This window comes from Methylobrevis albus (assembly GCF_015904235.1).
GTDB classification, from domain to species: Bacteria; Pseudomonadota; Alphaproteobacteria; order Rhizobiales; family Pleomorphomonadaceae; genus Methylobrevis_A; species Methylobrevis_A albus.
Window position 1 is genome coordinate 210,633 of the sequence record NZ_JADZLT010000054.1, and the last position, 43,753, is coordinate 254,385.

Annotated in this window: 38 protein-coding genes and 1 pseudogene (1 of these 39 running past the window's edge); 24 read left to right on the top strand and 15 right to left on the bottom strand. The window is 70.1% G+C overall.

What is annotated here, in order from left to right:
* A protein-coding gene (locus I5731_RS16615; protein WP_197312524.1) for a glutamate synthase subunit beta crosses the window boundary here: on the top strand, nucleotides 1-758 show its 3' portion. 676 nt of this gene lie to the left of the window's left edge; 758 of the gene's 1,434 nt are visible here — the last part of the coding sequence; the start codon falls outside the window, past its left edge; it ends in the stop codon at nucleotides 756-758.
* A gap of 342 nt (nucleotides 759-1,100) precedes the next feature.
* Nucleotides 1,101-1,613, top strand: coding sequence for a hypothetical protein (locus I5731_RS16620; RefSeq protein WP_197312525.1), 513 nt, complete (start codon nucleotides 1,101-1,103; stop codon nucleotides 1,611-1,613).
* Between the two features lie 16 nt (nucleotides 1,614-1,629).
* On the opposite strand, the gene I5731_RS16625 is transcribed toward I5731_RS16620, so the two are convergent.
* Together I5731_RS16625 and I5731_RS16630 are read right to left on the bottom strand one after the other, a co-directional pair.
* Nucleotides 1,630-2,823: an SGNH/GDSL hydrolase family protein gene (locus tag I5731_RS16625; RefSeq protein WP_197312526.1), complete on the bottom strand. Its 1,194-nt coding sequence runs from the start codon at nucleotides 2,821-2,823 to the stop codon at nucleotides 1,630-1,632.
* Between the two features lie 88 nt (nucleotides 2,824-2,911).
* Nucleotides 2,912-4,207: a lytic murein transglycosylase gene (locus I5731_RS16630; protein WP_197312527.1), complete on the bottom strand. Its 1,296-nt coding sequence runs from the start codon at nucleotides 4,205-4,207 to the stop codon at nucleotides 2,912-2,914.
* Nucleotides 4,208-4,670: 463 nt separating this feature from the next.
* Here I5731_RS16630 and I5731_RS16635 point away from each other — a divergent pair, with 463 nt between their 5' ends.
* Nucleotides 4,671-5,546, top strand: coding sequence for a UTP--glucose-1-phosphate uridylyltransferase (locus tag I5731_RS16635; protein ID WP_197312528.1), 876 nt, complete (start codon nucleotides 4,671-4,673; stop codon nucleotides 5,544-5,546).
* An 18-nt stretch (nucleotides 5,547-5,564) separates the two neighbouring features.
* Here I5731_RS16635 and I5731_RS16640 read toward each other — a convergent pair whose 3' ends face one another.
* Nucleotides 5,565-6,962: an outer membrane beta-barrel protein gene (locus tag I5731_RS16640; RefSeq protein ID WP_197312529.1), complete on the bottom strand. Its 1,398-nt coding sequence runs from the start codon at nucleotides 6,960-6,962 to the stop codon at nucleotides 5,565-5,567.
* A gap of 211 nt (nucleotides 6,963-7,173) precedes the next feature.
* Here I5731_RS16640 and I5731_RS16645 point away from each other — a divergent pair, with 211 nt between their 5' ends.
* The 3 genes from I5731_RS16645 (at nucleotide 7,174) to I5731_RS16655 (ending at nucleotide 9,761) form a co-directional block, all read left to right on the top strand.
* A complete protein-coding gene (locus I5731_RS16645; protein WP_197312530.1) occupies nucleotides 7,174-7,944 on the top strand; it encodes a MotA/TolQ/ExbB proton channel family protein in 771 nt (256 codons plus the stop codon).
* 19 nt (nucleotides 7,945-7,963) lie between these two features.
* Nucleotides 7,964-8,824, top strand: a complete 861-nt coding sequence (locus tag I5731_RS16650) for an OmpA/MotB family protein (RefSeq protein WP_197312531.1) — start codon at nucleotides 7,964-7,966, stop codon at nucleotides 8,822-8,824.
* A 115-nt stretch (nucleotides 8,825-8,939) separates the two neighbouring features.
* A complete protein-coding gene (locus I5731_RS16655; protein WP_197312532.1) occupies nucleotides 8,940-9,761 on the top strand; it encodes an inositol monophosphatase family protein in 822 nt (273 codons plus the stop codon).
* 1,200 nt (nucleotides 9,762-10,961) lie between these two features.
* On the opposite strand, the gene I5731_RS16660 is transcribed toward I5731_RS16655, so the two are convergent.
* Nucleotides 10,962-11,522, bottom strand: coding sequence for an MmcB family DNA repair protein (locus I5731_RS16660; protein ID WP_197312533.1), 561 nt, complete (start codon nucleotides 11,520-11,522; stop codon nucleotides 10,962-10,964).
* 41 nt (nucleotides 11,523-11,563) lie between these two features.
* Nucleotides 11,564-12,679: a hypothetical protein gene (locus I5731_RS16665; protein ID WP_197312534.1), complete on the bottom strand. Its 1,116-nt coding sequence runs from the start codon at nucleotides 12,677-12,679 to the stop codon at nucleotides 11,564-11,566.
* Between the two features lie 86 nt (nucleotides 12,680-12,765).
* Here I5731_RS16665 and I5731_RS16670 point away from each other — a divergent pair, with 86 nt between their 5' ends.
* A complete protein-coding gene (locus I5731_RS16670) occupies nucleotides 12,766-13,788 on the top strand; it encodes a DUF1624 domain-containing protein (RefSeq protein ID WP_197312535.1) in 1,023 nt (340 codons plus the stop codon).
* Nucleotides 13,789-13,843: 55 nt separating this feature from the next.
* On the opposite strand, the gene fabI is transcribed toward I5731_RS16670, so the two are convergent.
* From fabI to fabA, 3 genes are all read right to left on the bottom strand, one after another.
* Complete coding sequence (gene fabI / locus I5731_RS16675) at nucleotides 13,844-14,677, bottom strand: enoyl-ACP reductase FabI (protein WP_197312536.1); 834 nt, start codon at nucleotides 14,675-14,677, stop codon at nucleotides 13,844-13,846.
* A gap of 40 nt (nucleotides 14,678-14,717) precedes the next feature.
* Nucleotides 14,718-15,941, bottom strand: a complete 1,224-nt coding sequence (gene fabB / locus I5731_RS16680; protein ID WP_197312537.1) for a beta-ketoacyl-ACP synthase I — start codon at nucleotides 15,939-15,941, stop codon at nucleotides 14,718-14,720.
* Nucleotides 15,942-16,103: 162 nt separating this feature from the next.
* A complete protein-coding gene (gene fabA, locus I5731_RS16685; protein ID WP_197312538.1) occupies nucleotides 16,104-16,625 on the bottom strand; it encodes a 3-hydroxyacyl-[acyl-carrier-protein] dehydratase FabA in 522 nt (173 codons plus the stop codon).
* A gap of 616 nt (nucleotides 16,626-17,241) precedes the next feature.
* Here fabA and irrA point away from each other — a divergent pair.
* Entirely contained in the window at nucleotides 17,242-17,709 is a 468-nt protein-coding gene (gene irrA / locus I5731_RS16690) for an iron response transcriptional regulator IrrA (protein WP_407941854.1), read from the top strand.
* 139 nt (nucleotides 17,710-17,848) lie between these two features.
* Here the strand turns inward: irrA and I5731_RS16695 are convergent, their stop codons facing one another.
* From I5731_RS16695 to I5731_RS16705, 3 genes are all read right to left on the bottom strand, one after another.
* Entirely contained in the window at nucleotides 17,849-19,354 is a 1,506-nt protein-coding gene (locus I5731_RS16695; RefSeq protein ID WP_197312539.1) for a tripartite tricarboxylate transporter permease, read from the bottom strand.
* Nucleotides 19,355-19,367: 13 nt separating this feature from the next.
* Nucleotides 19,368-19,829 carry a tripartite tricarboxylate transporter TctB family protein gene (locus I5731_RS16700; RefSeq protein WP_197312540.1) on the bottom strand — a complete coding sequence of 154 codons (462 nt, stop codon included), beginning with the start codon at nucleotides 19,827-19,829 and terminating at the stop codon, nucleotides 19,368-19,370.
* A gap of 223 nt (nucleotides 19,830-20,052) precedes the next feature.
* Nucleotides 20,053-21,039 carry a tripartite tricarboxylate transporter substrate-binding protein gene (locus I5731_RS16705; RefSeq protein ID WP_197312541.1) on the bottom strand — a complete coding sequence of 329 codons (987 nt, stop codon included), beginning with the start codon at nucleotides 21,037-21,039 and terminating at the stop codon, nucleotides 20,053-20,055.
* Nucleotides 21,040-21,294: 255 nt separating this feature from the next.
* On the opposite strand from I5731_RS16705, the gene I5731_RS16710 reads away from it, so the two are divergent.
* On the top strand, nucleotides 21,295-23,073 hold the full coding sequence (locus I5731_RS16710; RefSeq protein ID WP_197312542.1) for a sensor histidine kinase: 1,779 nt from the start codon (nucleotides 21,295-21,297) through the stop codon (nucleotides 23,071-23,073).
* 24 nt (nucleotides 23,074-23,097) lie between these two features.
* Entirely contained in the window at nucleotides 23,098-24,453 is a 1,356-nt protein-coding gene (locus tag I5731_RS16715) for a sigma-54-dependent transcriptional regulator (RefSeq protein WP_197312543.1), read from the top strand.
* Nucleotides 24,454-24,466: 13 nt separating this feature from the next.
* On the opposite strand, the gene nagA is transcribed toward I5731_RS16715, so the two are convergent.
* A complete protein-coding gene (nagA, locus tag I5731_RS16720; protein WP_197312544.1) occupies nucleotides 24,467-25,624 on the bottom strand; it encodes an N-acetylglucosamine-6-phosphate deacetylase in 1,158 nt (385 codons plus the stop codon).
* A 206-nt stretch (nucleotides 25,625-25,830) separates the two neighbouring features.
* On the opposite strand from nagA, the gene I5731_RS16725 reads away from it, so the two are divergent.
* Nucleotides 25,831-26,763: a dihydrodipicolinate synthase family protein gene (locus I5731_RS16725; RefSeq protein WP_197312545.1), complete on the top strand. Its 933-nt coding sequence runs from the start codon at nucleotides 25,831-25,833 to the stop codon at nucleotides 26,761-26,763.
* Between the two features lie 85 nt (nucleotides 26,764-26,848).
* Here I5731_RS16725 and I5731_RS16730 read toward each other — a convergent pair whose 3' ends face one another.
* Nucleotides 26,849-27,169 (bottom strand): hypothetical protein, encoded by a 321-nt coding sequence (locus I5731_RS16730; protein ID WP_197312546.1) that lies wholly within the window; start codon nucleotides 27,167-27,169, stop codon nucleotides 26,849-26,851.
* 168 nt (nucleotides 27,170-27,337) lie between these two features.
* Between I5731_RS16730 and I5731_RS16735 the strand changes: the two are divergent.
* Both I5731_RS16735 and I5731_RS16740 read left to right on the top strand, forming a co-directional pair.
* Nucleotides 27,338-27,502: pseudogene (locus I5731_RS16735) on the top strand (dihydrodipicolinate synthase family protein); the annotation flags it as partial.
* A 202-nt stretch (nucleotides 27,503-27,704) separates the two neighbouring features.
* The gene (locus I5731_RS16740) at nucleotides 27,705-28,082 is read left to right on the top strand and encodes a VOC family protein (RefSeq protein WP_197312547.1); all 378 of its coding nucleotides are present in this window, start codon (nucleotides 27,705-27,707) and stop codon (nucleotides 28,080-28,082) included.
* A gap of 36 nt (nucleotides 28,083-28,118) precedes the next feature.
* On the opposite strand, the gene I5731_RS16745 is transcribed toward I5731_RS16740, so the two are convergent.
* Nucleotides 28,119-29,873, bottom strand: a complete 1,755-nt coding sequence (locus I5731_RS16745) for an ABC transporter ATP-binding protein (RefSeq protein WP_197312548.1) — start codon at nucleotides 29,871-29,873, stop codon at nucleotides 28,119-28,121.
* 176 nt (nucleotides 29,874-30,049) lie between these two features.
* On the opposite strand from I5731_RS16745, the gene I5731_RS16750 reads away from it, so the two are divergent.
* From I5731_RS16750 to kdgD, 10 genes are all read left to right on the top strand, one after another.
* Nucleotides 30,050-30,511: an Rrf2 family transcriptional regulator gene (locus tag I5731_RS16750; protein ID WP_197312549.1), complete on the top strand. Its 462-nt coding sequence runs from the start codon at nucleotides 30,050-30,052 to the stop codon at nucleotides 30,509-30,511.
* Nucleotides 30,501-31,421, top strand: coding sequence for an NAD(P)/FAD-dependent oxidoreductase (locus I5731_RS16755; protein WP_197312550.1), 921 nt, complete (start codon nucleotides 30,501-30,503; stop codon nucleotides 31,419-31,421). Before I5731_RS16750 ends, I5731_RS16755 begins: the two co-directional genes overlap by 11 nt.
* Nucleotides 31,422-31,679: 258 nt before the next feature.
* Nucleotides 31,680-33,188, top strand: coding sequence for an ABC transporter substrate-binding protein (locus I5731_RS16760; RefSeq protein WP_197312551.1), 1,509 nt, complete (start codon nucleotides 31,680-31,682; stop codon nucleotides 33,186-33,188).
* A 121-nt stretch (nucleotides 33,189-33,309) separates the two neighbouring features.
* Complete coding sequence (locus I5731_RS16765; RefSeq protein ID WP_197312552.1) at nucleotides 33,310-34,224, top strand: ABC transporter permease; 915 nt, start codon at nucleotides 33,310-33,312, stop codon at nucleotides 34,222-34,224.
* A gap of 10 nt (nucleotides 34,225-34,234) precedes the next feature.
* Nucleotides 34,235-35,167 carry an ABC transporter permease gene (locus I5731_RS16770; protein ID WP_407941850.1) on the top strand — a complete coding sequence of 311 codons (933 nt, stop codon included), beginning with the start codon at nucleotides 34,235-34,237 and terminating at the stop codon, nucleotides 35,165-35,167.
* Entirely contained in the window at nucleotides 35,160-36,794 is a 1,635-nt protein-coding gene (locus I5731_RS16775; protein ID WP_197312554.1) for an ABC transporter ATP-binding protein, read from the top strand. The genes I5731_RS16770 and I5731_RS16775 overlap by 8 nt, the downstream gene beginning before the upstream one ends.
* Nucleotides 36,791-37,774, top strand: a complete 984-nt coding sequence (locus tag I5731_RS16780; RefSeq protein ID WP_197312555.1) for a 2-hydroxyacid dehydrogenase — start codon at nucleotides 36,791-36,793, stop codon at nucleotides 37,772-37,774. The genes I5731_RS16775 and I5731_RS16780 overlap by 4 nt, the downstream gene beginning before the upstream one ends.
* Nucleotides 37,771-39,519 (top strand): L-arabinonate dehydratase, encoded by a 1,749-nt coding sequence (gene araD / locus I5731_RS16785; RefSeq protein WP_197312556.1) that lies wholly within the window; start codon nucleotides 37,771-37,773, stop codon nucleotides 39,517-39,519. Before I5731_RS16780 ends, araD begins: the two co-directional genes overlap by 4 nt.
* Before the next feature lie 27 nt (nucleotides 39,520-39,546).
* On the top strand, nucleotides 39,547-40,257 hold the full coding sequence (locus tag I5731_RS16790; RefSeq protein ID WP_197312577.1) for a ribonuclease activity regulator RraA: 711 nt from the start codon (nucleotides 39,547-39,549) through the stop codon (nucleotides 40,255-40,257).
* Nucleotides 40,258-40,285: 28 nt separating this feature from the next.
* On the top strand, nucleotides 40,286-41,188 hold the full coding sequence (gene kdgD / locus I5731_RS16795) for a 5-dehydro-4-deoxyglucarate dehydratase (protein ID WP_197312578.1): 903 nt from the start codon (nucleotides 40,286-40,288) through the stop codon (nucleotides 41,186-41,188).
* 202 nt (nucleotides 41,189-41,390) lie between these two features.
* Here kdgD and I5731_RS16800 read toward each other — a convergent pair whose 3' ends face one another.
* Entirely contained in the window at nucleotides 41,391-42,092 is a 702-nt protein-coding gene (locus tag I5731_RS16800) for a GntR family transcriptional regulator (protein WP_197312557.1), read from the bottom strand.
* 276 nt (nucleotides 42,093-42,368) lie between these two features.
* On the opposite strand from I5731_RS16800, the gene I5731_RS16805 reads away from it, so the two are divergent.
* On the top strand, nucleotides 42,369-43,753 hold a 1,385-nt coding region (locus I5731_RS16805), incomplete at its 3' end, for an aldehyde dehydrogenase family protein (RefSeq protein WP_197312558.1).

The window sequence follows — 43,753 nt, forward strand, 5'->3', positions numbered from 1 at the left end:
AGATCGTCGACGCCAACGACGCGGTGCTGATCGCCGGCGGCTCGGAAAAGCCGCGCGATCCGGGCATGTCCGGCCTCGACCTCGCCGGCGTGCACTATGCGATGCCGTTCCTCGTGCAGCAGAACCGCCGCGTCGGCGGCGAGGACGTCAGCCACGAGGAGCCGATCCTCGCCAACGCCAAGCACGTCGTCGTCATCGGCGGCGGCGACACCGCGTCGGACTGCGTCGGCACCTCGTTCCGCCAGGGCGCCGTCTCGGTGACGCAGATGGACATCCGTCCGATGCCGCCGGTGAAGGAGGACAAGCTGACGGTGTGGCCGTACTGGCCGACCAAGTTCCGCACCTCGTCCAGCCAGGCCGAGGGCGCGGCGCGCGAGTTCGCCGCCGCGACGCTCGGCGTCGTCGGCAACAACAAGGGCAAGGTCACCGGCGTTCTCTGCGCCCGGGTCGACGAGCGCCGCCGCCCGATCGCGGGCGCCGAGTTCACGATCCGCGCCGACCTCGTCCTGATCGCCATCGGCTTCTCCGGCCCGCGCGAGGACACCTTCCTCGCCGAGGTCGGCCCGATGCTGGTGCGCGACAAGCGCGGCAACGTCGGCGCCAACACCGAGGACTACAAGACCTCGATCGACAAGGTCTTCGCCGCCGGCGACATCCGCCGCGGCCAGTCGCTGGTCGTCTGGGCGATCCGCGAAGGCCGCCAGGCCGCCGCCGCCATCGACGAGTACCTGACCGGCGAGACCAAGCTGCCGCGCTGAGGCCGGCAAGGCGACGGATTGACGGCCCCGCTGATCGGCGGGGCCGTTTTCGTTTGAGGGCGCTGGCTTTACCGTGTGGCCTCCCCCCTCCCTGTTCCTCCCCCGCTGCGCAGGAGAGGGGACGAAGGAGGCCAGGGCGCCTAAATCAGCAGCGCTTCGACCCGGCGCAGTCTCGGTTTTGCGAAAGCCCTCTCGCCCATCGTCCCCTCTCCTGCGCAGCGGGGGAGGGACAGTGAGGGGGCCGCCCCACGGCACGGCCATCACCCGCGCTTGGAATCCCCCGCCGCTCCGCTAAGCTCCGCCCGCGGCGAGGACATCGGCCGAATCGGACGGGAGCAGGACGTGACGCGATCGACGGCGACGACGACACCCCCGGCCAGCCGGCGCGGCCTGCGGACGGCAGCGGTGATCGTCGCCCTGCCCCTGCTCGCCGCCGCCGCCTGCATGCAGCCGATCCAGACCGAGTTCGACACGGTCGACTACGGCCCCTACGAGGTGCGCTACGAGCGCAACATGTGCCACGTCGGCTTCCCGCGCCTCACCTCGAAGGGACCGCGGATCGTCAATGCCACCGAGTTCCGCATGACGGTGGCGACGCGCGGCGCCCTCAGCGCCGCCTTCCGCTTCTCCTGCCCGCCCGTCGGGCCGATGGGCAACACCGCCTGCAAGGTGACGCGCGAGACCTATCCCGATCCGCACAACGATCCCGGCCTCGGCTGCCCGCTGTGGGAGGATTTCCGCCTGCTGCCCGTCGGCCAGCCGCCGATCCTCGTCGACGAACCGCCGCCGCCGCGCGGGGCCGGGCCGATCATCCGGCACACCACGACGACGATCCCACCCGTCGTCGGCCGCTGATCGCGACCGGACAGCGTCAGTTGGTGGCGCGCCGCGCGTCGTCGATCCGGCCGGGCACCGGCTCAAGCGGCAGGCCCTCCACCATCAGCCGGTAGAGCGCCGTCCCCTCGCGCGGCGCCGGCCCCGGGACGGCGCCGGCGAGCGCCTCGTCCGGACCGGCGGTCGGGTCGTTCAGCGACATCACCAGCCCCTCGACCGTGCCCGGCGCCTCCGGCAGCGGCGCCGCCGCGCCGCCGAGCCAGGCGCGCAGCTCCTGCTCGGCATAGAAGGCGAGCTTGCGCTGGCCCGAGGTGGTGAAGTGGATGCCGTCGGCGAGCCTGAGCCGGCGCACCTGGCCGGCGAGATCCGGCCCCGAGGCGGCGAAATCGCCGATGTCGTCGGCAAAGGCGTTCCAGACGTCGACATAGGTCGACCCGGCCGCCTCGACCTCCTGCCGGATCATCTCGTCGAGATAGGCGAAATCGGCGGTGAGGCCGCGGTTGCCGACCGGCACCAGCCCGACCCAGTAAAGCGGCGCCCCGCCGGAGGTGCCGGCCGCCACCACGGCCCGGATGCGGGCCCGGTAGGCGGTCTCCCACGCGGCCTCGCGGAACTCGAGCGCCGTCTCGCCGATCCGGATCGTCTGGCGGTCGTTCATGCCCATCAGCACGACCACGGCGTCGGGCCGGCGCGCGGCGTCCCCGGCGGGCGGGGCCTCCGCGGCGACGGCCGGCGGCGCCGGCGGCGGCGCCATCAGCGCGGCGAGGTCCTGCGGCCAGTCCTTGAAGTCGTCGCGCACGAGGCCGGACGATCCGGCGCTCTCGTCGGCGATGCGCAGCTCGGGCGTGTCGGCGAAGGCGACGTCGAGGCCCTTGGCGAGATTGGCGGCGAGCGAATCGCCGACCACCGCGACGATGCGGGCGTCGGCGTTCTTGTCCGGCGGCGGCGGCGCCGGCGGGGCGACGACGCGGGCGGTCGAGCCACCGCTGCGCTTTGCGGGGTTGCGCAGCGCCCGCGGCGCGGCAGGCGCCGGTGGCGGCTGCACCACGACACTGGGACCGCGCCGCTGCGGCTCACGCCGCTGGAAAAGCCGCAGGAAGAACGGCACGTCGTCGGCCTGGGCGACGACGATCGGCCCGGCCGGCCGGGCCGGCTCCGCCGACGCCATCGGCGCGGTTGAGACCGCCGCGGCGAGGACGAGGCCGGCGACAAGGGCGCGGAAACGGATCATCGAGCCACCTTCACCCGGCTTGGGACGACGCTGCCCCCGCCGAGTGTCGCAAGTCCGGCCGCGCCTGTCACCTCTCGTCGGCGATCGCTCACCGCGCGCGGAGGTGCTGCAGTAGCTTGTCGCTCGGATAGCCGTCCGGGGTGAGCCCGGTGGCGACTTGGAAGGCACGGATGCTTTCCACCGTGCCCGAGCCGATCTTGCCGTCGATGGCGCCGACCTCGTAGCCCCGCCGCGCGAGATGGCTCTGCAGTTCGCGCCGCTCGTCGGCCGAAAGGCTGCGGTCATCACGCGGCCAGGCGGCCTGGAACGGGCCGCCGCCGGCGAGCCGGTCGCCGAGGTGGCCGACGCCGAGCGCATAGGCGTTGGCGTTGTTGTAGCGCTTGATGACCGAGAAGTTCTTCAGCATCAGGAAGGCCGGGCCGTTGGCGCCCGCCGGCAGCAGCAGCAGCGCCTCGTCGCCGGGGCGCGGGAAGCCGGCGCCGTTGGCGCGGGTGACGCCGAGCGACTGCCAGTCGGCGACGGCGAGCCGGCGGTTGGCGCGCGCAAAGTCGAAGCCGCGCGGCAGCCGCACCTCGTAGCCCCACGCCTCGCCGCTGCGCCAGCCCATCTTGGCGAGGTAGTTCGCCGTGGAGCCGAGCGCGTCGGGGATCGAGGTCCAGATGTTGCGCTTGCCGTCGCCGTCGTAGTCGACCGCATAGGCCTCGTAGGTGGTGGGAATGAACTGGGTATGCCCCATCGCCCCGGCCCAGGAGCCGGAGAAATGCTGCGGGTCGACGTCGCCGCGCTCCAGGATGTGCAGCGCGGCGATGAGCTGGGTGCGGCCGTACTTCGCGCGCTTGTTGCCGCGATAGGCGAGCGTCGCCAGCGAGCGCACCACGCTCTTCACGATCTTCGGGTTCTGCAGCACCGCGCCGTAGGAACTCTCCATGCCCCAGATCGCGACGACATACTGGCGCGGCACGCCGTAGGTCGCCTCGATCCGGTCGAGCAGGCTCTTGTGCTCGGCCAGCATCTTGCGGCCGTTCTCGAGCCGCGCCTCGGAGACGGCGCCGTCGAGGTAGGACCAGATCGGCTTGACGAACTCGGCCTGGTTCGAGGCCTTGTCGAGGATGTCGGGATCGGGCGTCACGCCGGCGAACGCCCGCTGGAAGGTGCGGCGCGAGACGCCCGCGGCTTCCGCCTCCGGCCAGAGCCGCTCGACGAAGCTGGCAAAGTCGGACGGCACCGGCGTGTTCGGGTTGACATAGGCGGTCGCCACCGGCGGCAGCGCGGCCGTGGTCTCGGGCGCATAGCCGACGGGGAGGTCGAGCGCCGAACAGGCCGGCAGCAGGGCAGCCACGGCGGCGGCCAGCAGGACGGCACGGGCTTTATGGACGGCATTCATGGCACGGCAGGCATTCATGGGTCGGCATCCGGTCGAGGCGGCCGCACGACGGCCTCTCCCGCGAGGAAGCAGAGCGCCGATGGCCGGATGAACAGGACGCGGCCGGGCAGCATGGCCGGTCCGCTTGTCATCGATTGAACGGCGACCAGGGTTAATGTCGGATGAACCGGACCATGAAGCTTTTCGTGACCGGGGGCGCCGCCGCCATGCCGCTGCATCAGCGCAGCGAGGCGCCGGGTTGTTCACCGCGGGGCTCGTGCACGACAACGAAAGAGCAACCACCTTCAGTCATCATACGCCCCGGCAGGAATCGAGGCGGCAACCTGGAGCGATGCGGGCGGCGGTCCGATAACTGCGGCGCGACGTCCGACGAGTGCGGCGGCCGCTGGAACCACCGTGCCGGTTTCGAGTTTCTGATCGAGACCCCGATCCGGATCACAAGGCCGGGAAGCTGGAGTGAATAATGAAAAGCAAAGTGCGCAAGGCCGTCTTCCCCGTCGCCGGTCTCGGAACGCGGTTCCTGCCGGCGACCAAGGCCGTGCCGAAAGAAATGATGACGATCGTCGATCGCCCGGCGCTGCAATATGTGGTGGACGAGGCGAAGGCGGCCGGCATCGAGCACTTCATCTTCGTCACGGGCCGCGGCAAGGCGGTGATCGAGGACCATTTCGACGTTGCCTATGAGCTCGAGCAGACGCTGGAAGCCCGCTCGAAGACCGCTGCGATCGACCTCCTGAAGCGCGACCTCCCCATCGCCGGCTCGGTCAGTTTCACCCGCCAGCAGGCACCGCTCGGCCTCGGCCACGCGGTCTGGTGTGCGCGCGACATCGTCGGCGACGAGCCCTTCGCGGTGCTGCTGCCCGACATGCTGATGAAGCACCACACGCCGTGCCTGAAGAGCATGGTGGAGGCCTTCGAGCGCACCGGCTCCAACATCATTTCCGTCGAGGAATGCGATCCGGCGATGGCACACCAGTACGGCATCGTCGGCGTCGGCAAGACCCTCGCCGAGGACACCTTCGAGGTGACGGCGATGATCGAGAAGCCGAAGGATCCGCCGTCGAACCTCTTCATCTCGGGCCGCTACATCCTGCAGCCGAAGATCTTCGAACTGCTGTCGGACCAGGAAAAGGGCGCCGGCGGCGAGATCCAGCTCACCGATTCGATGCTGCGCCTGATGGAAACCAACCCCTTCGTCGGCGTCCGCTTCCGCGGCACCACCTACGACACCGGCACCAAGCTCGGCTTCCTGCAGGCGAACATCGCCTACGCGCTCGACCGCACCGACATCCACCCGAACATCGCGGAAGAACTCTCCTCGATCATCGCCGCCGGGTGAGGCGGCTCCCCTGCCCGCTCAGCGCCGCAGCGTGAGACCCGCCTCGATGCGGGTCTCGCGGCTGTCGTCGCCGGCCTCGCTCGAATTGCTGCGTTCGTGCCGGACCGTCGTGGTCAGCTCGAGCGAGCGGTTGAGCCGCCAGGCGGTGCCGGCCGACAGCGACCAGCCGTCGACGGTGCGATCGATGCCGGCATAGTCCTGCCGCGTCAGCCCGGCGCCGAGCGTGAAGGTGACGTTCGGGCGGAACAGGTAGGAGAGTTCCCAGTCGAGCGACGAGACCACCGAGCCCGACGCACCCGAGAGGGTGGTCGGCGCGAAGCTGGTGTCGGCCGAGAGCGACAGCGTGACGAGTTCGGTAGGTCGCCAGGCGAGCGAGCCGTCGACGAGGAAGCCGCGCAGGTCGGCGAGCGACGCGTCGTCGAAGCGCTCCACCGCATAGCCGGCGGCGAGTTCGCCGGCGACGAGGCCGGTGTCGACGGCGACGCCGCCCTTGATCTCCCAGCCCGCGCCGTCGCGCGACACGCCGGCGTCGTCGCGGTCGTAGTAGCGCCGGAACAGGCCGCCCTCGACGAAGGGCATGATCGCCGCGCCGCTGTCGAGCGACAGCCTGAGCGAGCCGGCCACCGCGGTATTGGTGCGCGCCGCCGAATCGAAATCCGCCGACGCGCCGTAGATGCTGCGATCGACCGAACCCTTCAGCGCCATCCCGATCAGCCCGGCGTTGCGGGTGAAGCCGGCGGTGCCGCTCAGCACCTCGATCGTCGGCGCGGAACTCGACCCGGCCGGCACGTCGTCGCTGGAAAGGTCTTCGGCGCGGATCGAATAGCCGGCGCCGAGATCGATGCGGTCGACCTCGGTGAGGTCGATGCGGCCCTCGACGTCGGTGCCGAACGAGGGATCCTCGCTGAGCCCGCCGGAGAGATATTCCGTGAAGCCGCCGCGGATCGACAGCGCCAGGGCGTGCCGCTCCCAGGCGCTGCGCAGAGCGACGCTGGCGTCGGTGGCGACGAAGCTCGCCGGTTCGCCGTCCGACGCCCCCGTGCCGTTGTCGGTGTGGACGATGCGGCTGGACACCTCCGGCGCGATCACGAACGAGCCGAGCCGCAGCCCGAGCGGCGCATAGGGATCGGCGTCGGCGGGGTCTTCGGCAAAGCTGCGCAGGGTGTCGACGCGCCCCGCCGGGCGCACGGCGCTCTGCACCGGCCGGACGACGGAGTTCGGCGGCGCGGCATTGAGCGTGCCGCGCAGCGGCAGCGCCAGCGGCGCGGCGACCGCCGCCGGGTCGGTGGTGACGACGCTGCCCGAAGCCGCGGCGTCCGTCAGCGATCCCGCCTCCTGCGCAGCCGCCGGCAGCCCCGGCCCGAGGGCGGCGAGGCCGGCACAGAGGATGACGACGGAGCGGCGGGCGCGGGCCATGGGGCCTCTCGGCCCGGGGCGCGTGGCCGGCGGGCGGGGAACGGGTTCAGTCTCACCAATCGGTAAAGAAGCATGGTTAAGAAGCGGTTTCCGCCACCCGCTGCGCCGGCGGATCGGCCGGACTGCGGCGCGAATTAGCGAATTCTTATCCCTGGGCGACTAGCGTCTCACAGGGGGCTGGCAGGAAGCCGGCACGCGGGCGGGCCGTTTCATGGATTTCGCGACGATCATCGGTATTCTGGTTTCCTTCGCCGTCACCGGCTGGGCGATCAGCCTCGGCGGCAGCTTCGGCGCTTTCGTCGACATTCCTTCGATCGCGATCGTGTTCGGCGGCGGCATCGGCGTCGTCGTCGTGCGCTTTCCGCTGGCCGGCCTGGTCTCGGCGCTCGGCCTCGGCTCCAAGCTCGCCTTCTCGCAGACCAAGACCAACCCGCGCGACCTGATCGACCAGCTCGCCGACATGGCCGACGTCGTGCGCCGGCAGGGCCCGCTCGGCCTCGAGGCGATGGAGATCGAGGATCCGTTCCTCGCCAAGGCGAAGCAGATGATCGCCGACGGCTACGACGCCAGCTTCATCCAGGAGAACCTCGAGCGCGAGCGCGACCTCTACCTCGAGCGGCTCGAGGAAGGCGCCCGCATCTACAAGGCGATGGGCGACTCGGCGCCGGCCTTCGGCATGATCGGCACCCTCGTCGGCCTCGTGCAGATGCTGCAGACGATGGACGATCCCTCGACCATCGGTCCCGCTATGGCGGTCGCGCTGCTGACGACGCTCTACGGCGCGCTCGTCGCCAACGTCGTCTGCCTGCCGATCTTCGAGAAGCTCAATGCCAAGCTGAAGGTCGAGGAGGTCAACCAGAGCCTGATCATCGACGGCATCGTCCAGATCCGCAACTCGAAGAGCCCCGGCCTGATCCGCGAGATGCTGACCGCCTACCTCCCCGAGAAGCAGCGCGCCCAGCGCGAAGCCGACGCGGCCTGAACCGGAAGGGATCGCGGCAATGGCACGCAAGGCGAAAGGTGGCGGGGGCGGCGGCGGCGCCCCGGAATGGCTGGTCACCTTCGCCGACCTGATGTCGCTGCTCGTCTGCTTCTTCGTGCTGATCATCTCCTTCTCAACCCAGGACCAGAAGAAGCTCGAGATCGTCGCCGGCTCGATGCGCGATGCCTTCGGCGCCGTCACCGACCGCAAGCTCGCCGGCATGATCGAGATCGAGGGCATCCCGTCGCGCGAGTTCATGCGCTTCATCACCCAGATCCCCGACACCGCCAACGACGAGGTGCGCGAGCGGATCGACAAGCAGCGCGGCGACGAGGGCTCCGACGCCAGCGACGCGGTGACGCCGGTCAATCCGGTCGAGCAGCAGCGCAGCTTCATGACCGCCGCGACCTCCCTGCGCCAGGCGATGCAGGACATGCCGGAGCTCACCGACATCTCCAAGCAGGTGATGATGGAGATCACCGAAGAGGGCCTCGACATCCAGCTCGTCGACCAGGACGGCCGCTCGATGTTCGCCGAGGGGTCCGACATCCCCTACGAGACCACCCGGCTGCTGCTGCAGCGGCTCGCCCCCGTGCTGCGCGACCTGCCGAACCGCCTGATGATCACCGGCCATACCGCCGCCGGCACCCCCGTGCGCGACCCGGCGCACACCACCTGGGAACTGTCGTCGAACCGCGCCAACAGCGTGCGCCAGATCCTCGCCGGCGAAGGCATCAGCAACGAGCAGCTCGCCGCCGTCGTCGGCAAGGCGGAGACCGAGCCGCTGTTTCCGAACGACCCGTTCCTCTCCGGCAACCGCCGTATCAGCATCCTGCTGATGAACGAAGCGCCGCCGCTGCCCCTGTTGCACAGCCCCTGATGCGCGGATCGCGCCGCCGGGCCGGAGCCCGGCCGGCAGGCCCGCTGTTCCGGCACGGCAGCCCGCCCGCCGGGGGCCTTGCCGCGGCCTTGAAACTCTGCGACGACGGTCGGCGATGAACGCAACTGCCGCCACCGCCCCCCTGCCGTCCGACGACGATGCCGTCGCCATCCGGCTCGCCGCCGCCGAGCGTATCGCTCGCGCCGCCGGCGAGACCGCCTCCGCCTTCTTCGCCCGCCGCGCGGACCTCGTCGTCGAGCAGAAGGCGGCCGTGCAGGATCTCGTCAGCCAGGCCGACCGCCAGGTCGAGACCGAGATCCGCGACGCCGTCGCCGCGCTGTTTCCCGACGACGCCATCCTCGGCGAGGAGCACGGCGCAGCGGCCGGCACCAGCGGGTTTCGCTGGGTGATCGACCCGATCGACGGCACCAGCCCCTTCCTCACCGGCCAGCCGAACTGGTGCGTCTCGATCGCCCTCACCGATCCGGACGGCATCGCCGCCGGCGTCGTGCACGCGCCCGCGCTCGGCGAAACCTACGTCGCCCGCCGCGGCGGCGGCGCCTTCCTCAACGGGCGCCGGCTGACCGTCGACCCGGCCTGGACGATCACCTCGGCCAACATCGCCTTCGGCGCCACCAACTCGGCCGCCCCCGGCCCCGCCGGCGCCTTCGTCACCGCCCTCTATGCCGAGGGCGGCGTGATGTTCCGGATCGGCTCCGGCGCGCTGATGCTGTGCTACGTCGCCTCCGGGCGCCTCGCCGGCTACTTCGACCCGCTGATCAACGCCTATGACTGCTACGCCGGCAACCTCGCCGTCCTCGAGGCCGGCGGCCGCGTCCGCTTCGACGGCGACGACGAGCGTCAGGGCCCGCTCTGGTGCGGCAACGACCGCATCCTGGACGACCTCGTGCGGCTGACGGCGACGGCCGGATTCTGAGACGGCCGTAGAGACGCCGCGACAACCGGCGCGCCCTGCCGCATCCGTTCGCGACCGGCCCGGCGGGCTTTTGCAGGATGCGGCCTTCGCCGAGCCCCGACGGCCGGGCCTGGATAAGCCCGCTGGCCATGCCCCGGTCCTGTCCCCTACCCTCCCGGCCAAGCACACCCGGCCATGCCCCGGCTATCCGGTCAAAGCGCATCGGCATCTGCAAGGTGGCCGTGAAGCGTGGACGACCTCGGAGAATTGCCGACGAGGACACGGCAAGCGGCCTGCCGACGCCTCGGCTTTTGCCTCGCCCTTCGAGACAGGCGCTGCGCGCCTTCCTCAAGACGAGGGAAAAGGATAAACGCTTGTGATGAAAAGAGAAACTCCCGGAGGCCTCATCCTGAGGAGGCCCGTGAGGGCCGTCTCGAAGGGCGAGGCTGGGCGCGCCGACCTCTTTCCGACGGCTAAATCGGACAGCACTGGCCCCTGCCCCCGGCGCTGCCGGCGAGGCAAAGCTGGCCACGCCCGGAGGGCCAAGCGCCGGCCCCCGCCCGCCGCGCCGAGCGAGCTAGACACGGCCAGCCGGGCGCACACGGCTATTTCACGAAAATCCGGACAGCACTTGGGGCGCCGCGCGAAGCGACGCCCCGGGTGCAATGGCCTGCTGTGCATCGCCAGTCCAAGCCAGGCCAGCTTCCAGAGGGAAGCCAGTCATTTCGCCAGAGACCTAAGTCATCTGGTGGTGATGGAAAGTATGTCTTCGGTCCGAGGCTTCGTCAAGTCTTTCCGAACCGCCAGAATGAGACACGATGATTCCCTTGATGCTGCGTTGCAGCGTGAGCGCGTCGATACGCGGCCGCAGATGACGGGCCACGGCCGGAATATGACAGCGGATGCTTGGGCTTGGGCGGAGATGGCCTGCACGGATGCCGGTGAATTCGGGGGCATCGGACGGGGGTAGCATGCGGCGACGCCGCGACCCCTCCCGACCCGGCTTCGCCGGGCCACCCTCCCCACGAGGGGGAGGGATTTCGTTACGATATGCCGAGATGAATTGGACCGCTCACCGGCTTCTCGCGAAAATCAACGATCTGTGACGCGCCACGCGCTCCCATCCCTCCCCCTCGTGGGGAGGGTGGCCCCGCGCAGCGGGGTCGGGAGGGGTCGCAGCGGTGCCACATTCGCCGACGCCAGAGAGGCCCCATCCCCCCCTCAAAACCCCACACCCGCCCCGCTCTGCGGATCCAGCAGGCCGTGAAAGCGGCGGGCGGCGGCGTGGGCGAAGCGGAGGGTCATCGCCTTGCGCGTGCCGGGGGCGAGGCGGTGCTCGGGCGCCTCGCGCAGCACCGCGCCGCCGAAGCCGTCGGCGAGGATCAGCCCCGCCTCCACGGGGAAGATGCCGGCGTCGACGCCAGCATGGGTGGCGAAGAACAGCCGGTCGCAGTGCAGCCGGTAGTCGGGCCATTTGCGGTCGCTGCGGAAATCCTCCAGCGACGACTTGATCTCGACGATCCAGACCTCGCCGCCGCCGCCGAGCGCCGCGATGTCGGCGCGCCGGCCAGAGGCGAGCGGCAGCTCGGTGACGATCGAGAAGCCGAGGCCGACGAGCAGCCGGCCGACGCCGCGCTGCACGAGCCGGGCGTGCTCCGACTGGCGTCCGTCGACGAGGCGCGGATCGGCCGGCAGCACCGGGCCGGACGGGCCGAGGCCCGGCTCCGGCGACGGGTCGGGCAGCGCTCGGGCGGAGAAGGGGTTCAGGTCGGGCGCGGACATGGCGCCATCTTGTTCATGCTTCGTTCGGAATGCAAGCCGCTTCAGCGAAGCGACGCCGCCAGCGCCTGAAACCCGTCGTCGTCCGGATGCGCCTCGTGCCAGAGCACGGCGTGCCGCCGCGCCTCGTCGCTGCGCCCCGCGGCCAGCAGCAGGTCGATCATCCGCCGCGCCAGCGGCTTCACCGCTCGCTTCGGCAGCGTCGCCAGTGCCGGGTCGGCGGCGATCGCCGCCAGCGTGGCGGCGAGGCGGTCCGCGCCGGCGCCCGGCCGGCCGGCCGCCGCCGCGCCCTCGGCGGCGAGCAGTGCGGCACCCGGATGTACGCCGAGGCCGAGCGCATCGATCGCCGCCGGCGCCGGCCACGCCCCGCCGGCGTGCACGGCCGCGGCGATCTCGCCGAGGCGGGCGAGCGCCGCCCAGTCGGGCGCCGGCACGAGCAGCCCCTTGGCGGCGACCTCGTCCGCGATCGGCCGGGAAAAGCCGGCGATCGCGCGGCGCACCACGTTGAGCGAGAACAGATGGTCGTGCACCTCGTGCGTCGAGGCGACCGGCACCAGCCGGCGCGTCGGCGACGGCCGCAAGCCGGCGATCCGCGCCGCCGTCGCCCCGTCGGCCGGGTCGAACAGGCCGAACACCAGGTCGAGCGGCGGGCCGGACCAGGCGTCCAGCGCGGCGAGGAGATCGGGATCTCCGGCGCCGGGATGCAGCCCCGCCCGCCCGCTCTGGCTGCCCGGTGCGCCGACGACGAGGTCGGGCCCGAACACGATCGCCGCGCCATCACCGCGCCGGAGGGCGGTCGCCAGCGCGCCCTGCGCCCCCATCGAGCTGCCGTAGTACACCGTGCGCGGCGCGGCGCCGAGCACGGGCGCGAGCCGCGCCGCGGCGGCGTCGATCGCCGCGTCGATCGCCGCCGCCTGGTCGCGATACCAGCCGCCGGAGAGGTCGTTGAGGAACAGGCCGTGGTGCTGGGTACGGGCGAAGAGGCGGGAAAGGCCGAACTTGCCGGCCGGCACGCGGACTTGCGAAAACACCACCGCCAGCGTGCCGCTGCCACGGCCGATCGCGCCCGCCGCCGGGCCGGCGCGCAGCAGCGGCGCGAAGCTGGCGGCGAGCCCGCCGGCCACGCACTCGAAGCCGGCCGGGGGGGCGTCGGCGGTCATGCGGCCTCCGGATGAGGCGATGACGCAGGCCGGCGCGGTTGCCCCGGATGGCCGGCTGGGGTCAATGTTGCGCCGCAGGAGACCCGATGAGCCAACCGATTCGTCCTTTCACGCTCCCGGAACGGCCGGGGTCCGCCGTCAGGCCGCGCAGTCTCGGCGTCGACGCCTTGCGCGGCCTCGCGATCCTCGCCATGGCGATTTACCATTTCACGTGGGATCTCGGCTATTTCGGGCTGATCGGCGTCGATCCGGCCGTCGATGAGGGCTGGCGCCTGTTTGCCAAGCTGATCGCGGCGAGCTTCCTCGCCCTCGTCGGCGCCGGCCTCGTCCTCGCCGGGCGCGACGGCTTCGACGGCGTGCGCTACGGCGCGCGCCTCGCGAAGATCATCGCCGCGGCGATCCTCGTCAGCGCCGCCACCTTCGCCGCCTTCCCCGACCGCTTCGTCTATTTCGGCATCCTGCATCACATCGCGCTCGCGAGCATCCTCGCCCTGCCCTTCCTGCGCCTGCCGCTGCCGGTGGTGGCGCTCGCCGCGGTCGCGGCCTTCCTGCTGCCGGACTATGCCACCCTGCCGCTGTTCGACGAGCCCGCGCTGTGGTGGACCGGCCTTGCGCCGGAAACCCGCCCGGCCAACGATTTCGTGCCGCTGTTTCCCTGGTTCTCGGCCGTGCTCGCGGGCATCGTGATCGCGCGCGTGCTCGGCGGCGCCCGGCCGACGCGTCCGTCGACACCGGCGAGCCCGGCACCGGAGCCGCGCGGCGCCGCCGTCCTCCGCCCGCTCGCCTTCGCCGGCCGGCACAGCCTGCTGATCTATCTGGTGCACCAGCCGCTGCTGTTCGGTCTCGTCATGGCCGCTGCCGCGGTGATGCCGCGCGATGCCGGCATCGAGCGGCTCCGCTTCATCGCCGCCTGCGAAGCGACCTGCCAGCAGACCAACGGTGGCGATCCGGCGATCTGCCCCGCCTATTGCGGCTGCGTCAGCGGCTCGCTGGAGCGCAACGGCTTCTGGACGAGCCGGATGTCGGAGGAGGAGGCGCAGTCGATGCTCGGCACCGCCGCCGCAGGCTGCCGCATCGACATCGCGCCGGAGTTTCTCAACGAGGACTAGGCGGCCGCACCGGGCGGAAGGGGACGTTGACGAGGCGCCGCGCCCCGCCCGCGGCTCACTCGGCCTTGCCGGTCTCGGCGGCCTCGCGGCGCTCCTGCTCCTTCAGTTCCTCGATCCGCGGCATCGACATGATCGAATAGCCGGAATCGACGAAGTGCACCTCGCCGGTGACGCCCGACGACAGCGGCGACAGCAGGTAGAGCCCGGCGCCGCCGACCTCTTCCAGTCCCACCGGGCGCTTCAGTGGCGAGTTCTTGCGCTGGAAGTTGTACATCAGCCGCGCGTCGGCGACACCGGCGCCGGCGAGCGTGCGCACCGGGCCGGCGGAGAGCGCGTTGACGCGGATGCCGGTCTCGCCGAAGTCGGCGGCGAGGTAGCGCACCGACGATTCCAGCGCCGCCTTGGCGACGCCCATCACGTTGTAGTTCGGCATCACCCGGCTGGCGCCGCCGTAGGTGAGCGTCAGCAGCGAACCGCCATCCGGCATGATCGCCGCGGCGCGCCTGGCGACTTCGGTGAACGAGAAGCAGCTGATCACCATGGTGCGCACGAAGTTGTCGCGGCTGGTGTCGGCGTAGCGGCCCTTGAGCTCGTTCTTGTCGGAAAAGCCGATGGCGTGCACGAGGAAGTCGATTTTGCCCCAGCGTTCGCCGAGCGCGGCGAACACCGCATCGACGCTGGCGAGATCCTCGACGTCGCACGGGATCACGAAGTCGGAGCCGACCTTTTCGGCGAGCGGTTTCACCCGCCGGCCGAAGGCGTCGCCCTGGTAGGTGAAGGCGAGGTCCGCCCCCGCCTCGGCGAGCTTCGAGGCGATGCCCCAGGCGATCGAGTGATCGTTGGCGACGCCCATCACGAGGCCGCGCTTGCCCGCCATCAGGCCGGTCATATGGTCGTCTCCGGGAGGATCGGGGCTCGGACGCCGGCGGTCAGCCGGCGTAGCGCTGGAACACCAGCGTGGCGTTGGTGCCGCCGAAGCCGAAGGAATTGGACAGCACCCGCTCGAGCTTCACGTTGTCCTGCCGCTCGAGCACGATCGGCATGTCGGCGAAGGCCGGGTCGAGTTCCTCGATGTTGGCGCTCTTCACGATGAAGCCGTTCTGCATCATCAGCATCGAGTAGATCGCCTCCTGCACGCCGGTCGCGCCCAGCGAATGGCCGGTCAGCGACTTGGTGGCGGCGATCGGCGGGCTCTTGTCGGCGCCGCCGAACACGTTGCGGATCGCGGCGATCTCCGGCGCGTCGCCGGCCGGCGTCGAGGTGGCGTGCGGGTTGATGTAGTCGATCGGGCCCTTCACGGTCGAGAGCGCCATCTTCATGCAGCGCTCGGCGCCCTCGCCCGACGGCGCGACCATGTCGTAGCCGTCCGAGGTCGCGCCGTAGCCGACCACTTCGCCATAGATGCGGGCGCCGCGCGCCTTGGCGTGCTCGAGTTCCTCGAGCACCAGCACGCCCGCGCCGCCGGCGATGACGAAGCCGTCGCGGTTCTTGTCATAGGCGCGCGAGGCGGTCGACGGGGTGTCGTTGTACTTCGACGACATCGCGCCCATCGCGTCGAACAGCACCGACAGCGTCCAGTCGAGCTCCTCGCAGCCGCCGGCGAACACGACGTCCTGCTTGCCCCACTGGATCAGCTCGTAGGCGTTGCCGATGCAGTGGTTCGAGGTCGCGCAGGCCGACGAGATCGAATAGTTGACGCCCTTGATCTTGAACCAGGTGGCGAGCGTCGCCGACGCGGTCGACGACATCGCCTTCGGCACCGCGAACGGGCCGACGCGCTTCGGGCCCTTGGTGCGGGTAATGTCCGCCGCCTCGACGATGGTGCGGGTCGACGGGCCGCCCGAGCCCATGATGATGCCGGTGCGCTCGTTGGAGATCTCGCTCTCCTCGAGGCCGGAATCCAGGATCGCCTGGTCCATGGCGACGTGGTTCCACGCCGTGCCGCCGCCGTGGAAGCGCATGGCGCGCCGATCGACGACCTCGGCCGGATCGAGCTGCGGCACGCCGTAGACCTGGCAGCGGAAACCGTGCTCGGAGAAGCTTTCGGAGCGGGTGATGCCCGACTTTGCTTCACGCAGCGACGAGAGCACCTCCTGGGTGTTGTTTCCGATCGAGGAAACGATCCCCATGCCCGTGACGACGACCCGTCTCATGCTTGCCTCTCGTGTCTTTTCGCGTCCGCCGTCGTCCCGAGCGGTTGGCATCGGAACGCGGGGTTACCTTGATGAACCGGTGCGGCCGGGCGGCTTGCGCGGCGGCGGGACACCGGCTGCGGCCAGGCAGGCCCGGCCCCGGCGACAGGGCCGCAGCGCGCCTCAGACGGCTGCGGGCTCTTCGCGGAACAGGCCGACCTTGAGGTCGCTCGCCTTGTAGATGGTGACGCCGTCGGCTTTCAGCCAGCCGTCGGCGATGCCGAGCACCAGCTTCGAGCGCATGACCCGTTTGAGGTCGACGCCGTACTCGACGGTCTTCACCACCGGGGTGACCATGCCGGAGAACTTGACCTCGCCGACCGACAGCGCGCGCCCGCGACCCATCGCCCCGGACCAGCCGAGGAAGAAGCCGACCATCTGCCAGAGCGCGTCGAGGCCGAGGCAGCCGGGCATCACCGGATCGCCCTTGAAGTGGCAGGGGAAGAACCAGAGATCGGGACGGATCTCGAGCTCGGCGCGGACATGGCCCTTGCCGTGCGGGCCGCCGTCCTCGGAGATCTCGGTGATCCGGTCGAACATCAGCATCGGCGGCAGCGGCAGCTGGGCGTTGCCCTGGCCGAAGAGTTCGCCGCGTCCGCAGCTCAGCAGGGCTTCGTAGTCAAAACTGGTCCGGCGCTCGTCCATGCCTCGAGGTATTCCTTCGTTCCGTGGGCTGGACCACGGCCCGGCAGTGTCGCCTGCCGCCGCCATCCGTTTCGCCCAACCGTCGGCTTGCCCGTTTGTTTGCTCGAAAGAGGCCACGGCCCCGCCGGTTCCGGCGAACGGCCCCTTTCCTGATCGCGCCGAGTGGTAACACAGCTCACCAGCGACCGAAAGCCTTGCCCGGCCTGCCTTCCGCGCGGCCGGACGCCCATTGTGCACCGCCTCGCCGCGTCGGAAACCGCGCCGGAGCGGGCCGTGCATGTCGCCGGACGGTGCGGCGCGGCCGCGGCCAATGAGTGCTAATTGTTGAGTTTTATATTCAGCTTTTTATGCCGCGGACAGCTTGCACGTTCGCTGCCGAAACCCTAGTATCGCCTTCGAAAAAGCCGCAGGGCCTCTGGCCTTGCGCGCGCCCGGCGCGCCCTTCCGGGCCTTCGCATCGGCGAAGGTTCCCTGGAGTGGCTGCCCTGACGTCCGAGACAGGTATCGCAGCGCAATGACGACACTCCCGCCCGAGGCCCGGGCCACTTTGCCGAAGACGACCGGGACCCCGCTGGCGCAGGCCGGCCAGCCCACGCCGATCGAGGCGCATGTGCATATCGCCCATGCCGGCCACCATCACGACGACGACGACGGCCTCGACGACGGCGCCACGCCGGACCCCCATGCGGTCCGCGCCATGCTGCGCGCCGCCGGCCTGCGCCCGACCCGCCAGCGCGTCGCCCTCGCCGACCTGCTCTATGCCCGGGGCGATCGCCACATCAGCGCCGAGCAGCTCTACGACGAGGCGCAGGTCGCCAAGGTGCCGGTGTCGCTCGCGACGATCTACAACACGCTGCACCAGTTCACCGAGGCGGGGCTGCTGCGCGAGGTCGCGATCGACGGCACCAAGACCTACTTCGACACCAATACCTCCGACCACCACCACTTCTTCATCGAAGGCGAAAACGCCGTCTACGACATCCCGAGCACCAGCGTCGGCATCGGCCGCCTGCCGGAGCCGCCCGAGGGCATGGAGATCGTCCGCGTCGACGTCGTGGTCCGGCTGCGCCCCAAGCAGATCTGATTCGCCGCACGGCACGGCGCCGCCGGTCATCGGCATGAAAAAGGCCGGCCCCATGAGGGCCGGCCTTTTTGGTTGTCGGGGTTGGTCCGGCGGTCCCTGCGACGCCCGGCCGCACGGCCGGGGCGCCGCGGCGGGTCGATCAATCCTCCTCGACGAAGATCGCCTGGCGCTTCTTGCGGATGCTCGGCGCCATCGCGAAGATCACCACCAGCACGGCGATCGCGAGCAGCGTCGCCGAGATCGGCCGGGTGACGAAGATCGTCGGGTCGCCGCGCGAGATGATCATCGCGCGCCGGAGGTGCTCCTCGAGCAGCGGCCCGAGCACGAAGCCGAGCAGCAGCGGCGCCGGCTCGCAGCCGAGCCGGATCAGCACGTAGCCGACGATGCCGAAGAAGGCGATCGCGAACACGTCGAAGGCGTTCATGTTGATCGAATAGCAGCCGATCGCCGCGAACACGACGATCGCCGGGAACAGCACCCGGTAGGGGATCGTCAGCAGCTTCACCCAGAGCCCGATCAGCGGCAGGTTGAGCAGCACCAGCAAGAGGTTGCCGACCCACATCGAGGCGATGATGCCCCAGAACAGCGCCGGCTGCTCGTTGATGACGTTCGGCCCCGGGGTGATGCCCTGGATGATGAACGCCCCCACCATCAGCGCCATCACCGGATGCGCCGGGATGCCGAGCGTCAGCAGCGGGATGAACGAGGTCTGCGCCGCGGCGTTGTTGGCCGATTCCGGCCCCGCGACGCCCTCGATCGCCCCCTTTCCGAACTCTTCGGGATGCTTCGAGAGGTTCTTCTCCGCCGAGTAGGAGGCGAACGACGACAGGATGTGCCCGCCACCCGGCAGCACGCCGAGCAGCGACCCGAACAGCGTACCGCGCAGCACCGGCATCGTGATGCGCCGGAAGTCCTCGCGGGTCAGCCAGAGGTTGGTGACCTTCTTCACCATCACGTCGCGTTCGCGCTCGTTCTCGAGATTGCGCAGGATCTCGGCGATGCCAAAGACGCCGACCGCCATCGAGACGAAGTTGATGCCGCTGAACAGCTCCGGCTGGCCGAAGGTGAAGCGCGGCGTGCCGGTGTAGATGTCCTGCCCGACCATGCCGAACAGCAGCCCGAGCACGATCATCGCCAGCGCCTTCAGCACCGACCCGTGCGCGAGCGAGATCGAGACGAGCAGGCCGAGCACAATCAGCGCGAAATACTCCGGCGCCCCGAAGTTGAGCGCCGCGCGGGCGAGCGGCGGCGCGGCGACGGCGAGGATGAAGGTCGCTACCGTGCCGGCGAAGAACGAGCCGAGCGCCGCGGTGGCGAGCGCCGGTCCCGCCCGGCCCTGGCGCGCCATCTGGTAGCCGTCGATCGCCGTCACCGCCGAGGACGATTCGCCCGGCAGATTGATCAGGATCGCCGTGGTCGAGCCGCCGTACTGCGCGCCGTAGTAGATGCCGGCGAGCATGATCAGCGCCGTCACCGGCTCGAAGTTGAAGGTGATCGGCAGCAGCATCGCGATGGTCGCCGTCGGCCCGATGCCCGGCAGCACGCCGACGAGCGTGCCGAGCAGGGTGCCGACGAAGCACCAGAGGATGTTGGTCGGCGTCAGCGCCGTTTCGAAGCCGAGGGCGAGATTGCTCAGGAGTTCCATGTGCGACGCTCCCTCAGAAGCCGAACCAGGGGCCGATGGTGGGGATGCTGATGCCGAGGCCGACGCGGAACACGAGGACGCACAGCACCGCCATGCCCACTCCGATGCCGATCGCCGCGACCGGGCCGTTGTGCCGGCTCGCCAGCGCCGTCACCGCCGCGGTGACGAAGGTCGCCGGGCCGAGGCCGACCCCGCGGGCGCAGAGCCCGAAGAAGCCGATCACCGCGACGATCAGGATGAGACCGCGCCAGGGAATCGGCGTCGGCTCGATCGTCTCGCTGCGGCGCCAGCCCTGCACCGCGACGGCGGTGCCGAGCCCGACGAGCAGCAGCGAGGTGATCATCGGCAGGTAGCCGGGACCCATCTTGATCGCGCGGCCCATGTCGTAGTTGAGCGCGCCGATCGCGAAGGCGAGCCCGAAGCCGATGAAGACCAGCCCGGCGAGAATGTCGCGGGTGGATTTGTCCGTGAACATGGCGTGTCGTCTCCGAAAAGGAGGGATGGCCGGACCGCGTGGCGAACAAACGTCCGCCCCGTTATGAAATGCATGATGCACGCGTTTTACAGGGCTGCGAGCGACGCATCCGTTGTGTGCGTCACCAGGCGGCCGGCCGGAATTCCGACCGGTCGCACGGCGTGCGCGCCACCTCGCCGCCGTCGCAGCCATGGCCCCGGGGACAAGCCCCGGGGCGGGAGGCTCAGTCGGCGTAGACGCCGGCCGCCTCGATGATCGGCTTCCACAGCGCGATCTGGGCGGTGAGCGTCGCGGTCAGCGCCGCCGGCTCGGCTTCGGTCGCGGCAACCGGGGTCGTGCCGAGTTCGGCGAAGCGCGAGACGATGGTCGGGTCGGCGAGCGCGACCTTCAGTGCGTCGGAGAGCTTGGCGACGACGTCGTCCGGCAGGCCGGCCGGGCCGTAGAGGCCGTGCCAGACCGCGATCTTCAGGTCTTCGAGCCCGCCTTCGGTGGTGGTCGGCAGGTCGGGCAGCGAGGCGAGCCGCTCGGCGGTGGTCACGGCATAGGCCTTCACTTCGCCGGCCTTGATCTGCGACGTCGTGTTGGTGGTCTGGTCGCAGAGCAGGTCGATCTGGCTGCCGATGATGTCGGTCATCGCCGGGCCCGAGCCCTGGTAGGGCACCGTGGTCATCGCCGCGCCGACGGCGTTCATGAACAGCATGCCGCAGAGATGCGAGGCCGAGCCGACGCCGGCGTTGGCGTAGGTGAGCTCCTCGCCCTTCTCCTTGATGGTCGCGACGAGCTCGGCGAGCGTCGTCGCCTCGAAGTCCTTGCGCGCCACGATCGTCATCGGCACCTCGGTGATGAGGCCGATCGGCGAGAAGTCCTTGGTCGGATCGAACGGCAGGCTGCGGTACAGCGTCGGCGCCGTCGACATGCCGATGTGATGGATCAGCAGCGTGTAGCCGTCCGGATCCGACGAGGCGACCTGGCCGGCGCCGAGCGTGCCGCCCGCGCCGCCGACGTTCTGGATCACCACCTGCTGGCCGAGTTCACGGCCCATCACCTCGGCGACGAGGCGGGAAACGGTGTCCGTCGGGCCGCCGGCCGAGAACGGCACGACGATGGTGACGGGCTTGGTCGGGTATTCCTGTGCGGACGCCGTCGACGCGGCAAAGGCCGCTGCCAGTACGGCCACGGATACGGCGATGCCATTCATGCTGAAACGCATGGTGTTTTCCTCCCGGATTGTGCCGACCACCGGGTCTCCTCCCACGATGATCGGCCCTCCATTTTGCAGCCGTTGTGCCAGATTGCGAACCCCTTAATAAATCGCGGAAATCCGCCGTTGCGCCGCTCCCGCGGCCGGCTAAGCCTAATCGGGTCGGCGGATTTTCGCCGATGCAGGCCGGCCCGTCGGCGGAAATCCGCCGATGAAGGGCCGAGGGGACTGGTCAGCCGTCGCGGAACGCGCTCTAACGCCGTCATGGTCCCATCGTCGCGCCTCCGTCGCCCCTCCCCCCGTGCGCTGCTGCTCACCGCCGCCGGCGCGCTGGTGGTCGCGGCCGCGGCCTACGCCGCCTTCGAGGTGACGCTGGCCGGCGACATCGACGCCGCGCGCGAGCGCGCCGAACTGCGGCTCGGCAGCTTCGAGAGCACGCTGGAGATGATCGTCGAGCGCTACCGCTTCCTGCCCACCGTGGTGGCGCAGGCGCGCGAGGTGCGCGCCGTTCTGCGTGCGCCGGACGATCCGCTGGCCGTCGCCGCCGCCAACGCGCACCTCTCCCGGCTCGAGGACAGCGCCGCCGCCGACGAGCTGTTCGTGATGAACCCGGAGGGCCGCATCCTCGCCGCCGGCAACTGGTGGTCGCTGGAGACGCTGGTCGGCGCCGACCGGTCGCAGCGGCCGTATTTTGCCGGCGCCATCGCCCGCGGCAGCGCGCGGATGTACGCCGTCGGGCTCACCACCAACCTCCCCGGCTATTTCCTCGCCCAACGCGTCGACGACGGCGACACCATGCTCGGCGTCGCCGTCGCCAAGGTCAGCCTCGGCGAGCTCGAGGCGATCTGGTGGCGCTCGGGCGAGGAGATCGCGGTGGTCGACGAGGCGGGCACCGTGCTGCTCTCGACCCGGCCCGACTGGCGCTTCCGGCAACTCGCGGACGGCGAGGACGCCGTGCTCGCCCGGCGCGACCGCTGGCGCGGCGCCGAGCGCGTCACCTTCGCCGGCGGCGATCCGGAGGGCGCGGCGATCCTCGACGCCATCCGCCTGCCCTCGCATGACTGGCGCCTGCTCTACTTCACGCCGTTCACCGAGGTGACCGGCCGTGCGCTCACCATGGCGGTGCTCGCCGCCCTGCTCGCCGGCGGCCTGCTGCTCGCCGGCCTCGCCGGCTGGCAGCGCCGCCGCGCCAACCTCGCGGTCGCCCGCGCCGCCAAGGTGCTGGAGCGCCGCGTCGCCGAGCGCACGACGGAGCTGCGCGCCGTCAACGCCCGCCTCGAGGCCGAGGTCGCCGAGCGCCGCCGCGCCGAGGTCGGCCTCGTCCAGGCGGCCAAACTCGCCAGCCTCGGCCAGACCATGGCCGGCATCGCGCACGAGATCAGCCAGCCGATCGCGGCGCTGCGCACCAGCGCGGCGAGCCTGAAGATCGTCGCCGCCCGCGACGCGGCGCGGCCGGGCGGCGGCGGACCCGAGGGCGCGGAACGGATCGCCCGCACCATCGCCAGCATGGCTGGCATGATCGACCGCCTCGCCGCCCTCACCGACCATCTGCGCAGCTTCGCCCGGAAAGACACCGCCGGCGTCGCGCCGGTCGATCCACTCGCCGCCGTCGACGCCGCGCTCGGCCTGCTCGCCCATCGCCTCGAGGCCGACGGCGTCACGGTCGAGCGCCATGGCCCGCGCCACGGCCTCGTCGTCGCCGCCAATCCGATCCGGCTGGAGCAGGTCTTCGTCAATCTCCTCGCCAATGCGCTCGACGCCATGGAGGCGAGCGCCGTGCGCCGGCTGACCATCGCCGTCGAGGCCGGCGCGGACGCCGTCGATATCGCCGTCTCCGACACCGGCGCCGGCATGCCGGCCGAGGTGATCGCGCAGCTGTTCGACCCCTTCTTCACCACCAAGGAAGCCGGCCGCGGCCTCGGCCTCGGCCTGTCGATCTCCGCCGGCATCGTCGCGGAGATCGGCGGGCGCATCGCCGTCGCCAGCGTCCCCGGCACCGGCACCACCTTCACCGTCCACCTGCCGCGCGCCGCCGCCGGCTGAGCCCCCCGCCACCGAGGAGATCCGATGCCGCCCGTTTCCGTGCTCGTGGTCGACGACGACGCGATGGTGCGCGACTCGCTCGCCGAATTCCTCGGCCTGTCGGGCTTTGCGGTCTCGACCGCCGCCGATGCCGCCGAGGGGCTCGGCATGGCGATCGCTGGCGATCCCGACGTGGTGCTGACCGACGTGCGCATGCCCGGCCGCTCCGGCCTCGAATTCCTGCGCGCCCTGCGCGCCGCCTGCCCCGAGGCCGCCGTCGTGCTGATCACCGGCCACGGCGACGTGCCGATGGCGGTGGAGGCAGTGAAGGGCGGTGCCTTCGAGTTCCTGCAGAAGCCCTACGATCCCGACCACCTCGCCTCGGTCCTCACAACCGCCGCCGAGCAGCGCCGGCTGAAGCGCGAACTCGCCCAGCTTCGCCGCCGGCTGGATGGCGGCGAGGCGGAGCTCGAGACCCGCGTGCTCGGCATCTCGCCCGCCGCGGCCGAGCTGCGCCGGGCGATCCTCGAACTCAGCCCGATCGCCGTCGACGTCGTCATCAACGGCGAGACCGGCACCGGCAAGGAAGTGGCCGCGCGGGCGCTGCACGCCCTGTCGCCGCGCCGCGCCGGCCCCTTCGTCGCCGTCAACTGCGCGGCGATCCCCTCCGAACTCGTCGAGAGCGAACTCTTCGGCCACGAGGCCGGCGCCTTCACCGGCGCGCGCGCCACCCGGATCGGCAAGTTCGAGCACGCCAACGGCGGCACGCTGCTCCTCGACGAGATCGAGAGCATGCCGGCGCTGGTGCAGGCCAAAGTGCTGCGCGTGCTGCAGGAGCGGGTGGTGGAGCGGGTCGGCTCCAACCGGCCGATCGTCCTCGACGTCCGCATCCTCGCCGCCTCCAAGGCCGATCTCGGCGCCGAGAGCGGCAGCGGCGGCTTCCGCGCCGATCTCTACTACCGCCTGAATACGGCCAGCCTCGCCCTGCCGCCGCTGCGCGAGCGCGGCGAGGACGTGCCGTTCCTGTTCGAGCATTTCCTCACCGAGGCCGCCCGCCGCCACGGCCGCGAGCCGCCGCCGGTGCGCACCGACGACGTCGAGGCGCTGCTGGCGCACGACTGGCCCGGCAACCTCCGCGAACTGAAATCCGTCGCCGAGCGCTTCGCCCTCGGCCTCAGCGCCAGCGGCTCGGTCGCCCGCATCCTGCGCCGCGGCCAGCCGCCGACGGCTGCCTCCGCCTCCCTCGCCGAGCGGGTCGCGAGCTACGAGCGCCGCTTGATCGAGGCGGCGCTCGCCGAGCACGGCGGCTCGGTGCAGGCCGTGGTTGAAACGCTGAAGGTGCCGCGGCGGACGCTGAACGAGAAGATGGCGAAATACGGCCTGGTGCGGCCGCGCTCGTGATCAGGGCGCCCGATCAGGCCGGCGCCGCTTCGCCGTCCCGCACGCCGCCGATCCAGGTCGCCTGCACGTGCAGCCCGTCGTCGAGATGGACCAGATCGGCCGCGCGGCCCGCCGCGATGCGGCCGAAGCGGTCGCCGATGCCGAGCGCCTCGGCCGGGTAGCGCGACGCCATCCGGAGCACTTCCTCGACGTCGACGCCGAGCCGCTCGGTGCAGAAGCGCACCGCCGACGCCATGTCGAGATCCGCACCCGCCAGCGTGCCGTCGCCGAGCACCAGACGTCCGTCCTCGCGCCGCGCGGTACGCCCATTGAGCACGAAGCTGTCCCCGTCCGCACCGACGGTGGACATCGCATCGGTGACGAGGAAGCAGCGCCCCGGCCCGCGCTTGCCCCGGATCGCGACGGCGAGGCTGGCGGGATGCACATGGTGGCCGTCGGCGATCACGCCGCACCAGACGTCGCCGGCGTCGAGTGCCGCGCCGACGAGGCCCGGGGCGCGGTGGCCGAGCGGGCTCATCGCATTGAAGAGGTGCGTCGCACAGCGCGCCCCGGCCGCGAACGCCGCCACGGCGTCGTCGTAGCTCGCATCGCTGTGGCCGAGGCTGACCACGATGCCGGCATCGGCGAGGCGCCGGATCAGCGCCGGCGGCGCCTGCTCGGGCGCCAGCGTCAGCATCAGCAGGCCGACCCGGGCCTGCGCCGCGATCAGCGCCTCGACGTCGTCGTCGCCGAGTGGCCGCATCAGCTCGGCGAGATGGGCGCCCTTGCGGGCCGGGGCGAGATGCGGCCCCTCGAGGTGCAGCCCGATCACGCCAGGGACGCTGCCGACCGCGACCGCCGCGATCGCCGCGGCCATCACCGCCGGCCCGTCGGTGATCAGCGTCGGCAGCAGCGCGGTGGTGCCGAAGCGCCGGTGCGCCGCGGCGATCGCGGCGATGCCCTCCGGCGAGGGATCATCGTTGAAGAGCACGCCGCCGCCGCCGTTCACCTGCGCGTCGACGAAGCCCGGCGCCAGCCAGCCGCCGCCGAGGTCGGTTCGCCGGGCGTCGTCCGGCACCGCGTCGGCGGGCACGATGGCGGCGATCCGGCCGCCGTCGATCAGCACGGCGGAGCGGTCGCGGATCGTGTCGCCGTCGAAGATCCGGGCGCCGACGAGGGCATCATGGGGCATGGGGATGGCCGTCCGTGGTCGTCGCGGCGGGCGGCCGCGCAGTGCGGCGCCGTTCGGCGAGTGTCGTCCGCAGCGTTTCTATCGTCTGAACGAAGCGGCAGCGACGTTTTCTTTCGCGGCGCGCCGCGCCATGGTGGCGCCGCCGCCGGAGGCGGCGCCGGTCTCCGGCCCGCCCCGCCCAGCCCAGGAAGGACCAGACCGCCTTGATGCGTCTCGATCACACCGCCGCCGGCGTCTACGCCATCGCCGCCACCCCGTTCACCGCCGACGGCCGTCTCGACACCGCCTCGATCGACAGCCTCACCGACTACTACCTCGGCGCCGGCGTCACCGGCCTCACCATCCTCGGCATCCTCGGCGAGGCGCCGAAGCTCGAGGCGGAAGAGTCGCTCGCGGTGACGCGGCAGGTGGTCAAACGCGCCGGCGTACCGGTGATCGTCGGCGTCTCGGCGCCGGGCTTTGCCGCCATGCGCTGGCTCGCCCGCAACGCGATGGACCTCGGCGCCGCCGGCGTGATGATCGCCCCGCCGCCGGCGCTGCGCACCGACGACCAGATCGTCACCTACTACGCCCAGGCGATCGAGGCGATCGGCGACGACATCCCCGTCTGCGTGCAGGACTATCCGCTGACCCTGACCGTGGTGATGACGCCGGGCGTCATCCGCCGCATCTTCGAGAACCATGCCTCCTGCGTGATGCTGAAGCACGAGGACTGGCCCGGCCTCGAGAAGATCAGCCGCCTGCGCGCCTGGCAGGCCGAAGGCGCGCTGAAGCCGATCTCGATCCTCTGCGGCAACGGCGGCCTGTTCCTCGACTTCGAGATGGAGCGCGGCGTCGACGGCGCGATGACCGGCTACGCCTTCACCGACATGCTGGTCGAGCTCGTCGACCTCGCGAAGGCCGGCGACCGCGAGGCGGCGCACGACCTGTTCGACGCCCATTTGCCGCTGATGCGCTACGAGCACCAGCAGGGCGTCGGCCTCGCCGTGCGCAAATACGTGCTGATGCGCCGCGGCGCTATCGCCTGCGACGCCCAGCGCAACCCCGGCTCCAGCCTCACCGCCGCGGCACGGGCCGAGGTAGACTACCTGCTCGAGCGCCTCGCGCGCCGCGATCCGCGCAGGGCCTTGGCTGAATAACTAAACGAAGCGATAGTACAGAAAGAGAATTTCTTCTATGAATTAATTAGACAAAACTATCAATTCGAAAAAAATCATCGAGAAACTACCGAGCACCTTCTATATCTTCAGCGATAATTTCAGCATACTCGTCAATTTCGATAAAAGCACGATGAGCAACAGCTGGATCGACTAAATCTCGGACAACTATTGTCACAAATTCCGTTAGAACCATAGCTTTTGCTTGCCATCCTTCGATGGATCGAATATTTATGTAAGCAGCCCCGCCAGTCATGCGATATCCAGAAGTCCAATCAGGCATTCCATCGGCGATGAGAGGACCCACCTTTACAAGCCCCTTGGTTGCATAACTGTTATAATGCTCGGTATTTGGAGTCCATGCGATAATTGTCTCTTTGGCTTTCATAATTAATACTCGGATTAGATGATTGAGGTTTTTTTGAGGAACATCTGTTAGTGGTTGCCGAGCTCAATTTTCTTTTTCAACATCAGGTGGTGCACGCCAGAAGTTGGGGCAGCGGAAGATCGCGGGCGCGACACGTGGAGTTTGCAATAGTTTTGCCTTCCCGGCTAGCAGGGCGTCGGCCTCGCGGTGCGCAAATACGTGCTGATGCGCCGCGGCGCCATCGCCTGCGACGCCCAGCGCAACCCCGGCTCCAGCCTTACCGCCGCGGCACGGGCCGAGGTAGACTACCTGCTCGCGCGCCTTGCGCGCCGCGATCCGCGGGCCAAGCTCTGACGCGCAGCCGGCGGGCACGTTTTTTAGCCAACTGGCGAAACTTAATGCACGCAGCTATCGTATCCCGGGGCGTGAAGCGGCGGCGTGTCGACTTCGGCCAGTGTCTCCGCCGGATTCCGGCAGGCTCCGCGGCACGCGGGGGTTGGTGACACCGGCTGGAAGTGGGCGCGTCAGACACGCGAGCCCCGGAGGATGCCTAGCCGTGTACAAACCCGAAGGTCAGAACAGCGTTTCGCCCTACCTCGTCGTCGCCGACCTGCCGGTCGCAGTCAAGTTCATCAAGCAGGTGTTCGGCGGCAAGCTGACCTACGAGCACCGGCGCCCCGATGGACGGGTCGGCCATGCCGAGGTGCGCATCGACGACACAGTGGTGATGATCGGCGAGATGCCGGGCGGACCCGAGGCACAGGTGCACGTCTACGTCTCCGACGTCGACGCCGTGTTCGAGCGCGCGCTCGAAGCGGGCGCCACCGTCGCCCAGGCGGTAGCCGAGAAGGGTGACGGCGACCGCCGCGGCGGCGTCGTCGACGATTGCGGCACCACCTGGTGGATCGCCACGATGGTCGATCCGCGGGGCTGAGCCGCCCCGCCCCGATCCGTCACCGCGCCGGTCCGGTCAGCTCGCCCCCGCGAGCGTGAGCGCCTGCGCCTCGACGAGCTGCCGGTAGCGGCCCCCGGCCGCGACCAGCCGGTCGTGGTCGCCGTGCTCCGCGACGCGGCCGTCGCTGATCACGACGATGCGGTCCGCATGGCGGATCGTCGCCAGCCGGTGCGCGATCACCAGCGTCGTGCGTCCCTGCGACAGCTCCGACAGCGCCGCCTGGATCGCGTGCTCGGTCTCCGAATCGAGCGCCGAGGTCGCCTCGTCGAGGATCAGGATCGGCGGGTCCTTCAGGAACACGCGCGCGATCGCCACACGCTGCTTCTGCCCACCCGAGAGCTGCACGCCCCGCTCGCCGACCACCGTGCCGAGCCCGTTGGGCAGCGAGTCGATCATCTCACCGAGCCGCGCGCGCCGGGCGGCGGCCATGATCTCCTCCTCGGTCGCGCCGAGCCTGCCATAAGCGATGTTCTCGCCGATCGTGCCGGCGAACAGGAACACGTCCTGCTGCACGATGCCGATCTGGCGCCGCAGCGAGGCGAGCGTGAAGTCGCGCACGTCGCGGCCGTCGATGGTGATGCGCCCCGCACCGACGTCGTAGAACCGCGGCACCAGCGACAGCAGCGTCGACTTGCCGGCGCCCGACGGGCCGACGAAGGCCACCGTCTCGCCGGGCCGCACCACGAGGTCGACGCCCTTCAGGATCGGCCGCCCCGGATCGTAGCCGAAGCCGACGCCCTCGAAGCCGACGCCGCCCCGGACCGCCTCGACCGCGACGGCGTCCGGACGATCGGCGATGTCCGGCTCGGTCGCAAGCAGGTCGCGGTAGCGCGAGAAGCCGGCGATCCCCTTCGGATAGGTCTCGACCACGGCGGCGATCTTCTCGATCGGCTGGTAGAACACATTGATCAGCAACAGGAAGCCGACGAAGCCGCCGACGCTGAGGTCGCCGACCGAGACGTACCAGGCGCCCGCCAGCAGCACGGCGATCTGGACGAGGCGCATGCCGAGGTAGTTGAGCGCGAGGCTCGCGGCCATGATGCCGTAGGCCTTCAGCTTGGTCGTCATGTAGAGCCGGTTCTCGACCGCGAACAGCGCCCGCTCGTGCTCCTCGTTGGCGAACGCCCTGACCACCCGCGCGCCGCCGACGTTCTCCTCGATGCGGGCGTTGAACGCCCCCACGCGGCCGAACTGCGCCTGCCAGTTCAGCGTCATCGCCCGGCCGTAGCGCATCACGAGGAACACGACGAGCGGCACGATCGCCGTGGTCACCAGGGCGAGTTCGACGTGGACGTAGAACATCAGTGCCAGCGCCCCGGCGAACGTCATCACTGCGATGAACAGGTCCTCAGGGCCGTGGTGCGCCACCTCGCCGATCTCCTCGAGATCCTTGGTGAGGCGGGCGACGATGTGGCCGGTCTTCTCGGTGTCGAAGAAGCGGAAGGAGAGCCGCTGCAGATGGTCGAAGGCGCGCCGGCGCATCTCGGTCTCGATCCGGATGCCGAGCACGTGGCCCCAATAGGTGACGATCGCCATCAGCCCGGCGTTGATCACGTAGACCGCGAGCAAGCCGACGGTCGCGAGCAGGATCAGCCGGAAATCACCGCTCGGCAGCAGCCGATCGACGAAACCGGTCACGGCGAGCGGAAACACCAGCGACAGCAGCCCCGACAGCACCGCGCAGCCGAAATCGACGAGGAACAGCCGCCGATGCGGCCGGTAGTAGGAGAAGAAGTCGCGCAGCACGCCGGACCCCTTGCCGATGACCATGTTCGAAACCGCCGGCGACGGCCGGCCGAGCCAGACGACGGTTTAGTCGCTCGGCTGTCAAATTGGAATGTGAATCTCAGGTTTCCGCATGCCGCGGCAGCAGACGCGGCACCTCGGGCCGCGCGGGCCTGAGCCTCCTCTTGCGCTGCCCGCCGATTTGTAACATATGAAGTTACATGAAACGCGACAGCAAGCTCTCCGGCATCCTGCATGTGCTGCTGCACATGCTGTTCATGCGCCGCCCCGCCACCTCCGAGGAACTCGGCGCGATGATGGGCACCAACCCCGTCGTCGTGCGCCGGGTGATGGGGGGCCTGCGCGAGGCGGGGTTCGTCACGGCGGCGCGCGGCCCGGGCGGCGGCTGGACCGTCGCCTGCGACCCGGCGGCCACCACCCTCGCCGACATCTACCGCGCCGTCGGCGAGCCCTCCGCCATCGCCCTTGGCCACCGCACCGAGATGCCCGGCTGCCTCGTCGAGCAGGCCGTCAACGCCCGTCTCGACGCAGCCTTCGCCGAGATGGCGGCCGTCTTCGAGCAGCACCTCGCCGGCGTCACCCTCGCCGCCCTCTCGGACGACTTCAACCGCCGCCTCGCCGAGCGCGGCGCCAGCCTCGAGGACCAGACCCATGCGTCATGACACCCCGTCCAGCTTCGATGCCGTGGTCATCGGCGGCAGCTACGCCGGCCTGTCCGGCGCGATGCAGCTCGCCCGCGCCGGCCGCCCGATCTGCGTCGTCGACAGCGGCACGCCGCGCAACCGCTTCTCCCCCGCCGCGCACGGCTTCTTCGGCCAGGACGGCATGGCACCGCGCGCGATGATCAAGGCCGCCCGCGACAAGCTCGCCGCCTACCCGTGCGTCAGCTTTCGCGATGCGGAAGTGCGCGGCGCCGCGCCGGACGCGGGCGGCTTCACTGTCACCCTCGGCGACGGCGACGAGCGCCTCACCGCGCGCAAGCTGCTGCTCGCCTTCGGCGTCCACGACGAGATGCCGCCGCTGCCGGGCCTCGCCGAGCGCTGGGGCACCAGCGTGCTGCACTGTCCGTACTGCCACGGCTACGAGTTCCGCGGCGGGCCGATCGGCGTGCTCGCCGCCGGGCCGATGTCGGAGATGAAGGCCGAACTCGTCGCCGACTGGGGCCCGACCACCCTGTTCCTCGACGGCCAGCCGTCCCCCGACGCCGAGGCCGCCGCGCGTCTGGGCCGCGCCGGCGTCCGGATCGAGCCGGCCGCGGTCGTCGCCGTCGAGGGCACCGGTCCCGCGATGACCGGCCTGCGCCTCGCCGACGGCCGGCTGGCGCCGGTCGCGGCGCTGTTCGTGGCGCCGCGCCAGCGGCTGCGCAGCCCGCTCGCCGAAGACCTCGGCTGCGCCCTCGACGACGGCCCGTTCGGGCCGATCGTCCGTGTCGACCAGATGCGCCGCACCACGGTGGCGGGCGTCTATGCCGCGGGCGACATCACCACCGCGCGGCAGAACGCCACCCTCGCCTCCGCCGACGGCGTCCTCGCCGGCGCCAACCTGCATCAGGCGCTGGTTTTCGGTACCTGACGGGATCCGATCAGGGGGGACATTTGCAGTGGGCGCGGTCCGGACAGGGCCGCGCCCACTGCCGTTCCGGCCGCAATCACTGTCAAATTTCCATTCCGGATCATGCCGTTAAGCCGATCGACCCGAGGCTGGAGCGATTCCGGATTGCAACTGAAATTGTAATATATTAGTGTCTCGGTCGACGGAGAGTGCGGAAGCACCGGCGCTTGCGGCGCACGTCTCTAGCGGTGGCAACGGCCACACAGAGGAGGAAACCGGATGAAACTCGCTCGTTGGGGGCTGGCGGCGATGGCGTCGACCTGCCTCATTACGCCCGCCGTGGCGCAGGATTCGAAATCGGTCACCGTCGTCCTGACCGAAGTGCTCGACGTGATCGAGCCGTGCATGGCCGCCCGCTCGGACGTCGGCCGTGTCGTGCTGCAGAACATCAACGAAACGCTGACCGAGTTCGTCCCCGGTCAGGCCGAACTGCAGCCGCGCCTCGCGACGTCCTGGGAACAGGTGAACGACGCGACCTGGCGCTTCAAGCTGCGCGAGGGCGTCAAGTTCCACGACGGCTCCGCCCTCGACCCCGCCGACGTCACCTTCTCGATCGACCGCAACAAGAACGCCGGCCTCGGCTGCGAGACGGGCGGCAAGTACTTCGGCGGCATGACCTTCACGACGACGGCGGTCGACGACACGACGATCGAGATCACCACCGATCCCGCCTCGCCGATCCTGCCGCTGCTGCTCTCGGTGCTGCCGATCCAGCCCGACAGCGATCCCGCCGACACCTTCACCACCAGCCCCGTCGGCACCGGCCCCTACAAGCTCGTCAGCTGGGACGTCGGCCAGAGCCTCAAGGTCGAGCGCAGCGCCGACTATTGGGGCGAGCAGCCGATCGTCGACGGCGCGACCTACCTCTTCCGCACCGACGCCGCCGTCGCCGCCGCCATGATCACCACCGGCGAGGCCGACATCGCGCCGAACATCGCCGTGCAGGACGCGACCAACCCGGACACCGATTTCAGCTACCCGAACTCGGAAACCTCGACGCTGCGCATCGACGGGCTGCTGCCGCCCTTCGACGACCGCCGCGTGCGCGAGGCGCTCAACCTCGCCATCGACCGCGACGCCATGATCGGCACGATCTTCGCCCCGGGCGTCGAGAAGGCGACCCAGCAGGTGCCGCCGACCACCATCGGCTTTGCCCACGACCTGAAGCCCTGGCCATACGACCTCGAGCGCGCCCGCGCCCTGCTCGCCGAGGCGAAGGCCGACGGCGTGCCGGTCGACACCGAGATCGAGATGATCGGCCGCATCAACATCTACCCGAACGCGACCGAGGTCATGGAGGGCATCCAGGCGATGCTCATCGAGGCCGGCTTCAATGCGAAGCTGCAGATGTACGACGTCGGCGAGTGGAACCGCTACTTCGTGAAGCCCTATCCGGAGCCCCGCGCGCCCAACCTCGTCCAGGCTCAGCACGACAACGCCAAGGGCGACCCGGTCTTCACCGCCTTCGTCAAGCACCACAGCGAAGGCGTGCACTCGGCGATGTCGGATCCGGAAGTCGATGGCCTGATCGAGAAGGCGACGCTGGCGAGCGGCGAGGACCGCCAACTGCTCTGGGAGCAGATGTTCACCCGCGTCAACGACACGGTGATCGCCGACATCCCGCTCTTCTACATGGTCGGCTTCTCGCGCGTGGGGCCGCGGCTCGACTTCAAGCCGACGATCGCCACCAACAGCGAACTGCAGCTGTCGCAGATCAAGTTCCGCTGATCCGCGACGTGCCGGGGGCGACCTCCCCGCCCCCGGCACCCTCCCCGGCCCCCTTCCCGGCAAGGGATCGTTGCCCGGGCCTTTTCCATCGCGATCCGTGATCGCCGGCAGGAGCCATGCCATGGGCCGCTTCGTGCTCAGGCGCAGCCTGTTCAGCCTGTTCTCGCTCTTCGGGCTGCTCGTGCTCGTCTTCTTCCTCTCGCGCCTCACCGGCGACCCGGCCGCGCTCTACCTGCCGGTCGATGCGCCCGAGAGCGTCCGCCAGGCGTTTCGCGAGGCGCGCGGCCTCGATGCCCCCTTGCTGGCGCAGTTCGGCGACTTCCTCGTCAACCTCGTGCAATTCGACTTCGGCGACTCGCTCCGCCGCCAGCGCCCGGCCTTCGACGTGGTGATCGAGGCCTTCCCGTGGACGCTGGCGCTCGCCGGCATCACCATGGCGCTGGTGCTGGTCGCGGCGATCGTGCTCGGGGCGCTAGCCGCCATGAAGGTCGGCGGCATCTTCGACCGCATCTCCTCGGTGATCTCGCTCACCGCTGCGAGCGCGCCGGACTTCTGGATCGCGCTGATGGCGATCTTCATCTTCGCTGTCGCCCTCGGCTGGGTGCCGACCTCGGGCACTGGGACGCCCTGGCACTGGATCCTGCCGATCGGCGTGCTGTTCGTGCGCCCCTTCGGCCTGATCCTGCAGGTGGTGCGCTCGTCGATGATCACCGCCCTCTCGTCGGCCTACGTGAAGACCGCCCGGGCGAAGGGCGTGCGCCAGCGCGCCATCACCTTCGTGCACGCCCTGCGCAACGCCATGCTGCCGGTGATCACGGTCGCCGGCGACCAGGCCGCGGGCCTGCTCAATGGCGCCGTCGTCGTTGAGACCGTGTTCGGCTTCCCCGGCATCGGCAAGCTGATGATCGACAGCATCCTGCAGCGCGACTTCGCCGTGGTGCTGGCGGCGATCATGCTCACCTCGCTGGCGATCTTCCTGATGAACCTCCTGATCGACCTCACCTACGCCTTCCTCGACCCGCGCATCCGGTACTGAGGCCATGACCATGACTCAATCCATCGGTCCGGCGACGGGCACCGCGGACGAGACGCCGACGCGGCCCCCGGGCCTCCTCAGCCTGCTGCTCGCCGACAAGTTCGCCACCGCCGCCGTCGTCTTCCTGACGCTGGTCGTGTTCTCGGCCGTGTTCGGCCCGGCCCTGCTCGGCGACGCCGCCTCCAAGGTCGCCTTCCGTGGCCGCAACATCGCGCCGTTCCAGTTCGAACACGGCTGGCTGATGATCCTCGGCTCCGACAGCCTCGGCCGCTCGATCCTCGCCCGCATCGTCGTCGCCGCCCAGAACACCATGCTGGTCGCGTTCCTCACCGTGGTCTCCGCCGGGCTGATCGGCGGCACGCTCGGGCTGATCGCCGGCTATTCGCGCAAGCTGATGTCCGACGTCATCCTGCGCCTCGCCGACGTCATCATGAGCTTCCCGTCGCTGCTGCTCGCCGTGATCGTGCTCTACATGCTGGAGCCGGCGGTCGGGAACCTCGTGCTGGTGCTCGCCATCACCCGCATCCCGATCTATCTGCGCACCACCCGCGCCGAGGTTCTGGAGATCCGCGAGCGGATGTTCGTGCAGGCCGCCAAGGTGATGGGCGCCTCCAACATGCGCATCACCTTCGTGCACATCCTGCCGATGGTGCTGCCGACGCTGCTCACCATCGCCACCCTCGACTTCGCCTTCGTCATGCTCGCCGAAAGCTCGCTGAGCTTCCTCGGCATCGGCATCCAGCCGCCCGAGATCACCTGGGGCCTGATGGTGGCGCAGGGCCGGCCGTACATGAACCAGGCCTGGTGGCTGAGCTTCTGGCCGGGCCTCACCATCGTGCTCACCACGATGTCGCTCAACCTGCTCTCCAACTGGCTGCGCACGGTGCTCGACCCGACCCAGCGCTGGCGCCTCGAGCAGCGCAAAGAGGCCGCCAATGGCTGACGCCGCCCCCGCTCCGCATGTCCTCGAGGTGAAGAACCTCTCGGTCGAGTTCCATTCCGCCGGCAAGTGCGTCAAGGCCGTGCGCGACGTCAGCTTCCATGTCGACCGCGGCGAGACGCTGGCGATCCTCGGCGAGAGCGGCTCGGGCAAGTCGGTCTCCGCCTCGGCGATCATGGACCTGATCGACTGCCCGCCCGGCCGCATCACCTCGGGCGAGATCAGCTACCGCGGCCGCGACCTGCTCAACATGCCCGCCGCCGAGCGGCGCCACGTCAACGGCCGCAAGATCGCGATGATCTTCCAGGACCCGCTGGCGCACCTCAACCCGGTCTACCCGGTCGGCTGGCAGATCGCCGAGGCGATGCGCGTGCACGGCATGCCCGCGGCGGCGGCAAAAGCCCGCGCGATCGAACTGATGGCCCGCGTCGGCCTGAAAGACCCCGCCGCGCGCGCAAAAGCCTATCCGCACCAGTTCTCCGGCGGCCAGCGCCAGCGGCTGATGATCGCGATGGCGCTCGCCTACGATCCCGACGTGCTGATCGCCGACGAGCCGACCACCGCGCTCGACGTCACGGTGCAGCTGCAGATCCTGCGGCTGCTGCAGCAACTGCGCGACGAGACCGGCATGGGGCTGCTGCTGATCACCCACGACCTCGGCGTCGTCGCCGAGATGGCCGAGCGCGTCATCGTGATGAACGCCGGCGAGGTGGTGGAGACCGGCACCACCCGCGACGTCTTCAAGGCACCGAGGCACCCCTATACGCAGAAGCTGATCGGCGCGGTGCCCGGCCAGGGCGGCATGCGCACCGGCAGCGTCGGCGCCGAGCCGCCGATCCTCGAGGTCCGCAAGCTCGAAAAATACTTCGGCGCCTATCACGCCCTGCGCGCGGTCAGCTTCGACCTGCACGCCGGCGAGACGGTGGCGATCGTCGGCGAATCGGGCTCCGGCAAGTCGACCACCGCCCGGGCGATCCTGCGCCTCGACGACGCGGATTCCGGCGAGGTGATCTACCGCGGCCGTGACCTCACCACCCTCTCCGACAAGGAGATGTTCGCGCTCCGCCGCGACATCCAGATGGTGTTCCAGGACCCGACCCAGTCGCTCAATCCGCGCATGAGCGTCTTCCAGATCGTCTCGGAGGCCTGGCGCATCCACCGCGACATCCTGCCGAAGGAGCGCTGGCGCGCCAGGGTGCTGGAACTGCTCGACCTCGTCGGCCTGAAGCCCGACCACGCCGACCGCTATCCGCACCAGTTCTCCGGCGGCCAGCGCCAGCGCATCGCGATCGCCCGCGCGCTCGCCGTCGAGCCGCGCATCATCATCTGCGACGAGGCGGTCTCCGCCCTCGACGTTTCGGTGCAGGGCCAGGTGATCCGGCTGCTCGACGATCTCCGCCACCGGTTCGGCGTCGCCTTCATCTTCATCGCCCACGACCTGCCCGTCGTGCGCGACTTCGCCGACCGCGTCATCGTCATGAAGGACGGCGCCATCGTCGAGACCGGCACCGTCGCGCAGATCTTCGAGGCGCCGGTGCACCCCTACACCCGCGCCCTGCTCGCCGCGAGCCTCGAGCCCGACCCGGACCTTCGCGGCAGCCACGATCCCCGACCGGAGGAGGTCGCATGACCGAGATCGACGCCCTCGTCGTCCAGCCGATCCTGCCCGACCAGATGGCGGCGCTGGACCGGACCTACCGCCTGCACCGCTACGACAGCGCCCCCGACAAGGCCGAGCTGCTGCGCGGCGTCGGCGACCGCATCCGCGCCGTCGTCACCACCGGCGGCCGCGGCTTCACCGCCGAGCTGCTCGCCCGGTTGCCGGCGCTCGAAATCGTCGCCTCTTCGGGCGTCGGCACCGACACCATCGCCGTCGACGCCTGCAAGGCGCGCGGCGTCGCCGTCACCAATACGCCCGACGTGCTCAACGACGACGTCGCCGACCTCGGCATCGGCCTCGTCATCGCGGCGATGCGCGAGATGCCGAAGGGTCACGACTACGTCCGCTCCGGCGACTGGGGCCGGCAGGGCATGATGGGCTTCACGACGACGCTGACGGGCAAGACGCTGGGCATCGTCGGCCTCGGCCGCATCGGCACCGAGGTCGCCAACCGGGCGACGGCATTGAAGATGCGCGTCGCCTACACCGGCCGCCGCCGCCAGCCGGTCGACTTCGACTACTACCCGAGCGTCGAAGACCTCGCCCGCGCCGCCGACGTGCTGGTGCTGACCTGCCCGGGCGGCCCGGCGACGCGCGGCCTGATCGGGGCTGCGGAGCTTTCCGCCCTCGGCCCGAAATCCTGGCTGGTCAATCTCGCCCGCGGCTCCGTCGTCGACGAGCCGGCGCTGATCGCGGCGCTGGAGAGCGGCGGCATCCGCGGTGCGGCGCTCGACGTCTACGCCAGCGAGCCGAACCCCGACCCGCGCCTGACCCGGCTCCCCAACGTCGTGCTCTACCCGCACCACTCCAGCGGCAGCATCGAGACGCGCACCCGCATGAGCCAGATGGTGGTCGACAATCTCGCCGCGTGGTTCGGCGGCCGGCCGCTGCTTTCCCCCCTCTTCGCCATCGAGACACCGGCGTTCGACATTCGAGAGTTGCAGAGATGAGTTCGCGTCACAAAAGGACCCGGCAGCCGGCAGACCTGCGCTCGGCGCGCTGGTTCGGCCCCGACGATCTGCGGAGCTTCGGCCACCGCTCGCGCATCATGCAGATGGGCTATGCCCCGGCCGACTGGGCCGGCAAGCCGATCATCGCCATCGTCAACACCTGGTCCGACCTCAACCCCTGCCACGCCCACTTCCGACACCGGGTCGAGGACGTGAAGCGCGGCGTGCTGCAGGCCGGCGGCTTCCCGGTCGAGATGCCGGCGGTGACGCTCTCCGAGAGCTTCATGAAGCCGACCACCATGCTCTATCGCAACCTTTTGGCGATCGAGGTGGAGGAGCAGCTCCGCTCGCATCCGATCGACGGCGCCGTGCTGATGGGCGGCTGCGACAAGACCACCCCGGCGCTGATCATGGGCGGCCTCAGTGCCGGCCTGCCGATGATCTTCCTGCCCGCCGGCCCGATGCTGCGCGGCAACTATGCCGGCAAGACGCTCGGCTCCGGTTCGGATGCCTGGAAATACTGGGACGAGCGCCGCGCCGGCAACATCTCCGAGCAGGAATGGTTCGGCCTCGAGACCGGCATCGCCCGCTCCTACGGCCACTGCATGACCATGGGCACCGCCTCGACGATGACGGCGATCGCCGACGCCATGGGCCTCACCCTGCCCGGCGCCTCGTCGATTCCCGCCCCCGACGCCAACCACATCCGCATGTCGGCCGAATGCGGCCGCCGCATCGTCGAGATGGTCTGGGAGGAGATGACGCCGGACAAGATCGTGACGCCGGCCTCGGTGCGCAACGGCGGCACCGTGGCGATGGCGACCGGCTGTTCGACCAACGCCGTCGTGCACCTGCTCGCCATGGCCCGTCGCGCCAGCGTCGACTTCACCCTCGACGACCTCGACGAACTCGGCCGCACCACGCCGTTGATCGCCAACGTGCGCCCCTCCGGCCAGGGCTACCTGATGGAGGACTTCTTCTACGCCGGCGGCCTGCTCGGCCTGATGCGCAACCTCGGCGACAAGCTCGACCGCTCGGCGATGACGGTCGCCGGAATCACCCTCGGCGAGGCGATCGCCGATGCGCCGGTCTACAACGACGACGTCATCCGCACTCTCGACAATCCCGTCTACCACGAGGGCTCGCTCGCCGTGCTGCGTGGCAACCTCGCCCCCGACGGCGCCGTGATCAAGCCCGCCGCCTGCGACCCGCGCTTCCACGTCCACAAGGGGCCGGCGCTGGTGTTCGACAGCTATCCGGAGATGAAGAAGGCGATCGAGGACCCCGACCTCGACGTGACGCCGGACCACGTCATGGTGCTGCGCAACGCCGGCCCGCTCGGCGGTCCCGGCATGCCCGAATGGGGCATGCTGCCGATGCCGGTGAAGCTGGTTCGCGAAGGCCACCGCGACATGCTGCGCCTGTCGGATGCCCGCATGAGCGGCACCAGCTATGGCGCCTGCGTGCTGCACGTCTCGCCGGAATCGCACATCGGCGGCCCGCTCGCGCTGCTCAAAACCGGCGACATCGTCTCGATCGACCTGCCGAACCGGCGCATCGACATGCTGGTGGACGAGGCAGAGCTCGCCGCCCGCCGCGCCGCGTGGCAGCGCCCGGCCGACCGTTTCGAGCGCGGCTACGGCTGGATGTTCGCCAAGCACGTCAGCCAGGCCGACAAGGGCTGCGACTTCGACTACCTCGCGCCCGGCTTCGGCCGCACCGCCGGCGAACCCGACATCTTCTGAAGGCTGGAGGCCAGCATGAGCCATGACATGAACCCGCAGACGCGGGAGAAACTGTCGCGCGTCAGCGTCGCGACCCTGTGCACCGCGCTCTTCAAGCGCGGCCTGCGCAACCAGACCATCCAGGACGTCCACCCCGTCGCGCCGAAGGGCCTGACGATGGTCGGCCCGGCCTTCACGCTGCGCTACATCCCGGCTCGCGAGGACCTCAACGGCATCGAGGTGTTCCGCAATCCAGCCCACCCGCAGCGCGCCGGCGTCGAGGCCTGCCCGCCCGGCGCGGTGATGGTGATGGACAGCCGCAAGGACCCGCGCGCGGCGTCCGCCGGCAGCATTCTCGTCACCCGGCTGATGGTGCGCGGCGCCGCCGGCGTCGTCACCGACGGCGGCTTCCGCGACAGCCCCGAGATCGGCGCGATGGAGATGCCCGCCTATCACAACCGTCCCTCGGCGCCGACCAACCTCACCCTGCACCAGGCGCTGGAGTTCGACGTGCCGATCGGCTGCGGCGACGTCGCGGTCTGGCCCGGCGACATCGTCGTCGGCGACGACGAGGCGGTGATCATCGTGCCGCGCGGCATCGCCGACGAGATCGCCGACGAGGCGACCGAAATGACCGCCTTCGAGGACTTCGTCACCGAGGAGGTGCGCGCCGGCGCCACCATCATCGGCCTCTATCCCCCGACCGACCCCGACACCCTTCCCCGCTTCGCCGCCTGGCGCGCGAAGACCGGACGCTGAGGAGAGCCCCATGCTCGCGACCACCCAGATGACCCCCGACGCCCTGAAGGCAAAGGTCGGCACCGGCCTCCTGTCGTTCCCCGTCACGCCGTTCGACGCCGACGACCGCTTCAACCCGTCCGCCTACGCCGCGCACATCGAATGGCTCGCCGGCTACCCGGCGTCCGGCCTCTTCGCCGCCGGCGGCACCGGCGAGCTGTTCTCGCTGCGCCCGGAGGAAATCATCGCCGCGGTGAAGACCGCGAAATCGGTCGCCGGTGACACGCCGATCCTGTCGGGCTGCGGCTACGGCACCGCGATGGCGATCGACATCGCCCGCGGCGTCGAGGCCGCCGGCGCCGACGGCCTGCTGCTGCTGCCGCACTACCTGACCGAAGCGCCGATGGAGGGCATCTACGCCCACGCCAAGGCGGTCTGCGACGCCGTCGGCATCGGCGTCATCTTCTACAACCGCGGCAACTCCCGCCTCGACGCTGAGCACCTCGCGCGCCTCGCCGAGGAATGCCCGAACCTGATCGGCTTCAAGGACGGCACCGGCGACATCCTCGCCGTGCGCGAGATCGTCTCGCGCCTCGGCGACCGCCTCGTCTACGTCGGCGGCATGCCGACGCACGAGCTGTTCGCCGAGGCCTACAACGCGGTCGGCGTCACGACCTATTCCTCGGCCGTTTTCAACTTCGTGCCCGAGCTCGCGCTGAAATTCTTCACCGCCATGCGCGGCGGCGACCGCGCCACGATGGAGACGATCCTGACGGAGTTCTTCTACCCGTTCATGAAGCTGCGCGAGCGCCGCCAGGGCTACGCCGTCGCCGCGATCAAGGCCGGCGTCCGCCTGCGCGGCTTCGACGCCGGCAAGGTGCGCACGCCCCTGCTCGACCTGACGGACGAGGAAGAGGCGATGCTGAAGGCGCTGGTCGGGTCGGCGAACTGAGGGTTCGCGGGGGGATCGAGGGGCGGAGGTCGTGGCCTACCCCTCACCCCAACCCTCTCCCACAAGGGGAGAGGGGGCGACGACGGCGCTGGCTTGGGAAAACGGCATCGCCCCATTCACCGGCAGGCCCCCTCTCCCCTTGTGGGAGAGGGTTGGGGTGAGGGGTGAGCCCCACGCGCAGATGCAGCAGGGGCCAACCACCTCACGCGAGGAAATAATGCGGATAGGTCGCCTTCAGCTCGTCGATCGCCCGGAGCGTGCCGCTGAGGTGCAGCCGCATCGTCGCCCGGGCGCCCGCGACGTCGCCGGCGCGCAGCGCGTCGAGCAGGTTGCCGTGCTCGCGCAGGATCTGCTCGACCTTGCCGGGATAGATGTGGATCGAGCGCATGCGGTCGATGTTGCCGCTGCGCGCCACGACGAGGTCCCAGAGCTCGCGCTGGCCGACCGCGTCGCACATCGCGGCGTGGAAGCTCTGGTCCGGCGAGCGGATCGCGCGCGGCTCGGTTGTCTTGCGCCAGATCGACACCATCTCGTCGTGGATCGCGCCGACTTCCGAGAGATCGTAGGCGGAGGGGTTGCTGGCGATGCGCTCGCTCACCTCCATCTCAACGGCGATGCGCAGGAACTGCGACTGGTGCGCCTGGCGCACGTCGATCAGCGACACCAGCGTGCCGGACTGCGGATAGACCTCGACGAGGCCCTGCTGCTCGAGCCGCAGCAAGGCTTCGCGGATCGGCGTCAGGCTGACCCCGAACCGTTCGGCGAGCGCACTGCGCGAGATCGCGCTGCCGGGCGCCAGCTGCAGCGCGATGATCTCCGCCCTGAGCACGTCGAAGATCTGCCCCACCACGGAGCGGCGACGGTCGAGCCGGTCGGAAGACTTGGGAACGTCGAACTGCAGCATGCGGGGCCTCCTGCCCGAAACTAATATATTAGATTTGGGGGCGACGGAAGCGGGGACGGAGGGTCGTGCCGTGGGAGGCCCCCTCCCTGTCCCTCCCCCGCTTCGCAGGAGAGGGGACGATGGGCGAGAGGGCCTTCGCAAAACGAAATTCGTACCGAACCGAAGTGCCGATCAGGCGAGCGCCCTAACCTCCTGCGTCCCCTCTCCTGCGAAGCGGGGGAGGGACAGGGAGGGGGCAGCCCCGCGAAGACCCGAAACACACGAGGAGATCCTGACGTGACATTGCACCAGAACCTGATCGACGGCGCGTGGGTGGGCGGCGAGGGCGTCGCCAACATCAACCCGTCGGACACCAACGACGTCGTCGGCGAGTACGCGCGGGCGTCGAAGGACGACGCGCTGGCGGCGATCGCGGCGGCGAAGGCGGCGTTCCCGAAGTGGTCGCGCTCGGGCATCCTCGAGCGCCACCAGATCCTGCGCAAGACCGCCGACGAGATCCTCGCCCGGAAGGACGAGCTCGGCCGGCTGCTGTCGCGCGAGGAGGGCAAGACGCTTGCCGAGGGCATCGGCGAGACGGTGCGCGCCGCGCAGGTGTTCGACTTCTTCGCCGGCGAGGTGCTGCGACTCGCCGGCGAGGCGATCCCCAGCGTGCGCCCCGGCGTCGGCATCGAGGTGACGCGCGAGCCGGTCGGCGTCGTCGGCATCATCACGCCGTGGAACTTCCCGATCGCCATCCCCGCCTGGAAGATCGCCCCGGCGCTCGCCTACGGCAACACCGTGGTGTTCAAGCCGGCCGAGCTGGTGCCCGGCTGCGCCTGGGCCATCGTCGACATTCTCCACCGGGCCGGCCTGCCGAAGGGCGTGCTCAACCTCGTCATGGGCAAGGGCTCGGTGGTCGGCCAGGCGATGCTGGACAGCCCCGACGTCACCGCGCAGACCTTCACCGGCTCGGTCGCGACCGGCAAGCGCGTCGCCGCGGCCTGTGTCGAGCATATGCGCAAGTTCCAGCTCGAGATGGGCGGCAAGAACCCGCTGGTGGTGCTCGACGACGCCGACCTCGCCGTCGCCGTCGACTGCGCCGTCAACGGCGCCTTCTTCTCGACCGGCCAGCGCTGCACCGCCTCGTCGCGCCTCATCGTGACGGAGGGCATCCACGACCGCTTCGTCGCCGCCGTGACGGAGAAGCTGAAAGGCCTCGTCGTCGACGACGCGCTGAAGGCCGGCACCCACATCGGCCCGGTGGTCGACCCGAACCAGCTCGCGCAGGATCAGGATTACGTCGAGATCGGCCGGAAAGAGGGCGCGACGCTCGCCTTCGGCGGCGAGCGGCTGAACCGCGAGACGCCCGGCTTCTACCTGCAGCCGGCCCTCTTCACCGAGGCGACCAACGCGATGCGGATCTCGCGCGAGGAGATCTTCGGGCCCGTCGCGAGCGTGATCCGGGTCAAGGACTACGACGAGGCGCTGCAGCTTGCCAACGACACGCCGTTCGGCCTCTCGTCGGGCATCTGCACGACCAGCCTGAAGTACTCCACGCACTTCCGGCGCAATGCCGAGGCCGGCATGGTGATGGTGAACCTCCCCACCGCCGGCGTCGACTTCCACGTCCCCTTCGGCGGCCGCAAGGGCTCGAGCTTCGGCTCGCGCGAGCAGGGCCGCTA

What these genes read in the sequence shown, in the direction of transcription:
- I5731_RS16625 (WP_197312526.1), bottom strand. Translation starts at nt 2,823, where the DNA reads ATGATCCGTTTCCGCGCCCTTGTCGCCGGCCTCGTCCTCGCCGCGGCG.
- I5731_RS16630 (WP_197312527.1), bottom strand. Translation starts at nt 4,207, where the DNA reads ATGAATGCCGTCCATAAAGCCCGTGCCGTCCTGCTGGCCGCCGCCGTG.
- I5731_RS16635 (WP_197312528.1), top strand. Translation starts at nt 4,671, where the DNA reads ATGAAAAGCAAAGTGCGCAAGGCCGTCTTCCCCGTCGCCGGTCTCGGA.
- I5731_RS16640 (WP_197312529.1), bottom strand. Translation starts at nt 6,962, where the DNA reads ATGGCCCGCGCCCGCCGCTCCGTCGTCATCCTCTGTGCCGGCCTCGCC.
- I5731_RS16645 (WP_197312530.1), top strand. Translation starts at nt 7,174, where the DNA reads ATGGATTTCGCGACGATCATCGGTATTCTGGTTTCCTTCGCCGTCACC.
- I5731_RS16650 (WP_197312531.1), top strand. Translation starts at nt 7,964, where the DNA reads ATGGCACGCAAGGCGAAAGGTGGCGGGGGCGGCGGCGGCGCCCCGGAA.
- I5731_RS16655 (WP_197312532.1), top strand. Translation starts at nt 8,940, where the DNA reads ATGAACGCAACTGCCGCCACCGCCCCCCTGCCGTCCGACGACGATGCC.
- I5731_RS16660 (WP_197312533.1), bottom strand. Translation starts at nt 11,522, where the DNA reads ATGTCCGCGCCCGACCTGAACCCCTTCTCCGCCCGAGCGCTGCCCGAC.
- I5731_RS16665 (WP_197312534.1), bottom strand. Translation starts at nt 12,679, where the DNA reads ATGACCGCCGACGCCCCCCCGGCCGGCTTCGAGTGCGTGGCCGGCGGG.
- I5731_RS16670 (WP_197312535.1), top strand. Translation starts at nt 12,766, where the DNA reads ATGAGCCAACCGATTCGTCCTTTCACGCTCCCGGAACGGCCGGGGTCC.
- fabI (WP_197312536.1), bottom strand. Translation starts at nt 14,677, where the DNA reads ATGACCGGCCTGATGGCGGGCAAGCGCGGCCTCGTGATGGGCGTCGCC.
- fabB (WP_197312537.1), bottom strand. Translation starts at nt 15,941, where the DNA reads ATGAGACGGGTCGTCGTCACGGGCATGGGGATCGTTTCCTCGATCGGA.
- fabA (WP_197312538.1), bottom strand. Translation starts at nt 16,625, where the DNA reads ATGGACGAGCGCCGGACCAGTTTTGACTACGAAGCCCTGCTGAGCTGC.
- I5731_RS16695 (WP_197312539.1), bottom strand. Translation starts at nt 19,354, where the DNA reads ATGGAACTCCTGAGCAATCTCGCCCTCGGCTTCGAAACGGCGCTGACG.
- I5731_RS16700 (WP_197312540.1), bottom strand. Translation starts at nt 19,829, where the DNA reads ATGTTCACGGACAAATCCACCCGCGACATTCTCGCCGGGCTGGTCTTC.
- I5731_RS16705 (WP_197312541.1), bottom strand. Translation starts at nt 21,039, where the DNA reads ATGCGTTTCAGCATGAATGGCATCGCCGTATCCGTGGCCGTACTGGCA.
- I5731_RS16710 (WP_197312542.1), top strand. Translation starts at nt 21,295, where the DNA reads ATGGTCCCATCGTCGCGCCTCCGTCGCCCCTCCCCCCGTGCGCTGCTG.
- I5731_RS16715 (WP_197312543.1), top strand. Translation starts at nt 23,098, where the DNA reads ATGCCGCCCGTTTCCGTGCTCGTGGTCGACGACGACGCGATGGTGCGC.
- nagA (WP_197312544.1), bottom strand. Translation starts at nt 25,624, where the DNA reads ATGCCCCATGATGCCCTCGTCGGCGCCCGGATCTTCGACGGCGACACG.
- I5731_RS16725 (WP_197312545.1), top strand. Translation starts at nt 25,831, where the DNA reads ATGCGTCTCGATCACACCGCCGCCGGCGTCTACGCCATCGCCGCCACC.
- I5731_RS16730 (WP_197312546.1), bottom strand. Translation starts at nt 27,169, where the DNA reads ATGAAAGCCAAAGAGACAATTATCGCATGGACTCCAAATACCGAGCAT.
- I5731_RS16745 (WP_197312548.1), bottom strand. Translation starts at nt 29,873, where the DNA reads ATGGTCATCGGCAAGGGGTCCGGCGTGCTGCGCGACTTCTTCTCCTAC.
- I5731_RS16750 (WP_197312549.1), top strand. Translation starts at nt 30,050, where the DNA reads ATGAAACGCGACAGCAAGCTCTCCGGCATCCTGCATGTGCTGCTGCAC.
- I5731_RS16755 (WP_197312550.1), top strand. Translation starts at nt 30,501, where the DNA reads ATGCGTCATGACACCCCGTCCAGCTTCGATGCCGTGGTCATCGGCGGC.
- I5731_RS16760 (WP_197312551.1), top strand. Translation starts at nt 31,680, where the DNA reads ATGAAACTCGCTCGTTGGGGGCTGGCGGCGATGGCGTCGACCTGCCTC.
- I5731_RS16765 (WP_197312552.1), top strand. Translation starts at nt 33,310, where the DNA reads ATGGGCCGCTTCGTGCTCAGGCGCAGCCTGTTCAGCCTGTTCTCGCTC.
- I5731_RS16770 (WP_407941850.1), top strand. Translation starts at nt 34,235, where the DNA reads ATGACTCAATCCATCGGTCCGGCGACGGGCACCGCGGACGAGACGCCG.
- I5731_RS16775 (WP_197312554.1), top strand. Translation starts at nt 35,160, where the DNA reads ATGGCTGACGCCGCCCCCGCTCCGCATGTCCTCGAGGTGAAGAACCTC.
- I5731_RS16780 (WP_197312555.1), top strand. Translation starts at nt 36,791, where the DNA reads ATGACCGAGATCGACGCCCTCGTCGTCCAGCCGATCCTGCCCGACCAG.
- araD (WP_197312556.1), top strand. Translation starts at nt 37,771, where the DNA reads ATGAGTTCGCGTCACAAAAGGACCCGGCAGCCGGCAGACCTGCGCTCG.
- I5731_RS16790 (WP_197312577.1), top strand. Translation starts at nt 39,547, where the DNA reads ATGAACCCGCAGACGCGGGAGAAACTGTCGCGCGTCAGCGTCGCGACC.
- kdgD (WP_197312578.1), top strand. Translation starts at nt 40,286, where the DNA reads ATGACCCCCGACGCCCTGAAGGCAAAGGTCGGCACCGGCCTCCTGTCG.
- I5731_RS16800 (WP_197312557.1), bottom strand. Translation starts at nt 42,092, where the DNA reads ATGCTGCAGTTCGACGTTCCCAAGTCTTCCGACCGGCTCGACCGTCGC.